Raw genomic sequence first — 57113 nt, forward strand, 5'->3', positions numbered from 1 at the left:
CTTACCGACTCGAGGGGGCATGACAGGTCCATTCTCCCACCTGGGAGCCTGGCCTAACACACAATCATCTCAACGAACGACCAGTCCAGGATAGGTCTCAGGAACCTGGAACCAAAGTCTCCGTCACCCACTCAGACACGCTTTTGCTGACTGAATCGAAATTGACGCCTACCATTAGCGCCTGTTTTCCCAGGTACTTTTCCCCATATCCAGCACTTTTGATCTGCTCCAGGGCTTCCTGAGCCGTTCCATCTAACTGAAATTCAAAAATGAACACCTGCTTCTCAAGTGCAATCACCGTGTCCATCCGCCCTTTGCTGGTTTGTACCTGGCTCAGGGTGGGCAGGCCAGTCGACATCAGCATCAGGTGCATCAGAGAATTGAAAAAAGCTTCTTTCCTGGGGAAAATTTCATAGGGGACCCCGGCGAGAGTGGTGTTCACCTGTGCAAAAAAGGCTTCCCAGTTCTGTTTCTCCAGAGCTGTCTGCAGCCTGGCCCCTAGAATTTCACTGTACTGGGGTCTCTGGATGTACTCATTGAGCAGCCCCTGGCTGAAAGCCTGCCGCACTTCCTCGTTGGGATAGGTCAGGTCGTACAATGTTCCACCAGCGGTGTGTTCAATGTTCTTGATGGTCAAATAACCCGTCTGAAACATTAAACTGATGGGACTGAGAAATTCCAGATTGGCTGTTGTGAGGGTAGAACCTGGAGCCGTAAAGTGTTCAAACTCGAAAGGGGTGTATCCTTCCTGTTTGACCAATTTGAGGAGGAAGGTGGGGGTGCCCGTTTCGTACCAAAATCCCTTAAATCCAGGGTTTTGCAGAAAGACCAACATGCTGAAGGGGCAATATACCTTGCACTGACCATCCCAGGAATAGCCGTTGTACCACCGCCTGAGCATCTCCCAGTAAGACTCATGCTCCATTTTCAATTGTTCCTGAGCACGACCATGATACTGGGCAAAGTCCCGCTGAAGTTCTTCGCGGGTGTAGCCACACAGTTCACTGAACCTGGGATCCAGCGTGGCGTCATACAGGTTGTTGAGGTCACTGAACAGACTCAGTTTGCCAAATCTGGAAACTCCGGTCAGGATCACCAGGTGCAGGTGCTCATCCAGCTCCTTGATACTCCCATACACACTTTTAAGTAAATCCTGATGCTCTTTCAATTTCTGTGGACTCTCCAGAAAGTCCACCAGCGGTTTGTCGTACTCATCGATGAGGAGCACCACTTTTCCCTGTTTGGAAAGCCCCAGGATCAGGTCGCGAAAGGCCAGTCTAGCGGAGCGGTTGCTGATGGTCAGACCAAACCGTGCAGCCTGTTCCTGAAAATAAAGCATCAGCCCAACGCTCAGGGGAAGTTCCAGCGACTCCACTCCAGGGAAATTGAGGTGCAGGACTGGGTGCGATTCAAAATCATGCTGGTCGTGAATCCATAAACCTTCAAAGAGGTGCTTCTTGCCTTCAAACAGGGCCTTCAGGGTGCTGATGGTCAAGGACTTTCCGAAGTGTCTGGGACGGGAGAAAAAATAATACCCCCCCTGAACGAAAGGCATCATGTGCTGTGTCTTGTCCACATACACATAACCCCCTTCCCGGAGTTTCTGGAAGTCCTGAATGCCAATCGGAAGCTGCATGAACCCAGTTTAACACCTCATGGTTTGCCGTTTCTCAGCGTACTTTTTCTGCCTTTTACAGGCAGAAAGTGAGTGAATCGATGAGCAGACGTAGAAAAGGAATCGGAAGCCTGGTGCACAAAAACGGACGCTGGATTGCCGCCTCACCCATATGGATATCCAGGGAAAACAGGTGCGCAAAACTGCCACGTTTACCTCAGCACAGCAGGCTGAAATCTGGCTGGCAGAACATCAAAAGCTGCAGAATCCGCAAAATTGTGTGATCAAGGTTTTGCGTTACCCATGGACTCAAAAGGGTCTGAAAAATCAGGGGATCTGCTGGCAGGATGATGTCCGTCAAGTTTCAGGATCAGGTCTGTTTTTCCATTTCTGCTTGCAATTGCAATTCCAGGCTGTCCAGCAGCAGTTCTATGCCGTAATCAAACTCTGAACCGTAACGGTATCCCGGTTGCACCACCTGCTGCAGGGTCAATTCCACAAAATGGGGATACACGTCTGCGGGCATGTGCTGCAAAACGCCGGTCACCATCTGGTCTTTTTCGGCTTCGTTCTGAAAAGGCAACTGCACCTCCTGCATCACAAAACCATAAATGTAACTGTCCAGCAGAGACAATGCATGGGCGGCCAGAGCCACCGAAAAACCCCCCGCCCTGAGGCATCCCAGGGTGTCATTCAGGTGCCTGAGGGTCATGGCTCCGGGTCTGGAGCGGGAGACCATCAGGGCGGTGGCCCAGGGGTGCAAAAGCAGCACTTCCCGCATGCGGTAAGCCCGGTTGCGCATGGTGCCTTTCCATCCTGGGTCGGATTCCTGCCAGGCCATGTCAGCAAAGATCTGTTCGACCATGCCGTCCAGAATGTCTTCCTTGCCAGGAATGTGGTGGTACAGGGACATGGCTTCCACCCCCAGGGTCTGGGCCAGTTTGCGCATGGTGAGGGCTTCCAGGCCGCCCTGGTCGGCAAGTTGCACCGCCACCTGCAAGGCCCGTTCGCGGGTCAGGGGAAGTCGGGAGGTATGGTTTTTGGGGGGTCTGGGCATTCAGGGCTCTCCTGTGGGTGTGTGGATGCTTGACAATCTTACACTGTATGGTTATCGTACATGTAAGCCTTACGTTGTAAGGTTATCGAATTTTCCGTCTCAGACCTCCCACAAAAGAAAAGTCTGGCAGGGTTGACCTGCCAGGAAAGGACCCCCATGCACCCCCACCGCACCACCGCCCCCCTGATTGGACTGCTGTTTCTGGCCGCCACCGCCACCTTCCTGACCAGCACCCTGATCCTTGACCCCCTGCTGAAACCAGGAAACGACCTGACTTTGCTGCTGGGCAACCAGCAAAATGTCGTCCTGGCTGTCTGGCTGGCCCTGCTGGACGGACTGGCCATCCTGCTGATTGCCGCCTGGATGTCCCCGCTGCTCAAACCCTTTCATCCTGCCCTCGCTGCAGGCTTTCTGGGCTTCAAAATCGCTGAACTCTTTGCCATTTTGCTGTACTGCCTCAGTCCCATGCTGCTGCTCACCCTGGCTGGGCAAACCAGCACCACCCCACCCGAGACCCTCAGTGCCCTGCAAAGCCTGCTGATGTCCATGCGGTCCTGGTGCCTGCAAATGCTCTACCTGTTCAACGGAATGGCCGGAGTGATGTTCTGCGTGCTGCTGCTGAAATCCAGATGGATTCCCGCTGGGCTCTCCAGCATGGGACTGCTGGGCTATCTGGGCCTGCCCATCGCTGTGGTGCTGCACACCACCGGCCTCATGGACACCCAGCAGGGGGCAGGCATGCTGTTTTTCGTTCCAGGCGGACTGTTTGAACTGATTTTGCCTTTCTGGCTGTTTTTCAAAGGCTTCAGGCAGGTGAAAACACCCCTGCAGAACTTGCAGGGGACAGGGGGGTAAAACCTCCTGGAGGCTTGTGGGCTGGAACGCAATTTCGGGGCACCAGAAAAAGCGACAAAACCACACCCCGAAACCCTGAGCAGCGCATAAGATGGTCCCATGCAACTCATCGGTGTCGATCTGGGTCAGGCAGAGCTTATTGAAGGGGCAGGCAAATCAGGCCTGACGGGCATTTTCAAACGTCCCGTCCTCACTCCTGTGCACGTTGGTGCGCTGGGTCTGACGGGAGACACCATCTGCGACACCCGCAACCACGGCGGACCGGATCAGGCCGTTTACGTTTATGGAATGCTGGATTACCAGTGGTGGGAAAATGAGCTGGGGGTGCCCCTGCTTCCGGGAACGTTTGGCGAAAACCTCACCCTGTCCCATCTGGCTTCCAGCAATCTGCTGATCGGGGATAGGTTTGAAATCGGAAGTGTGGTGTTGGAGGTCACCTCTCCCAGAATTCCCTGCTCCACCCTGGCCGCCCGCATGGGGGATCCCACCTTTGTCAAACGCTTCCGGGCAGCTGAACGTCCAGGGGCTTACTGCAGGGTTTTGCAGGAAGGCACGTTGCAGGCAGGTGATCCTGTGACACACAGGGTTTATCCGGGAGAACCCGTGCGGCTGAACCAGCTGTTTGAAGATTTTTTTGAACCACCCCGGGACCTGCAAAGGATCCGCAGGCATCTCGCAGCTCCGGTGCACCATGAAGTCCGACAGGACCGTGAAAAACAACAGGCCCGACTTCTGGCTGGACACTGAGCTGTGCAGAGGGCTCTGGTGGTGCTGGAGCCATTTCTGGGTGCACAGATCCGTTTGAGGAGATCACTCAGCTCAGCGTTGAGGCCAACCCGGAGGCACATCCTGCCAGCTTTCCTGCCGTCCATAAGGCAGCAAATCCATGTATCCAAAGAAGCTGGACAGGCTTTCCACTCCACGCCCTGAAGTGGAGTAGGTGAGGTGTGGCACCCCGTCCTGCAGCATGAACACACTGATTCCAGGGACTTCTCCGCCATCTGCAGAGGTCCAGCCCCAGTCCTGGTTGAAGGTGCTCTCAAAAGAAGAGCACCAGGGGGTGCTCCAGCCTTTCTGTTGCTGGTAGGCCAGCAGTTTTTCAATGGGGGCACGGGAAATCCGCACAAAGCTGGCATCTCCACGCGCCAGATCGGTAAGGTGCGGGGTGCCGTTTTCTGCGAAGTGGGTGCAGTGTGGGCAACCCGCCGTCCAGTCCGGGTGAAACATGAAGTGATGCACGATCAACTGTGAACGGTTCTGAAAGAGGTCCACCAGGGTGACGGGTCCTGCATTGCCCTGGAAGGCGTAGTTGTCCACCCGGGTCATGGGCAGGCGACGACGTTGCGCAGCAATGGCATCTTGCATGCGGGTGCTGGCTTTTTCCAGTTTGAGCAAACTGCTGCGGGTTTGCTGCCAGGTTTCACGGTCCACAATGGGGGGATGGGCTGGGTTCCGGGTCATGGGTTCCTCCTTGAAGCAAGTGGATGTGGCAGTTTGAAAGTTGTTTTTGTCTGGTATGTACATTGTACACCTTACTCTGTTTATAACAGAATCACAATCCCTGAAGCGCCTCTGGCTGAAGCCAGGAACCCTGGCTTTTCCTGCCCGCAGGTCCAGCACACCAGAAGCGGTCTGCAGCGTTCAGGAGAACCCTGCAGACCGCTTCTTTTTGACAGGTTTCTTCGTGCCAGCTTTTTTTCTGGCCTGCTGGTAAGCCTCCCGAAAACGGGCTTTCATCTCAGCTGCAGCAGCCTGCACCAGATTGGCAGGAATGCGGGCCGCTTCCCACTGCTGCAGGTGTGCTCGCAACACCTCCTTGAACGCCCTGAGGTTGGCATGCCAGCCCAGGTCCAGCTGAACATCGGGCTGGTAGCCTTCCAGTGTGGTCTCCAGCATTTTGCGTTTCTGTTCCAGTACCTTTTCCCGGCGTTTCGCTCCGCGGGCCAGGGCCTGCTGGGCTTTTTCGTACAGCACATAAAAGTCTTCGGTGTCTTCCAGTTGCTTGATGCGCTCCTGGGCATAGAGTTTCACCGGATGCTGCACTTTGCGGCTGCCGTACCTGCCCGGAATGCGCAGAAGGTTTTCTTTCTCGGCATCATGCTCTGGCACCAGTTTGCGAATCAGCGTTGCAGTCCAGCCACGCAGTTTCAGGTCATGGGTGGTGAAGTAATCCTCCTGATAGGACCTGTCCCGAAAGAAGGGCTTTTCTGGGCGTTCCGGGGGCATGCTTTCAGCATAAGGCAAGGGCAAACCCGGCTGTGCAGATGTCCACTGCTGGCAAGAACCCGGGTTTCCCTGCCCGGGCAAAAAAATGCGACTCCAAAGGGCAGCAATGGGGTTGTGAAAACATCAATAAAATTGGTGTCTTTTCCCACAGGCCTTCTGGCCTCTCGAAATCCTTCGACAAAATTTTTCCAGTCCAGAAAAATCTTTTTCTCCAGACCTTAAAGCCCTTACCGAACTGAAATCCAGATCAACACCAAAACATTTGACTTTAAACAACAATTCCCATTAGAATCAGAAGCACCTTCTTCAATCCATCCCCCACAGGCATCCCCCATTCCATGCAGACCTGCATCAGGAGGAAACATGACTGCCACCCCTGAACCCACCCCAGAAACCCCCATCACCCCCTACGACACCGCTGAAATCATGGGAGCCCTTTACGGTCCCGGATTTGCTGGCCTGAAAAGCGCCTTCCCTGTTCCCTGGGTGGATGACCTGCGCGAAGACATCGAACGCCTGTATCTGGAAGCCCTGCAACGGCCTGGAGGCGCAGTGGGACGCGGCCCCAGACGCCACTACGTGGAAATTCACCCGGAAGACATCCGGGGGTTCCTGCAACTGGTCACCCATCCCTGGGTGCAATTCGTGTGCGAAACCGTGCTGGGTCCGGACTACAAAATTGTGGAAATTGGCTTTGACGTGCCCAATCCTGGAGCAAAAGACCAGCCCTGGCACCGCGATTTCCCTGCTCCAGAGGACACTGTGAAAGGCCGCCGCCTCAATTCGCTGGCCTTCAACCTCACCACCGTGGATGTTTACGAAGACATGGGGCCTTTTGAAATCGCTCCAGGCACCCAGTGGGACGAGGCCAGCCAGTTTGAGCATGAGATGTTCCCTCCCAAAACCTTCTACCCGCGTTACCTGGAGCGTGCAGAACGCAAGATGCCCAGACGCGGAGACATCTCGGTGCGCTCTGCACTGACCATCCACCGGGGCACCGAGAACAACTCCGAGAAATCCCGCCCGGTGCTGGTGCTGGGGGTGGATGCGCCCGGAGCCAACAACCACGAACGGCACGATCTGCAGTTCACCCGTGCCTATTACGACACCCTTCCAGAAGACCTCAAAAAGCACCTGCTGGGCCGCATTGTGGACGAACTCGAACCCATCCACCAGGGCCACACCATTGAGGGCCTGATGATGGGCGAAGCCTGAGTTCAACGCTGTCACCCTCCAGCCAGCAGCACCCAGCAGGGATCTTTCTTCATTTCACGCCATGCCAGAAGGGCCAGATTTGAGGGGCTTTTTCTGGATCAGGATCTCCACCCTTGCCCCTTCTTCCAGCACCTCCACCCGATGCCCGGTGTCTTCCAGCCTTTGCAGCAGATAAACCGGTCTGCGCACATGGTGCACCAGCAGGGCCTGTCCCGGACCGAGCTCTTCCAGTGCAGCCAGCACCCGCATCATGGGCTCGGGGGGTTCCAGGGTTTCCGGGATGGTGATTTCCAGATCAAACCTCCAGCCTGTACAGGGGGTCTCCGAGGGGTTGATGGGCTGCAGTGAGGCCTCCTGTGTTTCTGCTTGCCGGTAAAAATGCGTCCTGTAAGCTGCTTCTGACCGCTCACACCAGGCCACAAAGCCTTTCCTGTGCAGGGCCAGATAGAGGGGCACAGGTTCAAAGGGAGCCAGCAGCAGAAACTGCTGGCCTGCAGGGACACGGGATGTCACTTTCTGGATCTGGCTGAAAGGCTCCTCTCCACGTTCCAGCAGGGGTCGCACATCCAGTTCAGCCGCCATCTCCGCATGGATCCAGGCTGGAACAGGGGTGCCCAGCAGTGAACCGGAGGAAGCAACATCCGCCCTTCCTGCAGGAGCCTGCCCCAGGGCCGCCAGCAGTTTGCCCAGCAGGTCAGCCACTTCAAGGCCTGCCATGCCTGCAGCCTGCTGCACGGTCACCAGCTTTGGCATGACTTTCCTGAGCACGGGGTTTCTCAGTTTCTCAAAAGCAGGGCTGGCCGAAATCAGGACAGGCAGCAACTCTGGATGGTCCTGCAGCACCTCACTGATGCGGGTCTGGGCTGTGATCATGGCTCCTCCAAAAAAGTCAGGCCCCTGCAGCGCACTGCACGGACCAGGGTTTCAGGCTCTGGAAATTTTGACCCGCCACACTTGCGGGCCACTTTCCAGGTACTCCCATTCAAATGTGCCGGGACGCTCGATCTGGAACTGGTAGTGCAGTGGTCTGGGATCGTGGTCATTGACCAGTTGAAAGCTGCTGCCACTGTCCAGTCTGTCAAACAGTGTGAAAATGCGGGGGTGGCGGTCTCTGGGGTGGATGGTGCGCACATCGAGTTGTTGCAACTGGGCCTCCGGGGTGGTTTCTGGCATGGTCTTCTCCTGACCCTGAGTGTGCACCTTGCAGGCAAACCCTGACCATGACCTGGGTCATGGCTGGGCACGGCTGCACTTTCTAGACTGGGCTCAGGAGGAGGGACCATGATTGCCCTGGCCACCAAAAACACCACTGCCCCCTATCAGGTTCCCGCTGGATTCGTGCTGTGCTCCAGCTTCTTTCTGGTTGCTGCAGTGCTGCTGCTTGCCCTGCACCCAGACGCTTTCAGCAGTCACCTCCATCCTGTCACGCTGGCTTTCACCCATTTGCTTTTGCTGGGCTTCGGCACTGGGATCCTGATCGGCAGCATGCACCAGCTTGTCCCGGTGATCCTGGAGATCGGTCTGGTGCGGGCCTGGTGGGGTTACGCTGTGCTGGGCTTCTGGGCGGTGGGGGTGCCCGTTCAGGTGATGGGTTTTCTGCAGGATCAGCCTGCCCTGATTGCCGCCGGAGGGGGTCTGGTCAGTGCGGCCCTGCTGTGGTTTGCCGTGCACATGCTTCTGGTGTTCAGAAGCACCCAGAAATGGAGTGTGGTGGCCACATCCCTGGTGTGGGTGACACTGCATTTGCTGACCACCCCCGCTGTGGGCATGGTGCAGGCCCTGACCATGCAATTTGGCAACTACGATCCAGCCAGACTGCAAACCCACGCCATCCTGGGGCTGGTGGGGGTCTTTCTGATCTCCATTGCAGGGGTGGGACACAAGCTGATTGGGATGTTCACGCTGTCCCACGGGGTGAAGCCCCGGGTGCTGGGCATCAATTTGTGGGTGCTCAACTTCGCCATCCTCAGCGACCTGATCTGGCCTGCTGCAACACTGCCCCTCCTGATGCTCGCCGCCCTGCTGATGGCACTGGACGCCCGCAACCTCATTGCAAAAAGGGTCAAGAAGCAACTGGATGTGGGGGTCAGGCATCACCTTCTCGGTCTGGGCTTTCTGGTGTTCAGTGTCCTGCTGGCCATGCTGGGGTTCTGGACCATGGCCCTGGTGGGATTTTCAGGATTTCTGTTGCTGGTGATCACCGGAATGCTCTACAAAATCCTGCCTTTCCTGGTGTGGCTGCACAGGTACTCCGGTCAGGTCGGTCAAACCCAGGTGCCCACCCTGAAAGAGATGTTCCAGGAGAAAACCGCCGGTCTGGCCATGTGGCTGTTCACGGCTGGGATTGTGTTCACGGCCCTTCACCCTGCAGGCTTGTGGCTCATTGCTGCAGGCCTGATTCCTTTTCTTGGGTTCCTCACGGAGGTCATGCATGTCAGAAAACCTTAAGGCCCTCGCTGGTATGCTCTTGCACAGCGTGCTGGATCCCGAACTGGGCATCAGCATCGTCGATCTGGGGCTGGTTTATGGTGTCGATTTTGAAGGAAACACCCTCAGGGTCACCATGACCCTCACCACACCAGGTTGCCCCTTGCACGACACCCTCACGGATGCCGTAAAGCGCACCCTGGACCGCCTGCCCGGAGTAGAGCAGGTGCAGGTGGATCTGGTGTGGCAACCCGCCTGGACCCCTCAGCGCATCACCCCGGAAGGCAAACGCCTGCTGGGCTGGAGGTAAACATGCTGTCCCTGGAAAACCATTACGACCTGATCGGGGGCCGTGCCCCTGTGGAACACCTGGTTCGCACCTTCTATGTGAACCTCAATGAAATCCCCGAAATGAAAGCCGTCTTTGACGGGGTGGTGGAAGAACCCGCAGCAGAGTGGTGGGAAAAGCACATCCAGAAACTCACCGACTTCTGGGTGGGGGTGTTGGGTGGGCCCAAAAACTTCAGGGGTTCTCCTCCCATGGCCCACCTGCCTCTGGGGCTTTCCAGCGACCACTTCAACCGCTGGCTTGCCGTGTGGGAGCACACCTGCGAGCAGACCCTCCCGGAAAAATCGGCCATTTTCCTGATGGAAGCTGCGGGCCGCATGCGCATGGGACTCCAGCACCACCTGGGAATTTCCTGATTTTCCGTCTGCAGCCAGTTCCTGCAACTCCTGCGCTTTGAGCACCCACACTTTGCGCCCATCCAGCTGGATCAGGCCCTGCCGGAAAAATTCTCCCAGTTTGCGGCTGATCCGTTCTGGCACGGTGCCCAGTTGGGCCGCCAGGGTGCCGTTGGTCCTGTTTCCAGCCTGGGTCCAACCCCATCCCCTGCTCTGTTTCGAGGGCCTGTCTGGGCTCTGGTTGGGATTCCAGGGTTTCACACACGCTGGACAGGATTGCAAAAACCATGTGTGGTGTTTCTTCATCATATGGGCCAGGGGCTGCAGTCACCCTGGAGCAACACCAATTTCCCCTGAATCCACTTGTGGTAAATTTGCAGCATGGATCAAGACCCTCAGCTGAACGAAAGTCCTGCCGAAACCGCCAGCAGGGTTCACAAGAAGTGGAACACCACCACGTGGTTCTTTGGGGTGGGTGCTGTCGCTGCTGTCTTCATAGGGGAAGATTCCGAATTCAAGACGCTTGCTTTGTTGACGGTGTTCGTTTTGCTGGGCCTTTTCTTTTACTGCCTCATGGCTGCTGCCCGAATCAAAGCCCACCTGATCCAGGATGAATTTGAACTGGTGATCCGAAGGTATGGCTGGGTTCTGGGTCAGAATCCTTGACCTGTGGCCATCAGGCCACAAAAACGGGCCGATGCAAGTTGAACCCCAACTGTTCTTTCTGATGGCTCACAGCAGTCTGCCTTCCAGAATTGAATTTTCATGGTGCAACAGGGCATTTTTGTGGTGGTTTTTGAAAACCACCGAAGGCCCGAGCGCAGCCGCCCTTGATGGGGTGACGCATGGAACTCCAGCGCCAACTGGGGATGTCCTGAGTTTCATTCTGCTGCCAGTTCCTGCAACTCCTGCGTTTTGAGCACCCACACTTTGCGCCCATCCAGCTGGATCAGGCCCTGCCGGAAAAATTCTCCCAGTTTGCGGCTGATCAGTTCTGGCACAGTGCCCAGTTGGGCCGCCAGGGTGCCATTGGTGGGCAGGGTAAAGCCGTTTCCCTGCTCTTCTTGCAAGAGCAGCAGGGTTTCTGCCACCCGTGCCCCCACCTCCCGGAAAAACAGACGGTCCAGCAGGTGCATCAGTTCGCCCTGCTTGCGGGCCTGGTAGCGGATCACCGATTGGGCCAGCACGGCATTGTGGGTGACGATCTCCATGAATTTCTGGCGTTCCAGGGTCAGGACCATGCTGTCTTCCAGCGCTTCACAGGAGGCAGGAAAAACCGGGCGATCCAGAAAAACCGCCACCAGAGCCACAGCGCGGTAGGGTTTTTCCAGGTGCAGGGTGATCTGCTTGTTGCCTTTGATGCCTTCCTTGTACACCCGCAGGCAACCCCGGACCACAATGTGCACCCGTTCCACCGGGTCGCCCTGCAGGAAAAGCTGACTGCCCCGGTCAAAATGCTGTTCGCGCATGGCTTTTGCCAGGTCTGCCAGGTCCTTTTCCTGCAGGCCCTGAAAAATGGGGGTGAGGGACAGCATGCGGGGGATGTCGGTCAGGGAGGGGGTTTGCAACAAAGTCATGGGGCTCCTCTGGGCAGGGAAAAGCCGACTGCCCTGAAACCATTGTGAATCTGATCAGGACCAGCTTTTGTCCCTGAAGAACCGGAAAGTCACCATTTTCCGCTGCCCCTTTGCCAGACTGCTGCTGCGTGACTCCAAAGAACCCCCGATGGAACTGATGAACGTCTACCACAACCAGATGCAGAACCTCCTGGGCCTCACAAACCGGAGGTGTTGCCGTCCTTTGCAAGCTGCAAGTGCTCCAGCAGGTGTTCCAGGTCAGCCCGCACCTGCTCTTCTTCCCAGAGCTGTTCCATGTGATAAACCGGGCCGGAAAACTGCAGCAATCTGCCTTCTGTCTGCAGCACCTCCTGCAAAGGCAGCAAAATGGGAAGGGCCAGCACACCCATCTCCCGCAAAACCCCCAGCACCCGGTCAGGATGGTTTCCCTGCCGCAGCACCCGCAGCACATCCGCAAAAACCAGCTCAGGGCTGTGGGTGATCTGCCACAGGGCAGACACCAGCCTGTCCCCCGGCCCCACCGAAGGCGTGCGGAACAGGTTCTGGTACATCGAGGTCAGCCATGTCAGAAGGTCTCCCTGCCAGAAACCCTGGTCCTGCAGCAACAGCAATGCGTCTGGCACCAGGTGCCCGTACAGCAGGGAATCCTGGCTGTGGGTTTCTGGATCCAGCAACGACCAGGCCACCTGTCTGGAAGTCTCCCCTTCCTGCTGGCAGAACCACAGCACCCGTGCCGCCTGCAACCGCACATCGGGCCAGTCATGCTGGCAGAGTTCATAAAGCCGCGCCGTTGCCGCTCCATTGAGGGGAAGCTGCAACCCGGCCAGGGCAGAGAGCACCGGGATCAGCACCACAGCCTGGGCATTCCACAGGTGGTCAGAGAGCACCTGCACGGCATCCTGATTGCCTGGCCTGTTCTTCAGCAAGCGGGCAGCCAGATCCACAACATCTGGATTTTGCAGCAAAGGGATCACCTGGGGATCCAGCTCACGGAAAGAAGGATGCAGGTCAGGCAGCCTGGCCAGCAGCAAACGGATGGGGTTTTTTTCAGGCAGTTCAATCCCCTGCCCGACCTGCCAGTGGCCCACTTTCACCTGTGAAGGGTCTTGCAGAACGGACCTGAAGGCCTCCAGAAAAGGACCGGCCTCAGACTGCAAAAACACCAGAGCGTGGGTAGCCACAAATAGACCCCACACATCCTCCTCTTCCAGCAGACGCTGAAAGTGCACTGCAGCAAGGTCCTGGTTTTGCTGGGACAGGGCCAGAACCGCACAGCCCCGCAGGTAGGGATCCTGATGGTCCAGCAGACGTTGCAGTTCAGGCCGGGCCTGTCGGGCAAAACCCCCGAAGGCAGCCAGAATCCGGGCAGACATGGCCTGCACCCGCACATCGGGATGCTGCAACGTCCCGGCCAGCACAGGAACCGCCAGTTTCACCGCGGTTCGGGAAGCAACCATCAGGTCTTCCAGCCCGATCAGGAGAAGCAGGGCGTCTTCTGTTTCCTGCCACAGGGCGTGCTGCAAAGCTTCAATCCTGGCAGAAAGTTCAGGGAAGGTGAGCGGGATCTGTTCCATGCGGTGTCCCCTCCGGGTGCTTCATGGGATGATCTTGATGGTCAGCCACCTGAGGACCGTCCCGCTTTTCTCATTCTGGCGGGCCAGCACAAACACCAGAACCTGCTCACCCGAAGCCCGCGGCAACACCCGGTAGGTGTAGGTGATGTCAGACACCGTGGACAGGTAACCATGGTCTCCCAGCGGTGTGGATTCGCGCCGCACCAGACGCACTTTGTTCAGTTCGTTCAGGGCATACCAGCTGCGGCCATCTTCATTGGGGGTTTCCTGCAGGTGAACCCGAAACACCTCTCCAGCATGCAAGGTGATGGACGCTGCATCCTCACCCACATCGGTGATTTTCTGTTGCAGTGAGGACCCTCCGCCTGCCCAGGCTGGGCCTGCTCCGAAAGGCAACAGAACCACCACCAGCACTTTCAGCCACTTTGCTGCCCACGCCATCTGCACATTCTTCATGGTTGCTTGTATCCTTTCATTAGGGACGAGGTGCGATAGATCGCATGGTTGCGGGCTTTTCGAAGCCGTCCAGGAGTCAGGGCCGTCGCACTTCTGGAGGTTTGATGGATTTCTGGTGCACGGCCCGTCCGCACTGAGGTCTGCCTGTCTTTTGTGCGGCCTGGCTTTCAGAGCAAAACCAGACGGGAGAACGCCCTTCCATGATGCACCATTTTCACAGGTCTGGGTTCAGGTTTTCAGGTGCAGGTTTTCAGACAGAAGGTTTATCCTGAAGACCAGCAGAGGAGGCCACCATCACTTCACTTTCCAAATGGCAGGACCTGGTTCCCGGAGAACTTCCCACCCGTTGCCTGAGGCTGGATTTCAGGGGTTTTGACCCCAGGTCTGCCCTGATGGATTTCCCCTTTGCAGGCCTGGTGCGGCTGGAGGCAGGTCAGAGCAAGCAGCCCCTCTTTGATTTTGACCGCACGTTTTATTTTTTCGACGTTCACAGCATCCCGAAAATCAGGGCCGAACAGAACCATTACGGGCCTGCCTTCGCGCTGGAGCTTGGTCCTGACTGCCTGTTGTTCGAGGAGCACCTTCTGGAGCAGGAGGTGTGCCAGCACACGGCAATGGCGTTGCTCGGCCACCTCACCCTGGACCTCGGGGTGCAGTTCAGCTGGCAGGCCCATTCGCACGATCCTGATTCTGGACAGCACAGCGAAGTGAGGCAGGGCACAGAGCAGGACCTGCTGTCCCTCTGGGACGCCTGAGCGCTGCACTCACTCCATTGCAGAGACCTTCAACCCTGATCCTTCTGCCATCAGGGCACGCAGGGTGGCCCGGTTTCGTCCGGTGTGCTTGCTGTGATAAAGGGCTTCATCTGCAGTTTGCAGCAAAACAGAAGCCGTGACCTGGTCGCAACGGGAAGCCGCCACCACCCCCACACTGAGGGTGATGTGCCCTGCCACCTCAGAAAATTCGTGCAGCAGACCCAGCTGGGTCATTTTCTGACACAGGCGTTCTGCCAGCTGTCTGGCCTGGACCAGTGAGGTGTTGGGAAGCACCATGGCGAATTCCTCTCCTCCATACCGGGCCACCACATCTCCTGCACGCTGGAAAGTCCCGGACAGCACCTCGGCCACTTTCTTCAGGCACACGTCCCCCTGGGGGTGACCATAGTGGTCGTTGTATTTCTTGAAGAAGTCGATGTCGCAGAGCATCAGGGTGAGCGGCTGGTCTGAGCGCTGCAGGCGGCGCACCTCCTGCTCAAGGCGTTCATCGAAGTGGCGGCGGTTGAAAATCCCGGTCAGTCCGTCTCTGATGGTGAGTTCCTGCAGGCGGCTGTTGGCCTGGGCCAGCTCCTGGGTGCGGGCCTCGATGCGGGCCTCGAGTTCCTCGTTGGCGCGGCGCAACTGTTCGGCCTGATCGCGGTTTTGCAGGTTCAGCTGGGTGTTGGTGAACACCAGTCCAGCGCGTTCCACCAGGGTGTGCATCATGGCCTGTTCTTCGGTGCTGAAAGGGTCCAGGGTGCTTCTGTCCAGGCGCACGGTGCCCTGCTGGGTGCCGTGAAAATTCAGGGGGATTTCCAGTTTTTGCACTGCTTGCTGGGCTGTCCCTGCAGAGAATTCCTCCAGGGGCACATCGGCGGGATCACCCAGGTGCCAGACCGTCACGGTGCATTTTCCGCCCAGCAGCAAAGCTCCGTGGTCTGCCACCGCCTGCAGCAGCAGGGTGCCGTTGAGGTTGCTGTCTGCCAGGGCCAGGCTGAAGCGGTCCATCACCTCCATGCGCCTGAGGCGTGCCTGTCCTTCCAGCTCCACTTTTTTGCGTTCGCTGATGTCGCGCCAGAACAGAATGGCGTGCTGTTCGCTGATGGCCACCATGCGGCTTTCCAGGGTGCGTTTCCCCAGTTGCGGGTGGTCCAGGGTGAGTTCCTGGGTTTGCATCCCGTCTCCTGAGAGCACCCAGCTCAGGCGGTCCAGCACGTCCTGCGCGTCGTGGTCCTGCAGGTACTGGGTGACCTTGTGGCCCAGCCAGTTTTCGGGTTTGATGGGCCAGCCCACCTGTTCACCAATGTTGACGTCCTGGATGGTGGTGTCCTGGGTGACGCGGAACACCACGTCTGGCAGGGCGTCTAAAATGGCCTGATTGCGGGCCTCGGTGATCTCCATGGCCTGCTGGATTTTCAGGTGCTGCACCTGCTGGGCCTGGATTTGCCGCACGCTGCGCCGGTGCATGCTGAGGATGCTGAGGCCCATCAGGTAAAACGTCAGGGTGTAGACCACCAGCACCAGTTCCGAATGGGTTCTGGAGAAGGGGGGGTCAGACACCGGATGGTTGGCCAGCATGAAGCCGGTCAGCAGGGAGATGCCCAGCACCACCTGTCCCTGCCGCATGCCCAGCAGCACCGAGAACCCCACCACCACCAGCGGCCAGCCCAGCAGCACCGGTGAGGAGAGGCCGCCCAGCAGGTGGCTGTAGATGCCCACCGTGACCCACAAACCCGTCAGGGCGGTGAGGCTCAGCCAGTAAGGTCGGAAATTCTGGCAGCGCAGGTGCACGCCCAGCAGCACCAGCAGGGTGAGGGCAGTTGGGAGCACCCAGATCCATTGCAGCGTGAAAAAAGCCACCTGCAGGGCGGTGAGAAAAAGCATCACCCCCACCACCAGCCACACCATGCGGTAAGCCAGTTGGGTTTCGTGTTGCTGGTCTGTGTTCACCGTCCTGCACCTTCTCCAGCGGGGGTGGCAGCAAGTTGGCTGGCCCAGCTGGACAGCAGTTCTGCAGCTTGCGGCGCGGCCAGCGGCCTGGACAGCAAATAACCCTGCACCCTTTCACATCCGGCCTGCCTGAGCCAGGAAAGCTGCTCCTGTTCTTCCACGCCTTCTGCGACCACGCTCATGCCCAGGTTGTGGGCCATCTGGATGATGGTGCGCACCAGTTCGCTGCATTTGGGGTCTTCCAGCAGGCGCAAGATGAACGAGCGGTCAATTTTCAGGCAGGAGGCTGCAAATTGCTGCAGGTACCCCAGCGAGGAGTAACCGGTTCCGAAATCATCGATGTGCAGTTTCACACCCAGTTGCTGCAGTGCGCGGATGTTTTCCAGCACCACCTCGGCCCGTTCCAGCAACAGGCTCTCGGTGATCTCCAGGTTGAGTTGCTCTGCAGGGAATCCGGTGTCCTGCAACACCGACTGCACCCCTTCCAGCAAATCGCCCCGGGTGAATTGCACGGTGCTCATGTTGACGTTCAGGGTGAGTTTCTGGCCTTCCGGGAGGTGCTGCTGCCAGTGGGCCACCTGCTGGCAGGCCTGTCTGAGCACCAGGCGGTCGAGTTCCACAATCAGGCCGCTTTCTTCGGCAATGGGGATGAACTGGGCCGGGCTGATGAAGCCACGCTGCGGGTGAATCCAGCGGGCCAGTGCTTCAAAACCCTCGATTTTTCCCTCTTGCAAGCTGATGATCGGCTGGAAGTGCACCGTGAGGGTCTGTTCCCTGAGGGCCTGCCGCAGTTCGGTTTCCAAAATTGTGCGGGCACTGACCTGGTGGTGCATGTGCACCTCGAAAATCCGGTGCTGGCCGCCGCCTTTTTTCTTGGCCTCGTACATGGCGATGTCGGCATCGCGCAGCAGATCCTCCACCTGGGTGTAGCGGGGATCTCCGGTCACCACCCCCACACTGACCGTGGTCTGGATGTGGTGGCCGCACACCTCAAACGGCTGTCCGAGTTCCCGTTGCAGGCGCAACACCACCTCGCTGATGGTGTGGGACTGGGAGACGTTGCTGAGCAGCACGGCGAATTCATCGCCGCCAAAGCGGGCCACCGTGTCGTAGGGGCGCAGGATGCCCTGCAGTTTCTCCGCCAGGGTCTTCAGGAACAGATCGCCGGTGCGGTGCCCGTAAGTGTCATTGATTTTCTTGAAGCGGTCCACATCCAGAAACAGCACCGCGTAATCGTGCTGGGCCTGCGGGTGGTGGATCACCTGCTCCAAATGCGCCTGAAACAGGGTTTTGTTGGCCAGTCCGGTCACCTCATCGTGCACCGCCAGGTACTCCATCTGCTGGCTGAGTTCGGCCACCTCGGAGGCACTGCGGTCCATGTTTTCCCGCAACTCCAGGGTGTATTTCTGCTGTTGCTGGTTGAAATGGATGTGGTGCAGACCCGAACTGAGCAGGTATTGCAAATGTTCGATGTCCACCTGCTGGGCCTGCAGGCTGTCTGCGAGCAGCAGTCCCAGGTGGGTGTCCCGCACAAACAGCGGCAACACCAGCAGGTGCGGCACCTTCAGCAGGTGTTCCCACAAAGAAGACGCGTTTCCCTGGTTTTCGTGCTGGGTGGTGAAAAACACCCGCAACTGGTCGTCCACCTGCGGACCCGGCTGGGGGTAAAGGGCCACCGCAATGCCCTGCATGTGGTACCACTGCAGGTAGCGTTCCAGGTCGCCGCGCAGGCTGCCCCATTCGGTTTGCGAGATCAGGCTGAGTTCCAAGCGGTGCAGGTGGCTGGGGTTGCGTCCGGGGGTCAGGGCGGCCCGTGCGGTGCGGAAGTGCTCGCGGCGCACCAGCATGTTGCGGGTCTGGAACACCACCGAGCGCAACATGCTGAGGTTTTTGGCAGGCAAATCCGCGGCCAGATGGGCTTCCAGTCGGGACAGCAATTTCAGGGCCTGGGTGTCCTCGTAACCGGAAGGGTGGTCTTGCAGGTGCCGCTGGAAGGGGTCCAGAAACAGCTCAGGGGATTTGCAGGTCACGGCCTGTTGCAAACCTTGCAGGAGGTCTGCAGGCAAATCCATGGACCGCCAGGGATCCTGGGCGGAAAATTCCGGGGTGAGGTTGCGGCTGGAAGCCCGGATGACCAGTTCGCTGTTCAGGATGCGTTTCTGGGGGTAAACACTGCCCTGCAGGTGGTCCAGCAACAGATCTGCTGCCTGCCAGCCCTGCTGAAAAAGCGGCTGGCGCACAGTGGTGAGAGGAGGATCGCTGTAAGCCGCTCCCGGAGAGTCATCGAAACCCACCACCACCACATCCTGCGGCACCCTCAGACCGTGCTCTTGCAGGGTGTGCAGGACCATCAGTGCCATCTCGTCGTTGGCGCACACCACCGCTTCAAAATCACGTGTGACACCCAGCAATTTGCGCATTTCCTCTTCGGCACGGGGTCCGAAGAATTCGCCCTGCAGCATGTGCTGCTGTGCTGGGTTCAGTCCATGCTGCTGCAGCATGCTGCAAAACACCTCTTCACGGTCGCGGGCATCCTGGTTGCCCTCGGTGCCTTTCAGGAACACAAATTTGCGAAATCCCCGGTCAGACAGCAAATGCTGCATCATCAGGGTCATGCCAGAACGGTTGTCGACTTGCACCACCGAACAGCCAGCGGTTTCCCGGCCAATGGTGACCACCGGAAGCCCACTCAGGCGCTGGTAAAAGTCCTGCAGTTGCTGGTCGCTGGAACGGTGCCCCAGGCTGGCCGCGCCAACAATCACCCCCAGGTGGTCTTCGGGGCGCAGCAGCTGGTACACGTCGTTGGCATGCTGAAAAGTGGGATCTGTGGGGTGCAGTTCACGGCCCACCAGCACCACCGAGGACACCCCGGCCTGATTGAGGCGGGACTCAATGCCCCGCAAAAGCTCCCTGTGGTACTCAAACACGCAATCCAGCAAAACGGCGACACTGCGGCGGATGGTCATGGCATACCCCGTTGACTCTTATCCGTGGACTTCTGAAGCGATGAGAGACTGACTTCAGTTTAGGCGCAAAGCCTCACAGCTTTCTTGCTTCCCATTGTCAGAAAAAGCGAATTTTCAGCGCTGGGGAAGGATCTGGGCGCAACTGCCCCGCACAATCAGTTTGCCGGGAAGCAGCAGGTGCACCGGAGTGTGCCGTCCGGCGATGCTGCTCAGCACCTGTTCGACCAGCAGGCGGGCCATCTGGCGGATGGGTTGTTCGATCACATCAATGCCCGGTTTCACCCTGGCCGTCCAGGGGTAATTGTCGAAAGCCAGCAAAGAAACATCCTGCGGAATGGACTTCCCAGCATCCTCAATGGCCCGGTGTGCTCCGATGGCCTCGCTGCCATTGAAGGCAAAAATGGCGGTGGGGGGCTCTGGCAGGGACAGCAAATAATGGGTGTAATCGTAGGCGTCCTGTTCGCTGTAATGCACCATGCGCTGGAATTCTGGCGGGATCTGCAGTCCGCGTTCTTCCATCAGGTGCTTGAAGTGGTAAGCCCGCCATTCGGGGTACAGCCGGGCGTCAAAGGTGCCCAGTCCAGCAATGCGGGTGTGTCCCAGGCTCCACAGGTGTTCCAGCCCGATCCGCACGCACTGTTCATGGTTCAGCATGATGTAATCGAAGGGGCTGTCCTCCAGGTGGTGGTCCACCTCGATGATGTAGGTGCCTTTTTCCTGCATCTTGAGCAGGTATTCGCGGTTGCCCGGACCATAAGAGGGGCGGATGATCAGGGCGCTCACCCGTTGCCCGGCCAGGTGTTTGAGGTTGTTCAATTCAATTTCACTGTGGTATTCGTTGTCTGCGAGCAACAGGCCATACCCCGAGTTGCGCAGTCCCCAGCCAATTTCACGGGCCATTTCAGCAAAGAACGGCTCAAGAATGTCTGCAACCAGCAAGCCAATGGTGTTGTTTTTGCCTTTGCGCAATGCGCTGGCGGTCAGGTCCGGCTCGTATTGCAGTTCGGCCACGGCCTGCATGACCTTCTGCAGGGTCTGGGGGGTGAGCTGTTCTGGACGGGTGATGGCCCGTTTGGCCGTGCTGGGAGAAACACCGGCCCTCTTCGCAACGTCGTTGATGTTGGGCATGGTTCCTTGACAGTATTCCCAGAATGGACACGAAGTCAAGAAATGTTCAGATGTTGTTATTGCAATTTTAAGGCGCTTTCGGAACAACTGGGAATAGACAAAATTCACACAATGTGCCACACTATGAGCACGAGATCAAACCCATACGAGACGGCATAATTCTCCAGCCTTACAAACAAGCGCCTGGAGGGTGTTGCCTACACTATTTCCCTGCGGGGGAGGAGCAAAACATGAAGAAGTTTGCCGCCTTAAGTCTGGTGCTCAGCCTGGGATCTGTTGCTTTCGCGCAAACCACCATCACCATTGCCACCGTGAACAACCCTGACATGGTGACCATGCAGAAGCTGACCCCAGAGTTTGAGAAAGCCTACCCGGACATCAAGGTCAAATGGGTGGTCCTCCCCGAAAACGAACTGCGCCAGAAAATCACCCTGGACATCGCCTCTGGTGCAGGCACCTTCGACATCGCCACGGTGGGCGCTTATGAAGTGCCGATCTGGGCCAAGAACGGCTGGCTGGAACCCCTTGGGCCACTCTTCACCAAATTCCCCGACATCAAGTCTTCCTACGATCTTGATGACATGCTCGCTCCGGTGCGCAAGGGCCTCTCCTACAACAACCTGATCCACGCGCTGCCCTTCTACGCAGAGTCCAGCATGACCTTCTACCGCAAAGACCTCTTTGCCAAAGCCGGTCTGAAGATGCCCGTAAAGCCCACCTGGACCCAGATCGAGCGTTTCGCCAAGGCCCTGCACAAACCCGCACAGGGCCAGTACGGCATCTGCCTGCGTGGTCTGCCTGGCTGGGGTGAAAACATGGCCGTCTTCGGCACGGTGATCAACACCTTTGGTGGCCGCTGGTTCGACATGAACTGGAATGCCACGGTAAACACCCCCGCCTGGAAAAACGCCATGACCTTCTACACCAATCTGATCAAGAAGTACGGCCCTCCCGGAGTCACCGGCAACGGCTTCACCGAGAACCTGACCCTCTTTGCCCAGGGCAAATGCGGAATGTGGATCGATGCCACCGTGGCTGCAGGCTTCGTGACCGACCCCGCACAATCCAAGGTGGTGAACACCGTGGGCTTCGCCAACAGCCCCACCGGCCCCGGCACCCCCAAAGGCAGCAACTGGCTGTGGATCTGGTCCCTGGCCATCCCCAAGAGCACCCAGCATGAGAATGAAGCCTTCAAGTTCATCACCTGGGCCACTTCCAAGGACTACATCGAGCTGGTGGCACAAGAAAAAGGCAACTGGGGTGCCGTGCCTCCAGGAACCCGCAAGTCCACCTATGCCAACCCCGAGTACCAGAAAGCCGCAGGTGCCTTTGCCAACATCGTTCTGGACAGCATCCAGCGTGCCGACCCCACCAACGCCACCAAGGACAAGGTGCCCTACACCGGCGTGCAGTTCGTGGCCATCCCCGAATTCCAGGCCCTGGGCACCCAGGTCGGACAGTACCTGGCAGGCGTCCTGAGCGGTCAGATGACCGTCGATCAGGCCCTCAAACAGAGCCAGGCTGCCGCAGACAAAGTCTCCACCGAAGGCAACTACAAGAAGTGAACCTCTGGGAAGGGTGCCTCTCCTGCATCCTTCCCGCTCCATCAACGTCCTCCGCGGCACGGGGCACCTCCTTTCATCCCACTTCCTCGCCGCTGTGAAACCAGCCCCATCCACCCCAACATCCCCGGCTGGTTTCACCCGACTGGAGGGCGGTTTTCGCCCTCCCCTTTTTGTTTTCTCTTCGTTTCTTCCCGCAGACCCACCCCACGGGGTGCAACCCGGAACCCTCTGAGGAGGACAGGATGCTCAGCAACCCAACCACCACCCAAAAAACCCCTCAACAGAGGCAGCCGGTCAATGTCCCTGCGGTGCTGCTGGTGCTGCCCGCGCTCATCTACCTGATTGTGACCACCCAGTTGCCGTTCCTGATGACGGTGTACTACAGCTTCTTCAAGTGGAACCTCACCATCCCCGGAGACCGTCCTTTCATCGGGCTGAGCAACTACCTGTCCCTGTTCACCGACAGCCAGAATTTGCACGTGATCCTCAACACCATCGTGTTGATGCTCTCCGTGGTGGTGCTGACCGTGGTGATTGGTGGCGCAGTCGCCATGCTGCTCAACCGCCGCTTCCTGGGCCGTGGCATTGTGCGCACCCTGTTCATCAGCTCTTTCCTGGTGATGCCTGTGGTGACCGCCGTGGTCTGGAAGAACATGCTGATGAACCCCGTTTTCGGTTTCTTCGGCTGGGTCAGCCAGCAACTCGGGCTGCCTGTGGTGGATTACCTCTCGACCTACCCCATGCAGAGCATCATCACCATGGTCACCTGGGAATGGACCCCTTTCGCTGCTTTGATCCTGCTGACCGGTCTGCAGGGCATCCCTGAAGAACAACTGGAAGCTGCCCGTCTGGACGGCTGCAACCCCCTGCAGGAATTCTGGTATGTGATCATCCCCAACTGGATGAAGTCCCTGGAAGTGGTGATCTTGCTGGAAACCATCTTCCTGATGCAGGTGTACGGCGAGATTTACACCGCAACTTCTGGCGGTCCTGGCATCTCCACCACCACCATCCCTTACTTCATCTACCAGAAAGCCTTCGCCGAGTACAACATCGGTCTGGCTTCCGCTGCCGGGGTGATCGCTGTGCTGTTCACCAACCTGGTGGCTTCGGTGATGCTGAGGATCATTGGCCGCAACATTCAGGGAGGCCGGGCATGAGTCAGGTCAAAGAAGTCACCAAGAGTCGCCAGAACGAGCAAAACCGCAAAATTGTGCTGTCCGTCCAGAACAGCCTGCTCACCCTCTTCACCTATCTGGTGCTCTTGATGTTCCTGTTCCCACTGATCTGGATGATTGTGGCAGGCTTCAAAACCGAAGCCCAGGCTTTCGCGACCCCTCCAGTGTTCTTTTTCACCCCCACCCTGGAGAACTTTCAGGGTGCGCTGGAAACCTACGCGCCTTTCCTGAAAAACTCCCTGATCATTGTGGGCGGATCCACGCTGCTGGCCTTCCTGCTCGGGGTTCCTGCGGGTTTCGCCATGGCCCTGTACCCTGGAGCCAGAACCAAAGGGACACTCCTGTGGATGCTCTCCACCAAAATGATGCCCCCCGTCGGGGTGATTGTTCCCCTGTTCCTGATTTTCCGGGATGCCAAACTGCTGGACACCCACCTGGGCCTGATCCTGATGTTCACCACCATCAATTTGCCCCTGGTGGTCTGGATGGTGCACTCCTACATTTCAGAGATTCCCTTCGGGATTTTTGAAGCCGCCAAGGTGGACGGAGCCAGCATGATGCAGGAGTTCTTCCAGGTCGCCATGCCCCTGGCCCTCCCTGGCATTGCCTCCACCGCCCTGCTCTGTGTGATTTTCGCCTGGAACGAAGTGTTCTTCGCGCTGAATTTGACCTCCTCGGACGCTTCACCCCTGTCGGTGTTCATCAGTTCCTTCAAGACCTCTGAAGGCCTGTTCTGGGCCAAGATGTCTGCTGCGGCCACACTCACCATCGCTCCTGTGATGATTTTCGGCTGGTTCGCCCAGAAACAGCTGATTCGCGGCCTGACCTTTGGAGCCGTCAAATGACCACCTCTGCCACCAGAACCATGCACGCCGCCCTGATCACCCAGCCTGGAGTGATCGAGTACCGGGAGGTGGAGCTTCCAGAACCCCAGGCTGGAGAGGTGCGCATCAAAATCCTGCTCACCGGGGTGTGTGGAACCGACGCGCACCTTTTGGAAGGCCACTTTCAGGCCACTTTGCCCCTGATCCCTGGCCATGAAATTGTGGGCGTGATCGATGCTGTGGGCAAAGAGGTTCAGGGCTTCACCGAAGGGCAGCGGGTGGTGCTGGACCCGGATTTGAACTGCGGAACCTGCATCATGTGCCAGAAAGGCATGCGCCACCAGTGCCTGCACTACGAGGCCATCGGGGTCACCCGTGCAGGTGGATTTGCCCAGTACGTGGTTGCTCCGGCCAGCGTGGTTTACGATGCGAGCGACCTGGAACCTGAGGTTGCAGTGTTTGCAGAGCCGCTGGGCTGCGTGGCCTGGGGCATCACCCGCCTCAGGCCCGATCCGGGCAGCACCGCCCTGCTGTACGGAGCTGGAGGGATTGGACTTTTGCTGATGCAGGCGTTGCTGGCCTCCGGCGTCAGTGAAATTGCCGTGGTGGACACCCAGCCTTCCCGCCTGCAGCTTGCGCAACAACTGGGGGCAAAACACGCTTTCCTGGCTTCCAGCACCCTGAATGAAGAACTGAAGGACCTTTACCCTTACGGTTTCGATGTGGTCACTGAAGCCACTGGAGTACCCCGGGTGCAGCAGACCATGATTGATCAGGCGATTGCAGGAGGGAAAATCCTCATTTTCGGGGTGGCCCCGGAAAACGCCAGAATTGAAGTGAGCCCCTACGAGATCTTCCGCAAGGATTTGACCATTCTGGGCAGTTTTTCTCTGAACAGCACCATTCCACTGGCGTTGCGCTGGATGCGTTCGGGTCAGGTGCAAGTCAAAGAGCTCATCACCGACACCCTGCCATTGGGCAAACTGCATGAAGCCATCGGGCAGAAGATTGCAGCTTCTGCAGGATCCATCAAATCCATCGTTTCTCCTGACCTCTGAACCTGCAACACAAAAACAAGAAAAAGAACGAGAAAAAGAACAAACCGGGCAATGCCCGGTTTGTTCGCTATACATAGGTTTGACTTCAATCAAGGAGTGTGGATTTTTGTCTTTTCAGTCATTCGGTGGTGCTGGTGGGTTTCGCATTTCAGTGCCCAGTCGGAATTTCTGGAGGTGAAATCTTTTGGAAACGGATACGTGTCAATACAGCACAAGTCGATACATACAGAAGAACAGCCTTTCCAGAGCACTGGCCTCCAAAACCAACCGAGAACAGTATGACATGCACAATTTAATGGGTTTTAATGTCTGTACCAGACGTGGTTTTTTCTCTGGCGCAGAGATCGAAGGGGTTTTTAACTGTCTGTCGCAAAAGATACATTTTCCATGGGGTGCAAAAATTGAGATGGTCTGCCTGCATTGCAGCTGGACACCTTTGGTGGGCTCTCAGAAACAGCATAGCTTGACCAGCAAAAAAATTGTTTTCGAAAGCTTTCGATTTGAGGCGGGTGCCCACAACAAAAACAAAAGCCTGGACATGATCCAGGCTTCTTTAAATTTTGTGACCACACTCCTGAAGTCTTTCTCAGCTTAAGTCATTTTGACGACCTGGTCTATGGGGAACACACCTTAATCTTTTCTGAACAGGTGTTCAGAACATTGTGGATCCATCTGTTGACCCTCTTGCTGGCCGGTCCTGCCATTCAACCTGCCCGCTGAGCTGTGGCAAAATGGTATTGCGAAAAGGAGCTTCAGGTCCCGATGCCAATTCCCGAACCCATCCTGAATGAGGTGCTTCGTGCAGCCCTCCTTGCTCAGTTTTCCAGAAGCAAAAAGCCTGTGGTGCTGCTGGTGGCCCCCAGTGGTTACGGCAAAACAGTGGCTGTGGCCCAGTGGATGCGCATTCAGAAATCCCCCTGCGTCTGGATCACAGACCGCAAAGCCAGCACCAGCAGTGAAAGGGTGCTGCAGGAGCTGCTCCGACAATTGCAGGGTTTGCTGGGCTGGTCTCTGAAAGACCCCTCCGCTTCGCTGGAAGCTGTTTTTGATGTGCTGGAGGAATTTCAGGACCTGCCCCTGAAACTGGTTTTTGATGGCCTGGGCGGGTACACCCCGGAGGCCCTGCACATGGTGGCCCGCGTCTGCCGACACCTCCCGGAACCCCAACAGGTCATTCTGTGCAGCCGGTCTCCGAAACTGCTGGGGTTTCAACAGCTGTTCAGCAAACAGCAAATCGAGGTGTTCAAGGCAGACCAGCTGGCCTTCAATCTGCAGGAGTGTGCGCTGCTGCTGGGCCGTCCTTACACAGCAGAGGAACATCAAAAAAGTCAGGGATGGTGCCAGGAGGTCAGCAACCAGCATCTGGGACAGTTTGTTTACGATCCCAAAGCCTACATCAGTGAACTGGTTCAGGAGCTTCCCGATGGGGTGACTGCAGTGCTCTCTGCCTTGTTGCAAAAAGAAGTGTGGAAAGAATCAGACTTCGCCCAGCCGGACATCCTCTGGAAGTTGCTGGAAGCTGGCCTGCCTTTGTTGCCCACCGACCTGCTGCATTACCGGTTGCACCCCCTCTTGCAAGAGTGGTTGCTGGACCAGCAGGACAGCCTGGAATGGCCATCCGGGGCGCTGGATGTGGCCCAGATCCAGCAGCGAATCCGTCGGTTGCTCGCCACCCAGCAGCTGGACACCCTGCTGCCCTGGCTGGAGAAAACCATGCACGACTGGCTCAGGCAAGACCAGTTCGATGAGGTGGTGGCGGTGATGGAAACCCTGGACACCCGCACCCTCACTCCATTTTTGCGCACTGCGCTGGCAGAAGCACACCTGGAACTGGCCCACCTGGAAACCAGTGAACGCATGCTGCTGGAACTGGCCCAGGACCAGGTGCCCATTTCACGCACCTTTGTGAACCTGGCCCGCATTGCGGTCAGCCGCGACCGTCTGGAAGAATGCCGCCACATGCTGGAACAGGCCAAATCGCTGGCCATGGACCCGGAAGACGAACTGCGGGTGGCCTGCCAGGAGGTGCTTTACCACCGGCGGCTGGGCGATTTGCAAAAAGCACTGGAAATGGCAGACCACTGCGTGACCCTGGCCCGCAGCACCGGATTGCAAGAAATGCTGATCACCAGCCACTGCCGTGTGGCTTACATTGAACGGCTGCTGGGCCATCCGCAAGCCGTGGAATACCACGCCAGTGAAGCCCTGCGCTTTGCCAGACATCTGGGTCTGGTGAATCGGGCTGCTCCTGCAGTCAATGCCCTGGCCGATCTGCAAAAAGACCTCGGGCAGTACCAGAAGGCCCTGGAAAACCTGAATGGGGCCATCGGGGCCATGAGCAGCAAACATCCTTACAAAGGGGTGCTGCATGCCACCCGCAGTCTGGTTTACCTGGAAATCCACAAATTTCCAGAAGCCCTGCAGGACATGCAAGAAAGCCTCAGGCTGTATGAAACGTACCAGAACCGATTTGCGGCCCTGCTGCCTGCCAGCCTCATCTGTTACGTGCTGTACCGGCAGGGCAAACTGGAAGAACTCAATGCGCATTTTGCCCTGTTTGAGCATCAGCTGAAAAGCCATCCCATCTCCAGAAACCTGGATGGCAGGCAAGACCACCTTCCGCTCTTTTATGGCATTTACCATTACGCCAATGGCAGGAAACGCCAGGCGTTGCTGGCCCTGAATGAACTGGTGGTGAACAGGCAGAATGGAGGACTGGATGTGGTGTTGCTGGCCCAGCTTTTTCGCTGCAAGGTCAAGCATGAACTGAAAAAAGCAACCCGGCAGGATGCCGATGTGCTGCTGGAAGTGATTGGCCATCGCGACAGCGGAATCATGCTGGGCATGCATTATGACGCTTTTTCCGGGGTGCTGGACCATTTCATGGAGCAGGGCTGGCACACCGAAACCCTGAAAGCCCTGATTCAGCAAAGCCGCCCGCAGTTCAATGCCATCCAGAAAATCCACCTTGAAATGCTGGACAAGCCCAGGTTGTGGATCGGCCAGCGGGAAGTGAAGGTGCCCAACTTCTATCCCCTGATGGCCCTGATTTACCTGCACCTGCACCGTGGGCGTTATTCCTCTTCGGTGCACATTGCAGATCACCTGTGGCGCGAGGACCTGCAGGACCGCCAGACCCGCAGCAACCGGGTGTCTGCGGCATTCTCCATGCTGAAAAAAATCCTCCGTGAAGTGGACGCCCTTTACGAGGACCTGATCCTGCGGGATCCCAGAGAAGGCTGGATGCTCCATGAAAAGTTTGAGGTCACTTCAGACCTCGATCTGTACATGGACTGGGACCACCTGAGCATGGACACCCAGATGGATTTGCTGCACAAACTGCCCGCCCAGTTTTTCAGCACCATCAACACCGACTGGGCCGAAACGGTGCGGGAACAGCTGCGGGCCTCAGCGGCTTACCTGGCCCGCGAAATTGCAGGAGACCTGGCCATCAAGGGAAAAATGCAAGAAGCACTGGATGTGCTGGAACTGGGTTTGCGCATCGATCCCCATGCTTTTGAGTTGATGGAACAGGGCATCAATTACGCCCGTGCTGCAAGGCAGTTCCAGCGGGCAGCAGAACTCAGCCAGTTGCTCAACCAGGAGGTGGGGAAAAACATGCCCCTCAAACACCAGCGGACCCAGCACAACCTGCAAACCTTCAGAAATTGCACCCTGCAGCACCTGCAACTTGATGGAGGGGTGGTGTTGCAGACAGATTGCAATGCCGGAACCCTCATCTCTGCCGAAATCCCCTGTGATCCTTTCACTTCCATGATCCTGTCCTGGAATGCCCGTGCCCCCACGGGCAGCATGCTGGAGTTCTCTGTGCGGGTGAAAGTGGCAGGTGAGTGGTCTGGTGACTACTCTTTCGGGGAATGGTCTGAAGCGTCCCGCAACAGCCGCAGGGGCCAGAAAGACCAGCACGGCCACATGGACACCGATGTGCTGAAACTGTTCACCCCGGCCACCGCTTACCAGTACTGCGTGACCTTCAGCAGGCAGACCGACCGCACTTCTCCGCTGCTGCACGACATCTCTGTGCTGACCACTGGAGAACAGGATGAACAAAGTTCAGCGCCTGCCCAGCAGCAGAAAGCCTGGGGGCTGGAATTGCAGGTTCCCTCCATGTCTCAACTCACCTACGAGGAGGGGGCAGGCTGGTGCAGTCCCACCTGCCTGAAAATGGTGCTGGGATTTCACGGGGTGGAAACCACTGTGCCAGAACTGGCCCAGCGGGTGTATGACGGCACCTACCGGGGCACCGGCAACTGGGTGTTCAACACGGCTGCCGTTGCTGCATTTGGCATGAAGGGCCATGTGAACCGCCTTGCAAGCCTGAATGAAGCTGAAACCTATATTGCGCGGGGCATTCCCTTGATCATCAGCATCAGCTGGAAAGACGGAGAACTGCACGGAGCCCCACTGCCCCGCTCCGCTGGTCACCTGCTGTTGCTGGCAGGCTTCACTGAAAATGGCGATGTGATCGTGCGGGATCCGGCAGCCGTTCACGTGGCAGAAGTCCGGCGCATTTACCGCAGGAGAGAATTGCAGCAGGTCTGGCTGAGGCACTCCCAGGGCATGTGTTATGTGATTGAGCCTGTTGTTGCAGACAAGTCTGCCCCCCAGTCCAGAGTGCAGCCCTCTGATTTCTCTGAGCTTTCCTGACAGGTCAGGCCTGATGGGTTGCCTCAAATACCAACAAGTTTTTCTGATATTTTGTTATTTTTTATGGGATTTTCCGAGAAACCCTCCAATTTTACCGCGAAATTGGCACAAATGAACAGACCAGAAAACCCTTCTCCCAGAAGAATATCGCGTAGATCGCCAATCCAGACGCACTTAATCAATTTCCCCTGAAAATCCACACAATATTACCAACAAAATAATTTGACAGTTAACGATTTTATTGGTAATATTTTGGTGTACCCCCAATTCACACCATGCCGCTTTGATGGCGGCAGAAGCTCAGGCTGCCTGTTCCGGTCAGGTGGGCTGCGTTTCACAGGAGCATTCATGCGAAAAACCACCCCTGTCCTCGCAGTGGCCCTGCTCAGCACCCTGATGGCCTGCAACCCTGGACCGCAACCCCAGCAACAGCACCCCGGCCAGATCACCACCCAGGGTCAGACCTCCATCAAAAACGCCGACCCCAGTGTGATCCGGGTGGGCAGCACCTATTACTCTGTCGAATCCGACGGACGGCTGATTTTCGTGAGGGCCGCATCCTCACCTGCAAATCTGGCCAGCGCAGCACGGGTGCAGGTGTGGGGCAACCCCGGCAACATCCCGGAAATCTGGGCCCCGGAAATCATCCGGGACCCTGCCACCAACACCCACTACATTTACTTCGCAGGTGGAGCAGGATCGGCCCACCGCATGTACTACATCAAATCCAACTCGCCCCAGTCCGGGTACAACGGGGCCACCTTCATGAACCTGCCCGACAACAAATGGGCCATTGACGGAACCGCCTTCAAATACAAAAACCAGTGGTACTTCACCTGGTCCGGGTGGGCCGGAGACACCAACGGAGAACAGAACATTTATGTGGCCACCATGTCCAGCCCCACCACCGTGACAGGCGGGCGTTTCATCATCTCGCAGCCCAGAGAAAGCTGGGAGAAAGTGGACCCCAACCCCCCCACCCGCGTGAATGAAGGCCCCCAGCCGATCATTGACCCCAGCGGGCAACTGCACATTGTGTACTCTGCCAACGGCAGCTGGGATGTCAATTACTGCCTGGCAGATTTGCGCCTCAAACTGAATGGCAGCGTCACCTACGTGTGGGATTACTACAAATCCAACGGCTGCCTGTTCTCCAGCAACGCCCCCATGATGGGCGGCTGGAACCAGACCCTCAATGCCAAAGGGGTTGGGCACCATTCCTTCGTGCTGCTTGATGGGGACATCAACACCAGCCCACCCTCCGGAGCCAGCTTCCCGCTGATGTACCACGGGGTGCCCAAAGCCGACAACCCCAATCCATTCTGGGCCGGGCGTTACTGGTACACCGGGACCTTCATGTGGTGGGGCAACACCACCTACACCCGTGGCAGTGACAGCAACACCGGCTGGAGCCTGAAGTTCTTCGAGTGAATTGCTGTATTTTATGAAACACCCACCAGAAACCTCTTGTTCTTCTGTCAAACGCTCCAAAACCTGAAAAACAAAAAACCAGAAAGGGGACACTGCAAGGTGTCCTCTTTCTGCTTGAGCTGTTTGCAAAAACAGCCATTGCAGAAAAACCACACCATTCATTCGCCGTCCTGGCCGTTAACGATCTGTTAACGGCCCTTTGTGCAAGATGAATTCAGCAGAAAGGAGTGCACTGCAAAATACCCCCTGGAACACCGACAGGGACGCTTCATGGCAGGCTTCATCTGTTGCGACATTGACAGCGATTCATGCTCCACAGTCAAACACCCAGGCACACCCATCAGGAGGATTTCATGACCGCACAACCCAAAAACCAATCCCAGGAAGCCCAGACCCAGCAAACCCAGGCTGCCCCCACCTTTCCCAACATCGCATTTCTGGGACGGGGATACGATTTGCTGCTCACCGACCCCCTGGATTATGCCAGTGGAGGGAGCCGCGCCACCGTGATTGCCCTGCAATACAAAAACGACAACGTGCAGCTGGTGGCCAATGACCATTTTCGTTTTCCAGACAGCACCCAGAACAATCCCGATCCGGGCGGCACCACCAGCCTGACCTTCCAGCAGATGTTCCGCCAGAGCGATTACCAGTCACAGTTTGGGGAAACCGCCACCATCAGCGGCGGCATTCCATTGATCGCCAAATTCAGCCTCAGCGAGTCTTACAGCCAGTCTTTTTCGCAGAAAAGCAGCCTGCAGAGTTCCACCCTTTACACCTGGCGGGAGGTGCGGCTGGTGACGGTCAATTTCACGCCAGCCCTGGACGATCCTCCGCCCCTGGTGCTGGACACCGACTTTGCCAACGCTGTGGAAAACCTGTCCAGCAGCAGTGCAAGTGACCCCACCTACCAGGAGTTCATCCAGCAGTTTGGCACCCACTACACCACCTCGGTGAGCTTTGGGGGGAGGGCCTACCAGTACACAGTGGTGGAGGCCAGCACCTTCAGCAGCATGATCGCGCAGAGCATTGATGTGCAGGCCGGGGCTTCCGGGGCCTTTGACATTTTCACGGGAAGTGCCTCGGGCAGCTACAACCAGCAGAACACCCAGAGTTACCAGTCTGCCACCGAGAGCAGCACCACCCTGAAAAACTTCTCTGGAGGCAGTCCTTTTGACAGCTGGGACAACTGGGTGTCCAGTGTGGGTGGTCAGCCGGTGCCCATCGCCCTGACCCTGGCCCCGCTGAGTGACCTTCTGAACGGCACCAACTTTCCCAATGACCCGGACATCGCCACCCGGCAAAGCCTGCTGGAAACCGCCATCACCAATTACCTGCAGGCCAACAGTGCGCCCCTGAACAACCCGCAGCCGTTGCAGTCCGATTCCACGCAATTTTACCTGGTCAACGCTGGCGGCCAGTATCTGGCACGCACCCAGGATCCCAGCGAATCGGGCAACCTCGCCATGGTGTCTGATCCCACCTCCAGCAGCGTGTTCATGTACAACGGACCTTCTCCGCTGGCACCTGACACTTTTGTGGCCCTCACCAACAACACCTTTGGAGGACACGTGGATGCAGGTTCAGACGGCAGTCAGGTGGTGTTCACCTTCGCAGAGAACAACGGTTACCAGCAAACCCAGCTGGTGTCGGTGTTCAACAACCCGGCCAGTCCGGTGTCTGGACTGGGCACCCTGCCCAGCAACCTGATGACCGGAGATCAGGTTTACGTGTTGCACAAAACCGCTGGAGCCATGCAGGCCTCTGGCAGTCAGGTGCCCGCAGTGGCCAACCCCACCCCTGGCGACCCGAGTCTGGTCTGGACCATCGTGTCAGGCAACGGCGAGTGATTCCTGATTGATTTTGCTGTGCTGAATTGAAACCACGAAGAAGCAGACTGAAGCCTTGGGGACCTTCAAAGCTTCAGTCTGCTTGCTTGATCCTGTCAGGCGGTTCTGGGCCAGTACACGATCACAATAGCCCCGATCAGGGCAATGAAGGCCCCCACCATGCTCGGGGTGTCCGGGGTTTTTCCATCCACCATCCAGCCCCAGAGCAAAGACAGCACGCTGAACAGGCCGCCGTAGGCTGCATACACGCGGCCAAAATCCAGAACAGCGGGTTGCAGGGTGGGCAGGATGCCATAAAGCACCAGAATCAGGCCTCCAAGAATTCCCATCCAGAGGGGCTTTCCTTCTCGCAGCCACAGCCAGACCAGGTACCCTCCGCCCATCTCGGCGAGGCCTGCCAGCAGGAGCAGAAAGATCGAGTTCAGCATGGGTTGGTTGCGGCAGGTCAGGCCCGGTTTCTGCGCAGCCTCCACCACCCCCCGAACAGCACCACCACCACTCCGATGCCGAGGAGCAGCATGTCGTATTTTTTGCCCCAGGCCAGCAGGCTGCTCAGACCAAATCCGGCCCCTGCAGCAAACAGGATCGGGGCCAGTCCACAGCACAGGATGCCGCAGGCGCCCACCCCTACAATGCCCAGCCACCCAAGGGCTTTGGAGGGTTTTTTGCTGGGCACTTTGCAGGTCTGGCCCTCATTCATCACGGACCTCCGGCAGGGTGCAGCTTGCGGTGCTGTTGGTGGTGCTGTTGGTGGTGCTGTTGGTGGTGCTGTCTGCACAGCACACCTGTGTGGTGTTGCCAGGGCAGCCTGTTTCGGTGTGGGGAAGAAGGGTCTGGAATTCTGTTTCCATTGCAATCAGGTTGATGGGTTCCATGCCCCCACTGTGCACCCTCCCCTCAGGGGGAGAGTCAAGCCTCTGAAAGCAGCACCACACAACAGGAGCTGGTACAATTCAGGGATTCCTGCTGTCTGGCCCAGTCCAGACGGGATTGCAGGTTCTCTTTGAGCTGCTGGATGTCTGAGATGCGCTGTTTGGCTTCCTGAATGTGACGTTCCAGAGCCGCAATGACGGTGCTGCATTCGCTGTCACCAGAGCAGCCCTGCTGCAGCACGGTTTTGATTTCGGTCAGAGACCAGCCCAGCTTCTGGGCAGAGCGGATGAACTGCACTTCTTCCAGCGCTTTCTCCGTGTACTGGCGGTACTGGCTTTCACTCACCGTGTGGGTGAGGAGGCCCTGATCGCTCCAGTACCTGAGCGTCTTGATGGACTCAGAGGTGGTTTTTGAGAGCTGGCCAATGGTAAAAAGCATAAAGACAGTGTAGGGCTTTCAGAAGGGATTGCATCCACATGCTCTTGACGATGATCAGCAGCATCCATTATCGTTGAATCGGAGAAAGACGATATGATGAGCTGGAACCGCCTGTCTGATTTGTTAAAAGCCCTGAATGGCGAAACCCGCCAGAAAATCCTGCTCTCCCTGTTCAGGGACGGCAAAGAGCGCACCGTCAATCAGGTGGCAGAAGAAATGGGGCTCGGGCAGAGCACCGCCAGCGAACACCTCACCCAGATGAAGCGGGCCGGAATCCTGACCTCCAGACGCATGGGCAAGGAAGTGCTGTACCGCCCTGACCGCGAGGAATTGCTGTCTCAGTTGAGAGATCTTCAGCAACTTGTGGAAGAGTGCTGCCCTCCAGAGCCCTGATTTTTTGGTTTTCATATCGTCAAATCCCGAAATAACGAAAGGACAAACATGCTGGACACCCTGATCATTGGCGCAGGACAGGCGGGGCTCGCCACCGCCTATCACCTCAGAAACACTGGATTGAACTGCCTTTTGCTGGAAGCTGCCCAAAAAAACCAGGGCAGCTGGCCCACCTATTACAACAGCCTCACCCTCTTTTCCCCGGCCCGATTTTCCGCTTTGCCAGGGCTGCCTTTTCCGGGGAAACCGGACCATTATCCCACCCGCGATGAAGTCGGGCAGTACCTGCAAAATTATGCAAAGCATTTCCGGTTTCCCATCCAGACAGGCAGCAGGGTGATCAAGATCAGTGCATTGGACAGCCATTTTGAAATCCTCACCCACCCAGGTGAAACCCTGCAGTCTCGCAGCGTGGTGGTGGCCAGTGGTCCCTTCAACCGCCCACATGTCCCCCATTTTCCGGGGCAGGAGCGTTACACCGGGCACCTCCTGCACAGCAGCCAGTACCAGAGCTGGGAAGATTTTGCAGGCAAACGGGTGGTGGTGGTGGGTGCCGGGAATTCCGCTGTGCAGATCGCCTGTGAACTTGCCCGGCACGCCACAGTGACCCTGGCCACCCGCAACAACATCCGCTTTGCCCCTCAAAAACTGCTGGGGGTGGATTTTCACCATCACCTGTCCCTGATTGACCGTCTGCCCCTGGGGCACCTGCTTCCACTGGGGAACAGCAGCCTGGTTTTTGACACCGGAACATACCAGCAGGCCATCCGGGAAGGCAAACCCGATCAAAGGCAGGTTTTCCAGTCTTTTACACCCCATGGGGTGCAGTGGTCAGAAGGCAACAGTGAAAAGGTGGATGCGGTGATCTTCGCCACAGGATTTTTGCCAAACCTGCCGTTTCTAGAAGGCACACCAGCCCTGGATGCAAGGGGATTTCCAGTTCAGAAACAGGGGGCCAGCCTGACCATGCCTGGACTGTATTTTGTGGGGCTTTCAGGTCAGCGCACCCTGGCTTCTGCCAGCTTAAGAGGTGTGGGACAGGATGCAGCAGTGGTGGTCAGGCATCTAAAAAACCACTTGCAGCACCCTCAAAGAAAGGGCATCACATCCACACATTGACATTTATCTATCTTTTGATTAACATGATCCCATGAGCCCCGCAGTCCCCCTGATCCAGCTGGACACCACATTTGAGTCTGCTTCCCTTGAACAGGAACAACTTGACCAGGTGGCCTGGATCTTCAAGGCCCTGTCAGACCCCATGCGACTCAAGATCCTGCTGTTCCTGCACAAACCCGAAGGCAACTGCTGCGGGCCAGACATCTGTGCCTGTGATCTGGAAAGCGTCACAGGGCTCACCCAGCCCACGGTCAGCCACCACATGAAATGCCTGATTTCTGCAGGATTGGTTTCCGGGGAAAAACGGGGCAAGTGGATGTATTACCAGATCAACAAGAAAGGTTTTGCCCTGATCCAGCGGTTTTTGCCGCTGCTGGGAGGCTGAACGTCTCCTCTTTTTTTGCCCAACACATTGATGACAGTCAATGTTTCTTCGAAAGGAGTTTTCCCATGATCCAGATTTCCGAGCATCTCACCACCCGCCGTTTCCTGCAAACCCTCGAAGAACAGCAAGGCCTGCCCCTGGTGTTCCATCTTGGAGAGGACAAAGTGGTCCCGGTGGGATACCACGTTACCGAGATCAAAGCCGTGACTTTTGAAACGGTGGACTGCGGCGGCAAAGTGAACCAGTGGAAAGACACCATCGTGCAACTCTGGCGATCGAATCATGAAAAAGACGACCAGCACATGACCGCAGGCAAATTCCTCAAAATCTATGGTCAGGTGGCCTCCAGGGTCCATGTGCAGCAGGATGCTGAAATCAAATTCGAATATGGGGACGATGGAGCGCCCGCCGTGCACTTCGAAGTCTCTGACCTGCGCGTTTCTGACGGACAGTTGCAAGTGCATCTGGACTGGGTGGGCGTGCGCTGCAAGGCTGCAGACCGTGCCCGTGAAGCTGCTGTTCTGTCTGGTCAGAGTGAGAGCACCTGCTGTGGAACATCATCCAGCACGGAAAACAAAACCTCTGGTGGGTGTGGGTGCTGAAACCCTTTTATGGCTGGACCCTTGCACGGGTCCTGGCTGTGACCTGCACCCTCTCTTACGGGATTCTGTACTACACCTTTTCAGTGTTCACCCTCCCCATGGAACAGGAACTCGGCTGGACCAGGGCACAGACCAGTCTGGGGTTCTCCATTGCCCTCCTGGTCTCTGGACTGCTGGGACCGATCCTGGGAAAACACGTCGACAAAAAAGGAGCCCGGAGCCTCATGACCCTGGGTTCTTTGATGGGCAGTGTGCTGGTGCTCCTCTGGGCGAATGTTCAGACCATCTGGCAATACTTTGCAGTCTGGACCCTGATGGGGGTCGCCTGGGCCGCTGTGTTTTACGAAGTGGCATTCACAGTCATTGCCCACTGGTTCAAACAACACCGTTCCAGAGCCCTCCTCATGATCACCCTGGTGGCGGGACTGGCCAGCACCATCTTCATTCCACTGTCCACCTGGCTGCTGGCCCACTTCAGCTGGAGGATGTCCCTGCAGGTTCTCTCAGGAATTCTTGCCCTGGGAACCATCCTGCCCCACCTGATTTTTCTGCGCAGCTTTCCCTGCGAAGTTGGACAGACGGTGGATGGTTTGCCTGAAACGCTCCCCAGCCAGCCCGTTTTGTCTTCCGAGAAACCCAGCATGGTCCTGAGAACTGCCACGTTCTGGTGGCTGACCGTGTCTTTCATGTTTGGAGCCGCGAACAGCATTGCCCTGGCCGCCCACATGGTCCCCATGCTCACGGAAAGAGGGTACAGTCCAGCTTTGATCTCCACAGCAGCAGCACTGGTGGGCTTCATGTCCCTTCCAGGACGCGCAATTTTCACGCCACTCAGCGACGAAAAGGTGTCCAGCCTGAACCTCACGGTGGTCACCCTTTCAGCGCAAGCACTCGCATTCCTGAGCCTGCTGGTGCTGCCCGGGCAACTGGGACTGTGGCTGTTTGTGGGTCTGTTCGGGCTCAGCAACGGAGCCCTCACCCTGGCCCGTGCAAAGCTCATTGCAGACACTTTTGGCACCAGCAATTATGGCTTCATCAGCGGAGCAATGAATTTGTGGGCCTCCCTTGCCAAAGCCTTTTTCCCGGTGCTGATGGGACTGCTGTACCTGCGCTTCCATGGATATGGACCTGTCCTGATCAGCCTCAGTGTCCTCTCTGTGCTGTCCATCTTTTCGGTCTGGCAGGCAGGGCGATTCCACCCACATGCAAATTCCAGCAGAACCCAGAACACCTGAGCTCACTCAGGCCTGGGTTTCTGATGCAAAAATTCTGCCAGCAATGCACCCACAACTGCTCCCAGCAACGGACCCACCCAGAACACCCAGTGATCGTGCCATGCACCAGAAAACAGGGTCGGTCCAAAAGCCCGTGCAGGATTCAGCATGAGTCCAGTCAGAGGACCGGCCACACAGATCAGACTGGTGATGGTCAGACCCACAATCAGGGGTGCCTGAGGGTGGTTCTGGTGGGTGCCCACCCGAAAGATCACGAAGGTCAGAATGGCTGTGAACAGGACTTCCACTTTCAGGCCTCCAGGAAGGTCCAGTCCAGCAAAGAAGCCTGGCGTGCCGTAGTTTACCTGTTTTGAAGCTTCTGGCAGCAGGCTCTGGAGTGTTGCGATGGCAACTGCAGCACCTGAAAGCTGGGCCAGCACATACCCGAAGAAGTCTCCTGGAGGCAGCCTTCTGGTGACCAGGAAGGCAAAACTGACAGCCGGATTGAAGTGGGCACCGGAGATCTTCCCTACACTGTAGGCCATGAACATCACGCCCATGCCGTGCCCCAGGGCAATCCCCAGCAGGCCTGCATGGAGGGTTCCCGTGGCGGTCAGCACAATGGCCCCCACCCCACCGAGGAGCAGCATGAAAGTTCCCAGGAATTCGGCGACCAGTTTCTGCCTCACGACAGGGCGACGGTGGGGCTTTGCTCGTAGCTTTCAGGGACATCCAGATTCTTGCTGAGCGCCACAACAAACTTCTCAAGTTGCACTTTCATCTGGTCCCGCACGGTGTTCCACCTGTCCTGACTGCCTCCCGAGGGGTCTGTAAAGGGGTAGTGCAGTCGGATGGTGCTGGCAGGATAGACCGGGCAGGCTTCTGCAGCACTGTCACACACGGTGATCACGTAATCAAAATTCCAGGGATCTGGCAGGTCAAAGAGCTTCTTGCTGGTGTGACTGGACAGGTCAATGCCGATGTCCTGCATGGCCTGCTTTGCCCCTTCTTTGACAAAAGTGGCCTCGGTGCCTGCGCTGTGCACTTCTGCCTGCAAACCGTGTTTCTGGGCAAGGTGTCTGAGCAGCCCTTCACCCATCTGGCTGCGGGCACTGTTGTGGGTGCACAAAATCAAAATTCTGGTCATGCGATCAGGTTAACACATCGATTCTGCTTGATGGGTCAGGGTGTGGTCAAGTCGTCTGGTCAGCAGATCTTCCAGCAGGTTGCCCCCGAGGTGGTACAGGGGAGCCATAACCATGCGGTAGTAGCTGTTTTTACCACGCTGCTCACTTTGTACCAGACCAGCTTCTTTGAGGATGCCCAGATGATAAGAGACTTTGCTCTGGTTGAGGCCAAGGTGGTGTTCAAGGTCACACACGCACAATTCCCGGTGGGCCAGCAAGGAGAGGATCTCGTAACGGATTTCATGGGCGATGGCTTTCAACAGGTCAAAAACAGGGCCTGGGATAAATTCCATTTGATGGTTTTCAGGTGTTCCCATGCACCCAAGTATATGCTTTTGAGGGTCCCTGAAATCCAGGGGCCGGATCTTCCACAGCAAGCCTTCGCAATCCTTATGCAACCGCTCTTTCCGATACAGGTGTCGCTGCTGAAGGCAAATTTGTTTGCCAAAACACCCAGCAGCATAAGAGGGAAAACCCTTACCCTTCTGGCAAACCAGCTGAAGCCTGCTGCCAGACGCATGAAGTGCTGGATGCTTTGAACCTAGAGCAATTTTTCATGATTCAGTCAGCTTCTCCTGATAGATTTGAGCATCTTCAATTCGTTCTCACAGGTCAAATCCTGCTTCAGCAGGGTGGTCATACGTTGTTGAACCCTCATGCTGGCGTCCCTTTTCAAGGCGGCGACCAGAAGCACATTTCAGGAGTTGCTCTTGTCCAGAACCTTCAAAATTTCGCTTGCTGCCCTCACCCTCACCGCCCTCATGGCAGCCTGCAGCCAATCTCCCAGCACCACTGCCGTGAATGAACAGCAGGTTGCTCCACAGGCCCAGCCTGCCCAGAATTACGTACCAGATGAAGTGCTGGTGCAATACAGTGCAACAGAAACACAGCAAAGCACCATTGAGAAAAACCACGGGCTCTCCAGGAAAGAAACCGTGGCCCACAAGAACGGCAAGGTGCTGAAGCTGCTGAAGATCAACAACGGCAAGGGTGTGCAGCAAGCCATTCAGGAGCTGAAAAACCAGCCTGGTGTAGATTTCGCAGAGCCCAACTGGATTTACAACCATGAGGCCACCTCCAACGACCCTTACTTCACCGGAAACAACCTGTGGGGCATGTATGGCGATGCCAGCGCCCCCAGCAACATTTACGGCAGTCAGGCTGCAGAAGCGTGGGCAGCCGGGCACACCGGGTCAAAGGGTGTTTACATCGGCGTGATCGATGAGGGCATCCAGTTCACCCACCCGGATCTGGCCGCCAACATCTGGACCAACCCCTTCGATCCCGTGGACGGCGTGGACAACGATGGCAACGGCCTGATCGATGACACCCACGGCTGGGATTTTGCCAACGGCGACAACAGCATCTTTGACGGCACCAAACGGGCCGGACCTGACAGCCACGGCACCCACGTTTCTGGCACCATCGGGGGCATTGGGGGCAACGGTCAGGGTGTGGCAGGCGTAAACTGGAATGTCACCCTGATTTCCGGCAAATTCCTGGGTGGCAGGGGCGGCACCACCGCCAACGCCATCAAGGCCGTGGATTACTTCACCGACCTGAAAAAACGCCACGGCCTGAACCTCGTGGCAACCAGCAACTCCTGGGGTGGCGGCGGCTTCTCACAGGGTCTGCTGGATGCCATCAACCGTGCGGGTGACGCTGGAATCCTGTTCATTGCTGCAGCAGGAAACGGGGGCAACGACGGGGTCAGCGACAACAACGACTCGGTGGCCAACTACCCCTCCAACTACGACTGCACCAATGGCGGAACCCGTGGCTGGGATTGCGTGATTGCCGTGGCCGCCATCGACTCCAAAGGGGCACTGGCCAGCTTCTCCAACTACGGAGCGAAAACCGTGGACATTGGTGCCCCTGGTGTGGCCATTTACTCTTCGGTGCCCACCAATTCCTACGCTTCTTACAACGGCACTTCCATGGCCACCCCACACGTTTCCGGTGCTGCGGCCCTGTATGCCAGCACCCACCCCGGAGCCACCGCCCAGCAGATCAAAGACGCCATTCTGGCTGCTGCCGTGCCCACCGCTTCCCTGTCCGGCAAGACCGTGACGGGGGGTCGCCTGAACGTCAGCGGGTTCTGAGCTTCAAATCAGACCTCAAACCAGAAACAGGCAGCCATGGCTGCCTGTTTTTTGCTTTTCACATGCTTTCTCTCAGTTGAAGTGGCCTTTGCCCACCCCTTTGATGGCATACACCATCTGACCGGTGCGGGACAGCAGGGCATCTGCGCTGTCTTCTGCTCTGGGGCGGGTGATGCCCAGTTTCAGCCCGAAAGCCACCTGCTGGCCTTCAAACATGAACGGCACCTGCACACTGTGCAAGACGCGATGGGCAATGCCATGCAGCACTTCCGGGGTGACCTCTCCGCGCAGGATCAGGGCAAAGCCACGGGTTTCCAGGTGGAACACCTGATCGGAGAGCCGCACGGTTTGCCTGAGGCGGCGGGCCATCTCGCGCAGCAGGGCTTCTCCGGCGGGGGTGCCTTCCAGGTTCCGGTCCAGCCCTTCGAGTTCCAGAAAAGCCACGGCCAGTCCTCCCTGGTCCAGGGCAGCTTCCAGCATGGAATGAAAAGCATTGCGGTTGTAGAGACCGGTGACAGGGTGCAAATCCAGCCGCTCCTGCAAAGAAGCCTGCCACTGCACGTGGTCGGTGACGTCCTCGAAGACCAGCAGGGCGTGGTTCTGCTGGGGCACTTTCACACGGGTGATGGTGTACCAGCCTGTGCCGCGCCAGCGGGCATAAATCGGCTCGAAGATGGAGAGGCGGTCATCCAGCAACAGCCCTTCCTGCTCGAAGTGCTCTCCGACTTTCCAGTTCATGCCGGTGATGGTGCACACCGCCGGGTTGAGGTCCAGTACCTGTGCATTCTGGTCCAGCAGCAGAAAACCACTGGGAGAGGCAGACATCAGGATCTGCATTTCCTGCAGCATCTGCTGGTGTTCGGTTTGCCTGGTGTAGAGTTCCAGTTCATGGTTGACCCTGCGGGCCGCCCGTTTAAGGTGCTCCAGGTCCCGTTCGCTGAAATCGCGGGGGTGCTGGTCCATGCAGCACACGGTGCCCAGACGGTGCCCTTCTTTGCTGATCAGGGGCACACCAGCGTAAAAACGCACCTGTGGGCCTCCGGTCACCAGGGGGTTCTGATTGAACCGCGAATCTTGCAGCATGTCCGGGACCACCAGGGCATCGTCTGAAAGGATGGTGTAGGAGCAGAAAGCATGCTCTCTGGGCAAATCTCCTTCTGGAAGCGTGGGTTCTGCTTGCAGGCGCACTTTGGACCACACCCGGTTGCGGTCCACAAAATTGACCATCACCAGGGGCATGTTCAGGGCGAAGGCCACATCTTCAGCGATGTGCTGGAAAACGGTTTCTTCTGGGGTGTCCAGGATGCCGCAGGTGTAAAGTTTTTGCAGCCGTTGTTCTTCCTGCACACTGAAGTTCTGGTCGTTGAGGTGAGGCATGGAAAGTGCAGATGGGTTCAGGTCAGACATGGAACGTTCCTCCCCAGGAATAACCGGATTTTAGCTTTTCGGTTCTTTCAGAGGCCATGCAGCGAAATGTTAAAAGCTTTTATTGATTGTCAGTGCTGTCCAGGGTGATCTGCTTCCAGTTTTTCTTCAGTTCCACCCGATAAGGTTCACGGCCTGCGTGCCCGTAGACCATCAGGGATTCTGCTTTTCTGGAGCGGCCCTCACGGGTCAATTTGATCTTGCCGTTCTGGTGGTGGATTCTGACTGTGGTCCATTCACCGGGTTCAAAACCATCTCCAGCATCTTCAAACAGCCTGTATTCCCCCTCGGCCTGCACGTTCACCTGCCATTCAATGCTGTCCCAGTAAGCTGTCCCCAGACTCTGGGTCACTTCGGTGAGGGGCACGATGCCTCCAGGCCGGATGAACATGGGGATGCGGTCCAGTCCGGCAGCCACCAGCTCATAACCAGAGCCGTACAGCCGTCCGGTTTGCGCATCGAATTCCGACCATCCTGCTGTGGGGAAGTACGCGCTGCGGTGGGTCTGGAAAGGACGCAGGATCGGGGTGGCCAGCAGGTTTTCCCCCAGCAGAAACTGGTCATCGAAGTGCGCCCCGTGCTCGGGGTAATGCAGCAGCATCGCCCGCATCTGGGGCATGCCGTTCTCGGTGCCTTCTTTCATCAGGGTGTAAATGTAGGGCAGGAGGCGGTACCTGAGTTCAATGGCGGCCTTGATGAAGGGCAAATACTCCGGGAAAGCCCAGGGCTCCTGGTAGTTGGTTCCAATGGCGCTGTGGTTGCGCATGAAGGGAAAAAACACCCCCAGCCAGGTCCAGCGGGTGACCAGTTCGCCACTGGAATACCCCAGAAAACCCCCGATGTCGCTGCCCACACAGGTGACGCCAGAGAGGCCCAGGCCCAGCAACATGCGCAGATTGAGTTCCATGTGCTCCCAGTAGGAGCTGTTGTCTCCGGTCCAGACGGTGGCGTAACGCTGGATGCCTGCATACCCTGCACGGGTGATGATGTAAGGGCGTCTGTCAGGCTGCAGTTTCAGCAGGCCTTCAAAGGTGGCCCTGCACATGCAGAGGCCATACACGTTGTGCACCTCCAGGTGATAGTGCTTCCCGTGCTGCGCGTCATCTGGCAGGGTCTTGCCTTGCACTTTTCTGGGGTCGTGGGGGCTGTGCACGGTGGTGCAGCTCGGTTCGTTCATGTCGTTCCAGAACCCTGCAATCTCCTGGTCCAGCATGGTCTGGTGCTGCGCTCCCCACCATTCCCGCACCTCGGGCCGGATGAAATCAGGAAACACGGCAGGATCTGGCCACACCTCCCCTTGCAGCACATCTCCGCGGTTGGTCTGCACCAGGAATTTCTTTTTGGCAGCCTCCTCGTAAGGCCCGTATCCGGGTTCTTTTTTGAGGCCCGGATCCATGATGGTGATGATTTTCACCCCCTGCTCTGCCGCCCACCGGGACAGTTTGAGGGGTTCTGGAAAGCGCTGCGGATGAAAGGTGAACACCTTGTAGCCTTCCATGTGATGGATGTCCAGGTGCACCACATCCAGAGGAATGCCATTCTTGCGGTACAGGGAAATCACCTTTTTGACCTGTTCATCAGATTCATAGCTGTACCGGGACTGGTGCAGTCCCATGGCCCACAGCGGACGGATGGGAATGCGTCCGGTGATTTCGGTGTAGCGGCGCAGGATTTCTGCCGGGGTGTCTCCCAGAATGAAATACATGTCCAGACCCTCACCCTCCACTTTCCAGGAGATCTTTTCAGGGTGGCTCTGGGCAATGTCCACCTCGGAACGGGAACTTTCATCCAGAAAAAAGCCCCAGACTTTCCCGGCATGCAAGGCCATGAAAAAGGGAATGGACTGGTAAAGCGGATCCGAGTCAGGCTGGTGGGGGGCAATGTCGGTGTTCCAGAACTTGAATTTGAGGCCCCTTTTGTCCAGCGGCCCGGTTTTCTCTCCGAAACCCATATAACTCTCGCCCGGAGGGGCATACAGGGTCAGGATGCTGGTGCAGATGTTGATGGGTTCGGCAGGCTCTAAAGTGCCAGACACCCCATCGATCCGGGCCACAGGCGCTCCATCCAGCCTCAGGTTGACCTTCCCATCAAAAGTGATGTGCAGGCTGGAATCGCCTGCACTGCAGACCCACTTTTCTCCCTGGTCGTCCAGGTCAAATGGCAATTCCCGTGGGTCCAGCACAGCGAAACTGTGTTTTTCTGGCAGGTCTTCCCCTTCGATGTACCCCTGGGGATGCACCCGGTAACGCCACACCCGGGTGGCCGGATGCATGATTTCTGCACGGGCATGGATGCCTCGCAGCACCACTTTGTTGCTTCTCTTTTCCAGTTTTTCAAACATAAACACCTCTGCCTGAAAATCAGGGAATCAAAGTCAGGAAGGATCTTCAGTCCATCCGCAGGTGCTTTTTCAGCATCCTGGTCCTGCTGTTCAAGTTCAGTCTGGCTTTTTAAAAAGCAAAATGGATTTTTTTCGGGTGATAAACAGCTGATGGCTTCTTGAAAAGAAATTCATCATGTGGGATTTCTTGCTTTCTGGATCTGCTGCCAGCAAAAAAGGCAACGGGGTGCGCAAAAGCATTGATGTGCAAATGCAGGACAATTCTGGTGATGGCCATTTCTCTTCAAAAACAGCACCCCCTGGAGTTCCAGGGGGTGCTGTTTCAAAGGTGAGGATGGGTCAAGAGGTGCAGGTCAGCGGTTTCCACCGCCACCCTGTCCAGATTTGCCGTCGTTGTCGTGGGAATTGCGGCCACCACGGGCGCGTTCTTCGTCGGTCAGTTCAGGACGGCCTTCATCGTTGCCGCCCTGGTTGCCTCCACGGCCCTGATTGCCCTGACTGCCACCCTGGGTGGATTGCTGGTCGTTTTTGTGGGAGTTTTCTCCGCCACGCATGCGCTCTTCGTGGGTCAGCTGGTGACGGCCTTCATTGCCCTGGTTTCCACCCTGGCCCTGTCCGCCCTGCTTGCCTTGCTGGTTGCCACCCTGATTGCCGCCCTGGGTGGATTGCTGGTTGCCCTGGCCCTGTCCGTCCTGCTTGCCTTGCTGGTTGCCGCCCTGGTTGCCTTGCTGTCCACTTTTACCACTGTTTTGGTTGCTCATCTTAGTGCTCCTTTGGATGACGAGAGGCTTAAAACTGAATTTGCGATGGTTCAAACAATCAAGATCAAACTGAGCATTCCCCGCAAAGACCTCTTTGCAAAGCCTTTGCATTCGGGTCTCTGTTCGACTTCTTCAAGTTAATTTAATTTAATGACAAACAGATGATAATTTCTTGATAGAATTTTATTGTTAATGTCAACATGTGATTTTTAAGAATTGACAATGATTCATCAAACATGCTCCTGAATCAAATTCAGGATTTCCGTTTCAGGCATGGCTTCTGAAAGACACGATAACACCTGCAACTGAAGCGGCTCTGTGGGATCTCTCAATGTCTGCTGACACACATAAGAAACATGAAGCACAATGTTCCCCATTGTCACTTCACTGGATCAAGCAATTTCATTTATTTGTGCAACAGCAAAAAACACAAAACTTCAGAGGCTTTGCAGTTCTTGCTGCTGGATCAACCGTCGGAGTTCCCACAACACTTCACCCAGATCAAAACCCTCCTGATAGGGATGTACGGGCAACACCACGCAACCCAATTCACGTTGCAAGCCCTGCAACACGTACTGTGACAGCCTTGCACGCCGGGGAGAATGCAGCAGGACCCCCACCTGTGAACGCACAAAATACAAATCCAGAACCACCTCGCTGTGTTGAAAGGCCAGCACAGGCTCCAGATCACGGAACGCTTTGGAGAGGAAGCGCAGCAGCTCTTTTTCTCGCCCGGGCAAAAAATCATGGGAGGTCTGCACAGGATCCAGGTGGTCCAGATGCCGCACCAGGCGGGCATAATCCTGCAAGCGGATGGCCGGAACAAGACGACCCTTGCGGCCATCGCTCATCATGAATTGCTTGAGGGTGTGGTCTGGCAGGGTGGCGGTGTGGTCTCTGAGGAGTTTCTTCCAGGTTTTCCCCGGATACAACTCTCCCACCTGACCCAGCACCTCATACACCGATATGTAACCCTGCACCACCTGCAACTCTGACATGGCTGTAGTGTAGGCGTGCAGCACCCACAAGATTCTCATGTGCAATTGTGAAAACAATTTAACACGTCTGGGAAGCCAAACAAGAGTTTAACCATGCATTATAAATCCATGATCTCTGAATGTTTGATTTCACAATGCTCTACAAATGTAATAAAACACAAAAATGAAGAGTTGACCCAAATGCAAACAGAACACATCCAAATCCCAATCATCCCTGTATAATTCCTCATGGATTTTGTTCCATATCCACACCCTTGTTCCTTAAACTCGACCTGAGCAACTTGCCCTGTCTTTGCCAGGGGATTCCCCAGATGCAAAGCAGACTCCGAAGTCCTCTGAAAGCAACTCAGCATGCCCCTGAAACCCCAGTCTTCCCTGCAACCCACGCGCTCTGTGCTGCAAGCCCTGCAAATCAGACAGCAAACCCATGCCCATCGGATGCAAGCAGCCATGCACCATGCTCCCATGGGTCAGATGCTGGTGGGCACAGATGGTCATCCTTTGCAGGTGAATGCGGCTGCTTGCCGCATCCTGGGGTACAGCGAAACTGAGCTTCTGCAACAGCCCATCTGGAACTTCATTCACCCGGAAGATCAGGAGGACATCGAGCAGATCCGGGTGCAGCTGCAGGACTCCACCGTGAGCAGCCTGGACCAGGAAAAACGCTTCCTGCACAAAGACGGTCATGTGGTGTGGATCCAGCGCCACCTCTCGGTGGTGCGGGACAGCGCAGGAACACCCCAGCAATTTGTGGTGCAGTTCTCAGACATCAGCGAGCGCAAAAAAGCCGAACAGGAACGGGACCGGGCCATGCGTTACCTGCAAGCCCAGACCCGGATTTCCCGCCTGCTGGAAGACAACCTGCCCCCTGAAGATGTGGCCCGCGAAGCCAGCTGGATTCTGGCCCAGGCGGCAGGGCTGGATTACACCGGCCTGATGACCGTGAAAGGAAATGCTGGACATGTCACCACCGTGTACGTGACCCAGCATGCCAGTGAAGCTTTCCTGCAAGCCACCCAGCAACCCATCCCCAGAGGCAAAGGGCTGTCCTGGCGCAGCCTGGAAAGCAACTCCCCCATGTACATGGAGTACAGCCTCAAACATCCTGGAGCCCGTGCAGAATTTGTGGCTGCTGGCGTCACTGCAGTGGCTTACATTCCGCTGGTGCCCCTCAGCAGCAAAACCATGAACCCACTGCTTTTTGTGGCCAGCTGGCTGAACGGCAACCGCAGCTGGACCGAAGAAGACCGCAACCTGCTGGACAGCGCCGGACGCAGCATCCGCGTGGCGCTGGAACGCCAGGAGCAAATGTACCTGCTGGAACAGGCCGCCCTGCACGACGCCCTGACCGGACTGGGCAACCGCCGGGCCTTTGAGCAGGACCTGCAGGCCGAACACGCCCGTGCCAGACGCCACGGACACCCTCTGGGCGTGATGGTGCTGGACCTGGACGGCTTGAAGACCATCAACGATGGACAGGGCCACGAAGCCGGAGACCGTGTGCTGCAGGCTTTTGGCCGGGAACTGAGGCAGCACATGCGCCTGGAAGACCGCTGTTACCGTCTGGGCGGAGATGAATTCGCGGTGATCCTGGCCCACAGCCCCATCCATTCCAGCGAAACCATCCACCTGCGGGTGCAGGATTTGATCCGGGAAGTTCAGGAACAGGATTTTCCGGAGGCGGATGTGAGTGCAGGCATCGCTTTCTATCCAGAGGAATGCCAGCAGGCCCTGGAATTGCTGCACCTCGCCGATGAACGCATGTACCAGATGAAAGCAAGACATCGGGGAAAAACCTGAAAAGCAGACCCCGAATTCGGAATCTGCTTGCTCGATCAGCGGTAAGAGAGGTGCAAGGGCAGGAATTTCAGCTCGTAAGTGCCATCTTCGAGGGGCAACACCTGCTGGGCCGGTTGGCACTGCACTTCCAGAGGAGGACCATGCCGCGCATGGTAACGGATGGTGCAGGCTTTTGAAGGGTCCTTCTGGTAGGCCTGGTATTCCGCTTCAGTCAGGTAGACCAGAAAGTGGGCAATGGAAAATGCAGTGTGGTCCACAAGTTGAAACTCCACGATGGTGGCTGTCCAGAGGAGCATCTGTGTTTCACCTCACCAGGTCTGGCCTTCCATTTTGCCGATGGAGACACTGCCACTTCTTGCCGTGATGGTCAGGGTTTTCGCCCCACTGGTCACCGCCTGGAAATATGCCGTGATGGTCCCTCCAGCGTTGATGGCCTGGGTGACGGTTTCACCATTGAAGGAGACATCCAGCAGCTGGCTGTTCTGGCTGCTGTTTGATGTGATCAGGAACTTGTACTTGGCATTTTGTGTGGCACTCACATTGAAGGTTTTGCTGGTTCCATTGGCAATTGCCCCCACAGATGAGGTCACCACACCGGGGATGTTGATGCTGGAACTCTGGCTGCTGGTGGTCACTGAAATGGGGGTGTTAAATGCACTGGCATTTCCTGCAGCGTCCAGGGCACGCACTTTGATGCTGTATGCAGTGTTGGCGGTCAGTCCAGAGATGGTGTAAGAGGTGCTGCCACTGCTGCCGTTGAGGGCGTTGTTGACGTACACCTCATATTTGGACACCCCAACGTTGTCTGTAGAAGCACCCCAGGAAACATTGATGCTGCTGCTGGTTTTGCCGGGGCTGGTCAGCGTTCCCGGAATTGTGGGGGCCTGCGTGTCGCTGGAAGGGGCATTGGTGGTCACGCTGATGGCCGTGTTGAAAGCAGAAGCATTTCCTGCGGCGTCCAGGGCGCGCACTTTGATGCTGTAGGCGGTGCTGGCAGCCAGACCTGTGATGGTGTAACTGGTGGTGCTGCTGGTGCCTTTCAACACGTTGTTGACATAGATTTCGTAGCTGGACACGCCCACGTTGTCGGTGCTGGCTCCCCAGGAAACATTGATGCTGCTGCTGGTTTTGCCGGGGCTGGTCAGGGTGCCGGGGACCGTGGGGGCGGTGGTGTCATAGCCGCCTCCTCCGGTGCCTGTCCCCACCGTGAACTGGTACAGTCCGTTGCTGATGCGGGCGTTCCAGTTGGTTTTCACCGTGGCGTTGGCAGAAAGCTGGCTGTTGCCCCACTCCCCTTCTGCGCAGCCGTTCACCACACCGCCACTGCTGCTGAGGGTGCAGGCCCAGTGGCTGTAGGCTTCCCAGTTGTCGTTGATGTAGGCGATGGCGCGGATGTCGTTCTGGTTGGCTTCAATGAAGTTGAAGTAGGGGTTGTACCACTCGTTCCACACCGTCTGCCCGGTCAGTCCAGTGCGGGTGGTTTTGCCGGTCTGCTCGAACTTGACCTGACCATCTGGTGCCAGGGTGTAACCTCTGGGGGTGGATTCGGAGATCATGATGGGCTTGCCCTTGGTTTTCAGGTAGTTGACCACGTTCTGCACAGCAGTCAGCCCATTTGAGCACTCCCCACCCTGATCAAAGAGGGAAATGGCGGTCCAGTCCACGTTGGTGCTGCCAGGCCACCACTGGTCATAAAAGGCCGCAAGGTTGCTGCCCACCGGACGGGTGTCGTTGGTGTTGCTGCCGGTGGGGTTGAGGGGACCGCCACCAGAGAGCACCCCGCCGTTGCACCATGCAGCCAGTTGCCAGACCAGGGCAATGTTGGTGGCACCCTGGCGCTGTGTTTCGGCCTTGAACCAGCTCCAGATGGTCTTGTAGGCGTCGGGCCAGTAGCCGTTCCAGGGGCCTTCTGCTTCATAGCCGAGGCGCACAAAAACCGGACGGCCAGAATTTTTGAGGTCCGTGATGATGCTGCGCATGTTCTGCAGCAGGCCCGTACCCACCGGGGAACCATCGATGGTGTTCTGGATGTCTCCCTGCCAGGGTTTGCTGGGGTCGATGGCTTTGGCAATGTCGGTGTCAAAGGCCTGCCCCATCCAGATGCCCACAGTCAGGGCCTGCTGGGGTCCGGTGGCGCTCCTGGCGAGGTTCAGGTCCTGGTTGCCGTAGCCACTGGAGTACCACGCGGGGGTGCTGCCTCCGGTGAACCCACTGGTCTGCAGGGCAGGATTGACATACAGGGTGACGCCTGCGTATTTGCCGGGAAAGTTCTGCTGGTAGTTGCTGATGCCGTCGGTGGTCTGGCCGGAAATCACCATGATCCTGTCGCCGGTGAATTTGCCGGTCACGGCCTGCTTCTGAAAGCTGGCATGGCTGGGGGTCTGCTGGGAGCAACTGCTGATGATCAGGGCGACACTGAGGAAGGCCAGAGGGGTGAGGATCTGTTGTTTCATGGTTCTCCTGGAAGGGTGAATGACAGCCACGGGAACGTGCAGCAATCCATGCAGCAACCATTGAAAGCGATTTCAGAATGGAGGCTGTCGTGTGGATCTTCTGCGAAAAGGGTGCTGAATTGTGGGTGTCTTGTTTGCAGTGTAGGTCTGGACCCGGTTCATGTCAAATGCATTCAAAAAGCTGCATGAAAGGAGAAAAACGCTTGTCAAACGGGCTTTTTTCAAAATCTTTAAGCGCATTGTCTTTCGGGTGTTTCACCTTCAAACCTGATCCAGCGTTCATTTTTGGGCGTTTCATGGAAACAGATTGAAAGTTTGAAACTGTCTAGACAGCAATTTTTTTGAAATTTCAGAAAGACTTTCAGAAGCAAAAAGGACGCTTTTGGGGCTTTTTCCGCATTGGTTCAGTTTTGTGACAAACTTTCCTTTGCGGGTGCCCTTGAACGTCTGGCCCAAAACCTTTTTTCAGATCCTTTGAAACACTTTCTGAAATTTCAGAAACTCCATCCAGAACGTTGTTTATACACCAATTACATTCTTGACAGCGCTTTCAATATGGGGTTATGATCTGGTCATCCTCCAACCTGTTCTGAAAGGACACCATGACCCGGACCCAGAAACCCCTATTGCTGTCGGTGGTTTTGCTCACCTCGATGCTCAGTTGCGCCCAGAAAACCCCCGTCTCCCCTACCTTCTCAGGAAAATTCCTGCCCGAGAACGGCAAAATCCAGTTCATTCTGGGCCAGGACAGCGACACCCTCTCAGACGCCAGAAAAGACCTGATTGACGGGGCTGGTTTCCCTGCCCCTGCAGGCATCACCCTCTACACCAACATCGGAAACACCGTTCCAGACAATGAACAGTGGCGGGTGCTGGGTGGGGTGCCTCACAACGAAAAACACGAATACGGCCAGGGATACGCCAGCAACAGCATCAACCTGGGAAGTGGCAAAGTGGATTTCAAGGCCAGTGTGGACCAGTACAGCACCTCGGACACCCTCAGTGTGGGCCTGTGGCTGAGTGGCACCTCTGTGAACTGTGCCCAGCAACCCCTCAGGGCCATGCTGGACCGCAATGACGGGGACCTCACCCCCGAACTGAAAGGCCAGTACCGCTACTACTTTGAGCAACTGGGGCAGTATTTCAAGAGCCTGACCGGAAAGAAAGTGTTCCTGCGCATCGGGTATGAATTTGACGGACCCTGGAATTGTTTCAACGCCCAGCTTTACCGGGATGCCTTCAAAGAAATCAAAAAGACCATCAACGCCCAGACCGACAACGTGGCCTACGTGTGGCAGGCCTCGGCATGGCCCCAGCCTTACGACCAGGGCGGCGAATTTGGAGATCCAGACGGTGTGCCTTACGGCTGGTATCGGGATTTGCGGTACAACGGGAGCAAAGATTTCCACCATCCCCTCTCCCCCACCGATGAGAAATTCGGGCAGGCCATGCTGGACTCCTTTTACCCCGGAGATGACGTGGTGGACTGGGTGGGCGTCAGTTACTTTTACGGCACCAGCTGGATGGAGACCTGGGGAGAAGGCAGCAAATACGCCCTCTACACCCCCACCCAGGCCCAGAACGCCATCCTCAAATTTGCCCGTGCCCACAACAAACCCGTGCAGATCAGTGAATCTGCCCCTCAGGGGTATGACCTGACCCACAAGACCGTGAAAACCATCTTCAACGGCACCCAGAAAGACCTCTCGGACCAGCAGATCTGGGACGGCTGGTATGTGCCTTACTTCAAGTTCATCTCAGACAACAAAGACGTGATTCGCAGCGTGGCCTACATCAACACCTTCTGGCAAAGCCAGGCCAGCTGGATTTGCTCTGACGGAGCCACAGCAGGAGGTCCAGCCTGTCCCAGCGGTTACTGGGGAGACCACCGTTTGCAACAGAATGCCTTCATCCGGGACCACTTCCAAGCAGAGCTGCAAAGTGGCAGCTGGCTGCTGGGGAAATAGAGAGCGCAGCCAGCCGAAAGAGGACCCTGTGCGGGTCCTTTTTCATTGGCGGTAATAAATTCAGCTGTCCCACTCTTCAAGTTGCTTTTGCTTGCGAAGCAGCACTTCACCAGTGATCCGATGCAATTTTGTTTGCAAGTCCAGCTCATGCTGGTCAAAAAGCTGCTCTCCCAGCAGGTTGTGTCCAAACAATTCAATCCGTGCCTGTGAACATTGCTTGAGGAAGGTCTGCAGATAGGAAAACGGGTCTTCTGCCTGCTGGAGGCTCTCGCCCATGAAATCCGTGACCGCATTCAGGTGGCACATGAACTGAAAGTTCCACCAAAAGTCATCTGCAGTACAGCCCTCCATGTGGTCAAAGTGCCCCACACTGCCCCGATCATCATAGGTTCCAGAACCACAAAAGCGAAAAAGCTGGTTCAGGTCTCTGGTGGGTGGACGGTCCAGCATTTCGAGCAATTTGTGGGTGCTGGCAAGGTCTCGATCTGTCCAGTGCAGCGCCACCAGCATCACTGGATCCCGGACACTGATGCTGGTGCGGGTGAGCGCACAGGTGTGATCAAAAACCCCCATGCAATCTCCTTTTGGACTGCAACAGAACGTCCTTTGACCTGTCACCGCAAGGAAAAGCTGTATAAAATCTGGAACAACCGCACAGAGAAGACAACATGGCCCCAGTGTATCAGCCCTGAAGTGCTGGCTTTCAGAGGCCCAGACCTCAAAAAGCGGTGTCTGCAGCAGGGTTGAAATGAACTTCAGTGTGAAACAGGCAGGAAACGGAAACGCTGGTTGTTCCGGCCATCCTGGAAGATCAAAGGAGCATGGTGAGATGTCGTTGTGCTGAGCTGGCAAAACTTTCTGAAAACCTAAATGCCTGAAAAACCACCTGCCATTTCAGGCTTTTTCAGATCCCCTGCGCTACCATCAACCCATTCCACAACCCCAAAGGAGTCACATGCTGCACCCCCAGAAACCCCACCAGGGACTGGCCCTGCTTGGCCTCATGCTGCTGGCCTCATGCGGTCAGAACGCCCCTCAGACCTTAAAATCCACCCTCTCTCCCCAGGCCCACTCGGGCGGAGGGGCAGACATCGGAGATGGCAAAATCGTGCGCATGCAGGCCGTGCACAGCGGAAAATGCCTGGATGTTTCCGGAATCAGCCAGAGCAACGGGGCGCAGGTCTGGCAGTGGGACTGCGTGGACAACAACCCCAACTACAACCAGGACTGGAAATTCAAACGGGTGTATGCCGGAGGGGTGTACTACCAGATCCAGGCGCAGCACTCCCAGAAATGCATGGATGTGATGGGCATGGCCATGAACAATGGAGCCAACGTCGGGCAGTGGGACTGCCACAGCAACCCCGATGACCCCAACCTCAGGAATCAGCTTTATGCTCTGTGGGATCTGGGGAACAACACCTACAGCCTGATTCCCAAACACAGCAACCTGTGCCTGGACATCGCCGGAATCAGCCAGAACAACGGGGCCAACCTGACCCAGTGGTCCTGTGTGCAGGGCAACAACCAAAAGTTCAGGTTCATTCCGACCTCGCATGGTACCGGACCTGGCCCTGGACCTGGACCCTCCAAGGAGTATTGCGAGGAATACGCCACCCTCAACTCTGGCCCCTACAAATACGTGAACAACACCTGGGGCAGCTTCAAAACCTCCGGCTGGAAGCAGTGCCTGCAGGAACGCACCGTGAACGGCGTGAAGCAGTACGGCTGGAACTGGAACTGGCCCGGTTATGACCCCTCCGTTTACGCCTACCCAGAGATCATTTTTGGCTGGAAACCCTGGGACAACGCCCCCAGCACCGATGCCCGCTTCCCCATGGCCGTGAATGGCATGAAAAACGTGATCCTCAACTGGGATGTGGAAGCCACCCGCAGCGGTCACTATGACTTTGCCCCCGAAATCTGGCTGACCCGTTCCCCAGGCGCAGGCACCGCACGCCCCGGAGACATCGCCACCGAAATCATGGTCTGGCTGGATTACGACAGTGCCGCCAACCCTGCTGGAAGCCGCGTGGCCGGAACCACCATCGACGGCGTGTACTACGACATCTACAAAACCCACATGTCCGGCAACGGAGCAAGCTGGGAGTACATCACTTACAAGGGACCTGCAAGGCGCAACGCAGGCAGCCTGAACTTCAAGAACTTCATCCAGGATTCGGTCAACAGGGGGTACACCAGCAACAGTTATTACCTGTCTGGGATTGAGTTCGGAGATGAAACTTCTGGAGGCAGCGGGAACATCTGGGTCAAAGGGCTTTCGGTGAACGTGCAGTAAAACCCTGAAAAAACAAAACCCTCTCTGAAGTTTTTCCAGAGAGGGCTATTTGGTTGATGTGCTTCAGATAAAAAGGTTCAGTAGGTTTTCACAAAGCCAGACAGAACATAAGTGGCAGGATAGAGATAATCTCCAGAGCAACTGGGATTGTAGTTTATCAAACACCACTGATTGCTCCCCCATCCGTGAATTTTTCCCTGTACATCAATGGCAGCCACAGTGCGAATGCTGGAATCCACCGATACGAACTGGAAACTGTCAGAAATGGGCAATCTCACAGGAGGATAGACATACTGGTTTGCATAGGTGTTGCCTGTTCCAAAGTAGTTCCCATTGCCCCAGGCATAAAGTTCTCCCTGATCGTTGCGGGCAATGGTGTAATCTGCACCCACAGCCACCTGCACAATCTTCTGGCCTGCCAGGGCCTCCAATTTCACAGGAGCATAATTGTTCACCTGGGCTGCAGTGGTTTTGGCTTGTGATCTGCCCCAGGTCCAGACTTCTCCAGAGGCAGAAATCGCATAAACCGTTCCAGATGATTCACTGGAAGCAATGGAAACAATGTTGCTCAAACCAGGAATTTGAACAGGGTACAGAGAATAGCCTGGGTAACCCACACCCAGGATTCCATCATTGTTTGTGGTTCCAAAAGTCCACACTGTTCCATCTGTCTTCAAAATGGCAAACCCATTTGCATTAAAACGCAGCGCAACAACTTCTCTGGCACCTGTAAACTCATTCCCTGCAGCATCTTTTTTCAGGGTTTCTGGAACGGATTTTGACGCATACCCACTCTGGACATGAGGATCAATGATGGATCCCCACTGGTAGATTTTGCCATCTTTTGCTACAGCAAGACTGGTTCGGTTGCTGGCATAAATCCGGGCAATGTTGGACAAGCCCACCACTTTCTGTGGAATGGTGTATGCACTTGGATTGGCAGAAGAACGACCCAGTTCACCATAGCTGTTGCTGATTCCCCAGGCCCAGACATCGCCATTGTCATCCAGGGCCAGATTGTGCAATTCAGAAGTGGAACTGGAAGAGTAGAAAGACACTTCACTGATGTTCTGCAATCCAGGCACTGGAGCATTTCTGTAAACCACTGGATCAGTGATCACCCCATTGCCAATCTGGTTGGCTGAGTTGTTGCCCCACCCACGCACAGTGCCGTCTTCCATGGCAGCAAGCACATACTCCATCCCCACATGCACGGGCTTCAGATACACAGGGGTCACGGGCGCTTCCACTGGAGTGAAGGAGGCAGCAGGAATGACCTCCATGGTTTTTCCAGGGTAACTCCATTCCAGTCTGGCCTGGGCATTGCCCGTGTTTTGCTTGTACTCCACCAGAATGTTGTATTTCCTGTTCCCTTGCAGATAAACCTCACCCGATGCAGGCTGGTTCACCAGATCAGGGGTTCCCGTCCAGGCATCCACAATGCGCATTTTGTTCAGGCTCACCCGCACATTGCTGCCCCCTGTGAATTTCAGGGTGTACCTTCCACTCACCGGAGGGGTGAGTGTACCCGACCAGCGCACACTGTAGGTCTCAGGGGACACGTACGGCGCAGGAGAATACCCACCCCAGTTGAAACCGATGTTGGCATTCAACTGTTCGGTGCGCTTGTTGGTGAAATCTGCATTGTCAAAGTATTCTGCTTTGAGTCCCTGCTGGGTGTCACTGAACGTTCCTGG

Annotated in this window: 52 protein-coding genes and 1 pseudogene (1 of these 53 running past the window's edge); 24 read left to right on the forward strand and 29 right to left on the reverse strand. The window is 56.7% G+C overall.

Annotation, left to right across the window (positions count from 1 at the left end; translation table 11 throughout):
* Positions 1-97 precede the first annotated feature (97 nt).
* Positions 98-1636, reverse strand: a complete 1539-nt coding sequence (locus IEY52_RS18015; RefSeq protein ID WP_189004984.1) for a PD-(D/E)XK nuclease domain-containing ATP-binding protein — start codon at positions 1634-1636, stop codon at positions 98-100.
* 349 nt (positions 1637-1985) lie between these two features.
* The gene (locus IEY52_RS18020; RefSeq protein ID WP_189004986.1) at positions 1986-2672 is read right to left on the reverse strand and encodes a TetR/AcrR family transcriptional regulator; all 687 of its coding nucleotides are present in this window, start codon (positions 2670-2672) and stop codon (positions 1986-1988) included.
* Between the two features lie 156 nt (positions 2673-2828).
* On the opposite strand from IEY52_RS18020, the gene IEY52_RS18025 reads away from it, so the two are divergent.
* Both IEY52_RS18025 and IEY52_RS18030 read left to right on the forward strand, forming a co-directional pair.
* Positions 2829-3527, forward strand: a complete 699-nt coding sequence (locus IEY52_RS18025) for a DUF4386 domain-containing protein (RefSeq protein ID WP_189004988.1) — start codon at positions 2829-2831, stop codon at positions 3525-3527.
* Between the two features lie 99 nt (positions 3528-3626).
* Positions 3627-4274 carry an MOSC domain-containing protein gene (locus IEY52_RS18030; RefSeq protein WP_189004990.1) on the forward strand — a complete coding sequence of 216 codons (648 nt, stop codon included), beginning with the start codon at positions 3627-3629 and terminating at the stop codon, positions 4272-4274.
* Between the two features lie 72 nt (positions 4275-4346).
* On the opposite strand, the gene IEY52_RS18035 is transcribed toward IEY52_RS18030, so the two are convergent.
* Both IEY52_RS18035 and IEY52_RS18040 read right to left on the reverse strand, forming a co-directional pair.
* Positions 4347-4988, reverse strand: a complete 642-nt coding sequence (locus IEY52_RS18035) for a DUF899 domain-containing protein (protein WP_189004992.1) — start codon at positions 4986-4988, stop codon at positions 4347-4349.
* A 180-nt stretch (positions 4989-5168) separates the two neighbouring features.
* Complete coding sequence (locus IEY52_RS18040; protein WP_189004994.1) at positions 5169-5753, reverse strand: hypothetical protein; 585 nt, start codon at positions 5751-5753, stop codon at positions 5169-5171.
* A gap of 363 nt (positions 5754-6116) precedes the next feature.
* On the opposite strand from IEY52_RS18040, the gene IEY52_RS18045 reads away from it, so the two are divergent.
* Complete coding sequence (locus tag IEY52_RS18045; protein ID WP_189004996.1) at positions 6117-6968, forward strand: phytanoyl-CoA dioxygenase family protein; 852 nt, start codon at positions 6117-6119, stop codon at positions 6966-6968.
* 54 nt (positions 6969-7022) lie between these two features.
* Here IEY52_RS18045 and IEY52_RS18050 read toward each other — a convergent pair whose 3' ends face one another.
* A complete protein-coding gene (locus IEY52_RS18050; RefSeq protein ID WP_189004998.1) occupies positions 7023-7841 on the reverse strand; it encodes a DUF2249 domain-containing protein in 819 nt (272 codons plus the stop codon).
* Between the two features lie 51 nt (positions 7842-7892).
* Positions 7893-8141, reverse strand: coding sequence for a DUF2249 domain-containing protein (locus IEY52_RS18055; protein WP_189005000.1), 249 nt, complete (start codon positions 8139-8141; stop codon positions 7893-7895).
* Positions 8142-8249: 108 nt separating this feature from the next.
* Here IEY52_RS18055 and IEY52_RS18060 point away from each other — a divergent pair, with 108 nt between their 5' ends.
* The 3 genes from IEY52_RS18060 to IEY52_RS18070 are packed head-to-tail and all read left to right on the forward strand — an operon-like array spanning position 8250 to position 10100.
* Positions 8250-9416 carry a hypothetical protein gene (locus tag IEY52_RS18060; protein WP_189005002.1) on the forward strand — a complete coding sequence of 389 codons (1167 nt, stop codon included), beginning with the start codon at positions 8250-8252 and terminating at the stop codon, positions 9414-9416.
* Complete coding sequence (locus IEY52_RS18065; RefSeq protein WP_189005005.1) at positions 9400-9705, forward strand: metal-sulfur cluster assembly factor; 306 nt, start codon at positions 9400-9402, stop codon at positions 9703-9705. Before IEY52_RS18060 ends, IEY52_RS18065 begins: the two co-directional genes overlap by 17 nt.
* Before the next feature lie 2 nt (positions 9706-9707).
* Positions 9708-10100, forward strand: coding sequence for a truncated hemoglobin (locus IEY52_RS18070; RefSeq protein ID WP_189005007.1), 393 nt, complete (start codon positions 9708-9710; stop codon positions 10098-10100).
* Positions 10101-10127: 27 nt separating this feature from the next.
* Here IEY52_RS18070 and IEY52_RS18075 read toward each other — a convergent pair.
* A pseudogene (locus IEY52_RS18075) lies at positions 10128-10388 on the reverse strand (helix-turn-helix domain-containing protein); the annotation flags it as partial.
* A 72-nt stretch (positions 10389-10460) separates the two neighbouring features.
* Here IEY52_RS18075 and IEY52_RS18080 point away from each other — a divergent pair.
* Positions 10461-10745 carry a hypothetical protein gene (locus tag IEY52_RS18080; RefSeq protein ID WP_189005009.1) on the forward strand — a complete coding sequence of 95 codons (285 nt, stop codon included), beginning with the start codon at positions 10461-10463 and terminating at the stop codon, positions 10743-10745.
* Positions 10746-10960: 215 nt separating this feature from the next.
* On the opposite strand, the gene IEY52_RS18085 is transcribed toward IEY52_RS18080, so the two are convergent.
* The 3 genes from IEY52_RS18085 to IEY52_RS18095 all read right to left on the reverse strand — a co-directional run bounded on the left by IEY52_RS18085 (position 10961) and on the right by IEY52_RS18095 (position 13686).
* Positions 10961-11656, reverse strand: coding sequence for a Crp/Fnr family transcriptional regulator (locus IEY52_RS18085; RefSeq protein WP_189005011.1), 696 nt, complete (start codon positions 11654-11656; stop codon positions 10961-10963).
* 197 nt (positions 11657-11853) lie between these two features.
* Positions 11854-13230 carry a HEAT repeat domain-containing protein gene (locus IEY52_RS18090; protein ID WP_189005013.1) on the reverse strand — a complete coding sequence of 459 codons (1377 nt, stop codon included), beginning with the start codon at positions 13228-13230 and terminating at the stop codon, positions 11854-11856.
* Positions 13231-13251: 21 nt separating this feature from the next.
* Positions 13252-13686 (reverse strand): protease inhibitor I42 family protein, encoded by a 435-nt coding sequence (locus IEY52_RS18095; RefSeq protein ID WP_189005015.1) that lies wholly within the window; start codon positions 13684-13686, stop codon positions 13252-13254.
* A gap of 392 nt (positions 13687-14078) precedes the next feature.
* On the opposite strand from IEY52_RS18095, the gene IEY52_RS18100 reads away from it, so the two are divergent.
* Entirely contained in the window at positions 14079-14441 is a 363-nt protein-coding gene (locus IEY52_RS18100) for a hypothetical protein (protein ID WP_189005017.1), read from the forward strand.
* Positions 14442-14450: 9 nt separating this feature from the next.
* Here the strand turns inward: IEY52_RS18100 and IEY52_RS18105 are convergent, their stop codons facing one another.
* The 3 genes from IEY52_RS18105 to IEY52_RS18115 all read right to left on the reverse strand — a co-directional run bounded on the left by IEY52_RS18105 (position 14451) and on the right by IEY52_RS18115 (position 20485).
* Positions 14451-16391, reverse strand: a complete 1941-nt coding sequence (locus tag IEY52_RS18105) for a sensor domain-containing diguanylate cyclase (RefSeq protein WP_189005026.1) — start codon at positions 16389-16391, stop codon at positions 14451-14453.
* Positions 16388-19357 (reverse strand): EAL domain-containing protein, encoded by a 2970-nt coding sequence (locus IEY52_RS18110; RefSeq protein WP_189005028.1) that lies wholly within the window; start codon positions 19355-19357, stop codon positions 16388-16390. The genes IEY52_RS18105 and IEY52_RS18110 overlap by 4 nt, the downstream gene beginning before the upstream one ends.
* 114 nt (positions 19358-19471) lie before the next feature.
* Entirely contained in the window at positions 19472-20485 is a 1014-nt protein-coding gene (locus IEY52_RS18115; protein ID WP_189005029.1) for a LacI family DNA-binding transcriptional regulator, read from the reverse strand.
* 230 nt (positions 20486-20715) lie between these two features.
* Here IEY52_RS18115 and IEY52_RS18120 point away from each other — a divergent pair, with 230 nt between their 5' ends.
* The 7 genes from IEY52_RS18120 (at position 20716) to IEY52_RS18150 (ending at position 33059) form a co-directional block, all read left to right on the forward strand.
* The gene (locus tag IEY52_RS18120; RefSeq protein ID WP_189005031.1) at positions 20716-22050 is read left to right on the forward strand and encodes an ABC transporter substrate-binding protein; all 1335 of its coding nucleotides are present in this window, start codon (positions 20716-20718) and stop codon (positions 22048-22050) included.
* 242 nt (positions 22051-22292) lie between these two features.
* Positions 22293-23210 carry a carbohydrate ABC transporter permease gene (locus IEY52_RS18125; protein WP_189005034.1) on the forward strand — a complete coding sequence of 306 codons (918 nt, stop codon included), beginning with the start codon at positions 22293-22295 and terminating at the stop codon, positions 23208-23210.
* Complete coding sequence (locus tag IEY52_RS18130; RefSeq protein WP_189005036.1) at positions 23207-24073, forward strand: carbohydrate ABC transporter permease; 867 nt, start codon at positions 23207-23209, stop codon at positions 24071-24073. Before IEY52_RS18125 ends, IEY52_RS18130 begins: the two co-directional genes overlap by 4 nt.
* The gene (locus IEY52_RS18135) at positions 24070-25110 is read left to right on the forward strand and encodes a zinc-dependent alcohol dehydrogenase family protein (RefSeq protein ID WP_229684862.1); all 1041 of its coding nucleotides are present in this window, start codon (positions 24070-24072) and stop codon (positions 25108-25110) included. Before IEY52_RS18130 ends, IEY52_RS18135 begins: the two co-directional genes overlap by 4 nt.
* 762 nt (positions 25111-25872) lie before the next feature.
* Positions 25873-29778: a C39 family peptidase gene (locus tag IEY52_RS18140; protein WP_189005038.1), complete on the forward strand. Its 3906-nt coding sequence runs from the start codon at positions 25873-25875 to the stop codon at positions 29776-29778.
* Between the two features lie 348 nt (positions 29779-30126).
* On the forward strand, positions 30127-31209 hold the full coding sequence (locus tag IEY52_RS18145; protein ID WP_189005042.1) for a glycoside hydrolase family 43 protein: 1083 nt from the start codon (positions 30127-30129) through the stop codon (positions 31207-31209).
* 353 nt (positions 31210-31562) lie between these two features.
* Positions 31563-33059, forward strand: coding sequence for an MACPF domain-containing protein (locus tag IEY52_RS18150; RefSeq protein ID WP_189005044.1), 1497 nt, complete (start codon positions 31563-31565; stop codon positions 33057-33059).
* Positions 33060-33154: 95 nt separating this feature from the next.
* Here IEY52_RS18150 and IEY52_RS18155 read toward each other — a convergent pair whose 3' ends face one another.
* From IEY52_RS18155 to IEY52_RS18170, 4 genes are read right to left on the reverse strand one after another with little or no spacing between them, the layout of a single operon-like run.
* A complete protein-coding gene (locus IEY52_RS18155; RefSeq protein WP_189005046.1) occupies positions 33155-33487 on the reverse strand; it encodes a YnfA family protein in 333 nt (110 codons plus the stop codon).
* Between the two features lie 17 nt (positions 33488-33504).
* Positions 33505-33759 (reverse strand): hypothetical protein, encoded by a 255-nt coding sequence (locus IEY52_RS18160; RefSeq protein WP_189005049.1) that lies wholly within the window; start codon positions 33757-33759, stop codon positions 33505-33507.
* Positions 33752-33934, reverse strand: coding sequence for a hypothetical protein (locus IEY52_RS18165; protein ID WP_189005052.1), 183 nt, complete (start codon positions 33932-33934; stop codon positions 33752-33754). The genes IEY52_RS18160 and IEY52_RS18165 overlap by 8 nt, the downstream gene beginning before the upstream one ends.
* A 34-nt stretch (positions 33935-33968) precedes the next feature.
* Positions 33969-34370 carry a MerR family transcriptional regulator gene (locus IEY52_RS18170; protein WP_189005054.1) on the reverse strand — a complete coding sequence of 134 codons (402 nt, stop codon included), beginning with the start codon at positions 34368-34370 and terminating at the stop codon, positions 33969-33971.
* A 93-nt stretch (positions 34371-34463) separates the two neighbouring features.
* Here IEY52_RS18170 and IEY52_RS18175 point away from each other — a divergent pair, with 93 nt between their 5' ends.
* From IEY52_RS18175 to IEY52_RS18195, 5 genes are all read left to right on the forward strand, one after another.
* On the forward strand, positions 34464-34763 hold the full coding sequence (locus IEY52_RS18175; RefSeq protein ID WP_189005056.1) for an ArsR/SmtB family transcription factor: 300 nt from the start codon (positions 34464-34466) through the stop codon (positions 34761-34763).
* Positions 34764-34811: 48 nt separating this feature from the next.
* Positions 34812-35882 (forward strand): flavin-containing monooxygenase, encoded by a 1071-nt coding sequence (locus tag IEY52_RS18180; RefSeq protein ID WP_189005058.1) that lies wholly within the window; start codon positions 34812-34814, stop codon positions 35880-35882.
* A 31-nt stretch (positions 35883-35913) separates the two neighbouring features.
* Entirely contained in the window at positions 35914-36267 is a 354-nt protein-coding gene (locus IEY52_RS18185; protein ID WP_189005061.1) for an ArsR/SmtB family transcription factor, read from the forward strand.
* A gap of 65 nt (positions 36268-36332) precedes the next feature.
* On the forward strand, positions 36333-36869 hold the full coding sequence (locus IEY52_RS18190; RefSeq protein ID WP_189005063.1) for a DUF6428 family protein: 537 nt from the start codon (positions 36333-36335) through the stop codon (positions 36867-36869).
* Positions 36863-38104 (forward strand): MFS transporter, encoded by a 1242-nt coding sequence (locus IEY52_RS18195; protein WP_189005067.1) that lies wholly within the window; start codon positions 36863-36865, stop codon positions 38102-38104. The genes IEY52_RS18190 and IEY52_RS18195 overlap by 7 nt, the downstream gene beginning before the upstream one ends.
* A 2-nt stretch (positions 38105-38106) precedes the next feature.
* Here the strand turns inward: IEY52_RS18195 and IEY52_RS18200 are convergent, their stop codons facing one another.
* Genes IEY52_RS18200 through IEY52_RS18210 form a run of 3 tightly spaced genes read right to left on the reverse strand, consistent with a single transcriptional unit; the run spans position 38107 to position 39587 of the window.
* Positions 38107-38772 (reverse strand): MIP/aquaporin family protein, encoded by a 666-nt coding sequence (locus tag IEY52_RS18200; RefSeq protein WP_189005069.1) that lies wholly within the window; start codon positions 38770-38772, stop codon positions 38107-38109.
* Positions 38769-39230, reverse strand: coding sequence for an arsenate reductase ArsC (locus IEY52_RS18205; RefSeq protein WP_189005072.1), 462 nt, complete (start codon positions 39228-39230; stop codon positions 38769-38771). Before IEY52_RS18205 ends, IEY52_RS18200 begins: the two co-directional genes overlap by 4 nt.
* A 9-nt stretch (positions 39231-39239) precedes the next feature.
* Positions 39240-39587, reverse strand: coding sequence for an ArsR/SmtB family transcription factor (locus tag IEY52_RS18210; RefSeq protein ID WP_229684863.1), 348 nt, complete (start codon positions 39585-39587; stop codon positions 39240-39242).
* A 393-nt stretch (positions 39588-39980) separates the two neighbouring features.
* Here IEY52_RS18210 and IEY52_RS18215 point away from each other — a divergent pair, with 393 nt between their 5' ends.
* Positions 39981-41372 (forward strand): S8 family peptidase, encoded by a 1392-nt coding sequence (locus tag IEY52_RS18215; RefSeq protein ID WP_229684864.1) that lies wholly within the window; start codon positions 39981-39983, stop codon positions 41370-41372.
* Between the two features lie 72 nt (positions 41373-41444).
* Here IEY52_RS18215 and IEY52_RS18220 read toward each other — a convergent pair whose 3' ends face one another.
* The 5 genes from IEY52_RS18220 to IEY52_RS18240 form a co-directional block, all read right to left on the reverse strand.
* The gene (locus IEY52_RS18220; RefSeq protein WP_189005075.1) at positions 41445-42779 is read right to left on the reverse strand and encodes a sensor domain-containing diguanylate cyclase; all 1335 of its coding nucleotides are present in this window, start codon (positions 42777-42779) and stop codon (positions 41445-41447) included.
* 79 nt (positions 42780-42858) lie between these two features.
* Positions 42859-45138, reverse strand: coding sequence for a glycoside hydrolase family 31 protein (locus IEY52_RS18225; RefSeq protein WP_189005077.1), 2280 nt, complete (start codon positions 45136-45138; stop codon positions 42859-42861).
* A gap of 109 nt (positions 45139-45247) precedes the next feature.
* On the reverse strand, positions 45248-45415 hold the full coding sequence (locus tag IEY52_RS18230; protein ID WP_189005079.1) for a hypothetical protein: 168 nt from the start codon (positions 45413-45415) through the stop codon (positions 45248-45250).
* Between the two features lie 76 nt (positions 45416-45491).
* Positions 45492-45899, reverse strand: a complete 408-nt coding sequence (locus IEY52_RS18235; RefSeq protein WP_189005081.1) for a hypothetical protein — start codon at positions 45897-45899, stop codon at positions 45492-45494.
* Between the two features lie 437 nt (positions 45900-46336).
* The gene (locus IEY52_RS18240) at positions 46337-46936 is read right to left on the reverse strand and encodes a hypothetical protein (RefSeq protein WP_189005083.1); all 600 of its coding nucleotides are present in this window, start codon (positions 46934-46936) and stop codon (positions 46337-46339) included.
* A 312-nt stretch (positions 46937-47248) separates the two neighbouring features.
* Between IEY52_RS18240 and IEY52_RS18245 the strand changes: the two genes are divergently transcribed.
* A complete protein-coding gene (locus IEY52_RS18245) occupies positions 47249-48697 on the forward strand; it encodes a sensor domain-containing diguanylate cyclase (protein WP_189005091.1) in 1449 nt (482 codons plus the stop codon).
* Positions 48698-48732: 35 nt separating this feature from the next.
* On the opposite strand, the gene IEY52_RS18250 is transcribed toward IEY52_RS18245, so the two are convergent.
* Positions 48733-48993, reverse strand: a complete 261-nt coding sequence (locus IEY52_RS18250) for a hypothetical protein (protein ID WP_189005093.1) — start codon at positions 48991-48993, stop codon at positions 48733-48735.
* A gap of 12 nt (positions 48994-49005) precedes the next feature.
* Positions 49006-51150: a fibronectin type III domain-containing protein gene (locus IEY52_RS18255; protein WP_189005102.1), complete on the reverse strand. Its 2145-nt coding sequence runs from the start codon at positions 51148-51150 to the stop codon at positions 49006-49008.
* 602 nt (positions 51151-51752) lie between these two features.
* On the opposite strand from IEY52_RS18255, the gene IEY52_RS18260 reads away from it, so the two are divergent.
* Positions 51753-53117 (forward strand): glycoside hydrolase family 26 protein, encoded by a 1365-nt coding sequence (locus IEY52_RS18260; protein WP_189005104.1) that lies wholly within the window; start codon positions 51753-51755, stop codon positions 53115-53117.
* A gap of 60 nt (positions 53118-53177) precedes the next feature.
* Here IEY52_RS18260 and IEY52_RS18265 read toward each other — a convergent pair whose 3' ends face one another.
* Positions 53178-53690, reverse strand: a complete 513-nt coding sequence (locus tag IEY52_RS18265) for a hypothetical protein (protein WP_189005106.1) — start codon at positions 53688-53690, stop codon at positions 53178-53180.
* Positions 53691-54072: 382 nt separating this feature from the next.
* On the opposite strand from IEY52_RS18265, the gene IEY52_RS18270 reads away from it, so the two are divergent.
* Complete coding sequence (locus IEY52_RS18270; protein WP_189005108.1) at positions 54073-55416, forward strand: RICIN domain-containing protein; 1344 nt, start codon at positions 54073-54075, stop codon at positions 55414-55416.
* Positions 55417-55493: 77 nt separating this feature from the next.
* Here IEY52_RS18270 and IEY52_RS18275 read toward each other — a convergent pair whose 3' ends face one another.
* On the reverse strand, positions 55494-57113 hold the 3' portion of the coding sequence (locus IEY52_RS18275; protein ID WP_189005110.1) for a PA14 domain-containing protein. It continues 1227 nt past the right edge of the window; the window shows 1620 of its 2847 coding nt (coding positions 1228-2847); the start codon falls outside the window, past its right edge; the stop codon is at positions 55494-55496.

It is taken from the genome of Deinococcus roseus, from assembly GCF_014646895.1.
In the GTDB taxonomy this organism is placed as follows: domain Bacteria; phylum Deinococcota; class Deinococci; order Deinococcales; family Deinococcaceae; genus Deinococcus_C; species Deinococcus_C roseus.

Coding starts and splice junctions, on each gene's coding strand:
- IEY52_RS18015 (WP_189004984.1), bottom strand. CDS start 1,636: ATGCAGCTTCCGATTGGCATTCAGGACTTCCAGAAACTCCGGGAAGGG.
- IEY52_RS18020 (WP_189004986.1), bottom strand. CDS start 2,672: ATGCCCAGACCCCCCAAAAACCATACCTCCCGACTTCCCCTGACCCGC.
- IEY52_RS18025 (WP_189004988.1), top strand. CDS start 2,829: ATGCACCCCCACCGCACCACCGCCCCCCTGATTGGACTGCTGTTTCTG.
- IEY52_RS18030 (WP_189004990.1), top strand. CDS start 3,627: ATGCAACTCATCGGTGTCGATCTGGGTCAGGCAGAGCTTATTGAAGGG.
- IEY52_RS18035 (WP_189004992.1), bottom strand. CDS start 4,988: ATGACCCGGAACCCAGCCCATCCCCCCATTGTGGACCGTGAAACCTGG.
- IEY52_RS18040 (WP_189004994.1), bottom strand. CDS start 5,753: ATGCCCCCGGAACGCCCAGAAAAGCCCTTCTTTCGGGACAGGTCCTAT.
- IEY52_RS18045 (WP_189004996.1), top strand. CDS start 6,117: ATGACTGCCACCCCTGAACCCACCCCAGAAACCCCCATCACCCCCTAC.
- IEY52_RS18050 (WP_189004998.1), bottom strand. CDS start 7,841: ATGATCACAGCCCAGACCCGCATCAGTGAGGTGCTGCAGGACCATCCA.
- IEY52_RS18055 (WP_189005000.1), bottom strand. CDS start 8,141: ATGCCAGAAACCACCCCGGAGGCCCAGTTGCAACAACTCGATGTGCGC.
- IEY52_RS18060 (WP_189005002.1), top strand. CDS start 8,250: ATGATTGCCCTGGCCACCAAAAACACCACTGCCCCCTATCAGGTTCCC.
- IEY52_RS18065 (WP_189005005.1), top strand. CDS start 9,400: ATGTCAGAAAACCTTAAGGCCCTCGCTGGTATGCTCTTGCACAGCGTG.
- IEY52_RS18070 (WP_189005007.1), top strand. CDS start 9,708: ATGCTGTCCCTGGAAAACCATTACGACCTGATCGGGGGCCGTGCCCCT.
- IEY52_RS18080 (WP_189005009.1), top strand. CDS start 10,461: ATGGATCAAGACCCTCAGCTGAACGAAAGTCCTGCCGAAACCGCCAGC.
- IEY52_RS18085 (WP_189005011.1), bottom strand. CDS start 11,656: ATGACTTTGTTGCAAACCCCCTCCCTGACCGACATCCCCCGCATGCTG.
- IEY52_RS18090 (WP_189005013.1), bottom strand. CDS start 13,230: ATGGAACAGATCCCGCTCACCTTCCCTGAACTTTCTGCCAGGATTGAA.
- IEY52_RS18095 (WP_189005015.1), bottom strand. CDS start 13,686: ATGAAGAATGTGCAGATGGCGTGGGCAGCAAAGTGGCTGAAAGTGCTG.
- IEY52_RS18100 (WP_189005017.1), top strand. CDS start 14,079: ATGGATTTCCCCTTTGCAGGCCTGGTGCGGCTGGAGGCAGGTCAGAGC.
- IEY52_RS18110 (WP_189005028.1), bottom strand. CDS start 19,357: ATGACCATCCGCCGCAGTGTCGCCGTTTTGCTGGATTGCGTGTTTGAG.
- IEY52_RS18115 (WP_189005029.1), bottom strand. CDS start 20,485: ATGCCCAACATCAACGACGTTGCGAAGAGGGCCGGTGTTTCTCCCAGC.
- IEY52_RS18120 (WP_189005031.1), top strand. CDS start 20,716: ATGAAGAAGTTTGCCGCCTTAAGTCTGGTGCTCAGCCTGGGATCTGTT.
- IEY52_RS18125 (WP_189005034.1), top strand. CDS start 22,293: ATGCTCAGCAACCCAACCACCACCCAAAAAACCCCTCAACAGAGGCAG.
- IEY52_RS18130 (WP_189005036.1), top strand. CDS start 23,207: ATGAGTCAGGTCAAAGAAGTCACCAAGAGTCGCCAGAACGAGCAAAAC.
- IEY52_RS18135 (WP_229684862.1), top strand. CDS start 24,070: ATGACCACCTCTGCCACCAGAACCATGCACGCCGCCCTGATCACCCAG.
- IEY52_RS18140 (WP_189005038.1), top strand. CDS start 25,873: ATGCCAATTCCCGAACCCATCCTGAATGAGGTGCTTCGTGCAGCCCTC.
- IEY52_RS18145 (WP_189005042.1), top strand. CDS start 30,127: ATGCGAAAAACCACCCCTGTCCTCGCAGTGGCCCTGCTCAGCACCCTG.
- IEY52_RS18150 (WP_189005044.1), top strand. CDS start 31,563: ATGACCGCACAACCCAAAAACCAATCCCAGGAAGCCCAGACCCAGCAA.
- IEY52_RS18155 (WP_189005046.1), bottom strand. CDS start 33,487: ATGCTGAACTCGATCTTTCTGCTCCTGCTGGCAGGCCTCGCCGAGATG.
- IEY52_RS18160 (WP_189005049.1), bottom strand. CDS start 33,759: ATGAATGAGGGCCAGACCTGCAAAGTGCCCAGCAAAAAACCCTCCAAA.
- IEY52_RS18165 (WP_189005052.1), bottom strand. CDS start 33,934: ATGGAACCCATCAACCTGATTGCAATGGAAACAGAATTCCAGACCCTT.
- IEY52_RS18170 (WP_189005054.1), bottom strand. CDS start 34,370: ATGCTTTTTACCATTGGCCAGCTCTCAAAAACCACCTCTGAGTCCATC.
- IEY52_RS18175 (WP_189005056.1), top strand. CDS start 34,464: ATGATGAGCTGGAACCGCCTGTCTGATTTGTTAAAAGCCCTGAATGGC.
- IEY52_RS18180 (WP_189005058.1), top strand. CDS start 34,812: ATGCTGGACACCCTGATCATTGGCGCAGGACAGGCGGGGCTCGCCACC.
- IEY52_RS18185 (WP_189005061.1), top strand. CDS start 35,914: ATGAGCCCCGCAGTCCCCCTGATCCAGCTGGACACCACATTTGAGTCT.
- IEY52_RS18190 (WP_189005063.1), top strand. CDS start 36,333: ATGATCCAGATTTCCGAGCATCTCACCACCCGCCGTTTCCTGCAAACC.
- IEY52_RS18205 (WP_189005072.1), bottom strand. CDS start 39,230: ATGACCAGAATTTTGATTTTGTGCACCCACAACAGTGCCCGCAGCCAG.
- IEY52_RS18210 (WP_229684863.1), bottom strand. CDS start 39,587: ATGGGAACACCTGAAAACCATCAAATGGAATTTATCCCAGGCCCTGTT.
- IEY52_RS18220 (WP_189005075.1), bottom strand. CDS start 42,779: ATGTCTGACCTGAACCCATCTGCACTTTCCATGCCTCACCTCAACGAC.
- IEY52_RS18225 (WP_189005077.1), bottom strand. CDS start 45,138: ATGTTTGAAAAACTGGAAAAGAGAAGCAACAAAGTGGTGCTGCGAGGC.
- IEY52_RS18230 (WP_189005079.1), bottom strand. CDS start 45,415: ATGGCCATCACCAGAATTGTCCTGCATTTGCACATCAATGCTTTTGCG.
- IEY52_RS18235 (WP_189005081.1), bottom strand. CDS start 45,899: ATGAGCAACCAAAACAGTGGTAAAAGTGGACAGCAAGGCAACCAGGGC.
- IEY52_RS18240 (WP_189005083.1), bottom strand. CDS start 46,936: ATGAGAATCTTGTGGGTGCTGCACGCCTACACTACAGCCATGTCAGAG.
- IEY52_RS18245 (WP_189005091.1), top strand. CDS start 47,249: ATGCCCCTGAAACCCCAGTCTTCCCTGCAACCCACGCGCTCTGTGCTG.
- IEY52_RS18250 (WP_189005093.1), bottom strand. CDS start 48,993: ATGCTCCTCTGGACAGCCACCATCGTGGAGTTTCAACTTGTGGACCAC.
- IEY52_RS18255 (WP_189005102.1), bottom strand. CDS start 51,150: ATGAAACAACAGATCCTCACCCCTCTGGCCTTCCTCAGTGTCGCCCTG.
- IEY52_RS18260 (WP_189005104.1), top strand. CDS start 51,753: ATGACCCGGACCCAGAAACCCCTATTGCTGTCGGTGGTTTTGCTCACC.
- IEY52_RS18265 (WP_189005106.1), bottom strand. CDS start 53,690: ATGGGGGTTTTTGATCACACCTGTGCGCTCACCCGCACCAGCATCAGT.
- IEY52_RS18270 (WP_189005108.1), top strand. CDS start 54,073: ATGCTGCACCCCCAGAAACCCCACCAGGGACTGGCCCTGCTTGGCCTC.